Raw genomic sequence first — 52,515 nt, 5'->3', positions numbered from 1 at the left:
CGGCGTGCGCGGCGATCGTGCTGGCCCTGCTGTTGGTGCTGCCACCGGACGTGCGGCCGATCGCCCTGGTCGCCGGAGCGGTGCTGACGGCCTATGTCGCCGCCACGACCACGGAGCTGGGCTGGCACCGGCTCAGCGACACGATCGGGGCACTGGCGCTGTGCGGGACCTTCGCGGTGCTGCTCTCGGACGTGCGGCCGGTGTGGTGGGCGACGCTGATGGCGACCTGCGCGCCGGCCGCCGCCGTGCTGGCCGGATATGGGGTAGTCAGCCTGACCAGCGTCACCGACCTGGTGATCGTCGCCACGGGAGCGATCACCGCCGGCGTCGTGGCCGCCGTCGCGCTGCCGCTGTGCGCCCAGCCGAGGGCTACGGCGAACGCCCCGGTGTCCGCTGGATACGATGAGGGGCCGACCAGGCCGTTATCCCGTGTGAAGGAGTCATCGTGTCGCAGCCGCGTCCCTCAGGCCCAGGAGCAGCACCCCGTGTGACGGTGCCGGCCGGGACGACGGCGGGCACGGCGGTCCGCGAGGCGGGCCTGCCGGGCAAGGGCGCCGACGCGATCGTCGTGGTCCGGGACGTCGACGGCAAGCTGCGTGACCTGTCCTGGACGCCGGAGGCCGACGTCGAGGTGGAGGCCGTCGCGGCCGACACCGAGGACGGCCGCAGCGTGATCCGGCACTCCGCCGCGCACGTGCTGGCCCAGGCCGTGCAGCAGGCCTTCCCAGAGGCCAAGCTGGGCATCGGCCCGCCCATCAAGGACGGCTTCTACTACGACTTCCAGGTGGACAAGCCGTTCACCCCCGAGGATCTGGCCGACCTCGAGAAGCGCATGAAGCAGATCATCAAGGGCTCCCAGCGGTTCTCCCGCCGCGTGGTCGAGTCCGTCGACGCCGCCAAGGACGAGCTCAAGGCGGAGCCGTTCAAGCTGGAGCTCGTCGACATCAAGTCCGACGTCGACACCACCGAGGTGATGGAGGTCGGCGCCGGCGAGCTGACCATCTACGACAACCTCGACCCGCGCAGCGGAGACCGGGTGTGGGGCGACCTGTGCCGTGGCCCGCACGTGCCCACCACCAAGCACATCCCGGCGTTCAAGCTGACCCGCTCGGCCGCCGCCTACTGGCGCGGCAGCGAGAAGAACCCGCAGCTCCAGCGCGTGTACGGCACGGCGTGGGAGTCGCAGGAGGCCCTGGAGGCGCACCTGGAGCTGCTGGCCGAGGCCGAGCGCCGCGACCACCGCCGCCTGGGCACCGAGCTCGACCTGTTCAGCTTCCCCGACGAGATCGGCTCCGGCCTGGCCGTCTTCCACCCGCGCGGCGGCATCGTGCGCCGGGCCATGGAGGACTACTCGCGCCGCCGGCACGAGGAAGAGGGCTACGAGTTCGTCTACTCGCCGCACATCACCAAGGGCGCGCTGTTCGAGACGTCCGGCCACCTCGACTGGTACCGCGACGGCATGTACCCGGCGATGCACCTCGACGCCGAATACGCCGAGGACGGCACGCTGCGCAAGCCCGGCCAGGACTACTACCTCAAGCCGATGAACTGCCCGTTCCACGACCTGATCTTCCGGTCGCGCGGGCGCTCCTACCGCGAGCTGCCGCTGCGCATGTTCGAGTTCGGCACGGTCTACCGGTACGAGAAGTCCGGCGTGATCCACGGCCTGACCCGGGTGCGCGGCATGACGCAGGACGACGCGCACATCTTCTGCACCCCGGAGCAGGTGCAGGAGGAGCTGAAGTCGCTGCTCGGCTTCGTGCTGGGCCTGCTGCGCGACTACGGCCTCGACGACTTCTACCTGGAGCTGTCGACCCGCAACGACGAGAAGTACGTGGGCTCCGACGAGGTGTGGGAGCAGGCCACCGCGGCGCTGCGCGAGGCGGCCGAGGACTCCGGCCTCCAGCTGGTGCCGGACCCGGGCGGCGCCGCCTTCTACGGCCCGAAGATCTCCGTGCAGGCCAAGGACGCGCTGGGCCGCACCTGGCAGATGTCCACCATCCAGCTGGACTTCAACCTGCCGGAGCGGTTCGAGCTGGAGTACACCTCCAGCGACGGCAGCCGGCAGCGGCCGGTCATGATCCACCGCGCCCTGTTCGGCTCCATCGAGCGCTTCTTCGGCGTGCTGACCGAGCACTACGCCGGCGCGTTCCCGGCCTGGCTGGCCCCGGTGCAGGCGGTCGGCATCCCCATCGCCGACGAGCACGTCGAGCACCTGATGCAGGTGACCAAGGCGCTGCGGGCCAGGGGCGTGCGGGTCGAGGTGGACGCCTCCGACGACCGCATGCAGAAGAAGATCCGCAACCACACGTTGCAGAAGGTGCCGTTCATGCTGGTCGCCGGCCAGAAGGACGTGGAGGGCGGCGCGGTGTCGTTCCGCTTCCGCGACGGCAGCCAGGTCAACGGCGTGTCGGTGGAGCAGGCGGTGGAGTCGATCGTGAACTGGATCGAGCGCCGCGAGAACGCCTCGCCCAGCGCCGAGACCTTCGCGGTGGCCACCGCGTGACCTCGCCGGACCGGGTCGAGCAGCACGGTGTGGGGGTCCCGGACGCGTTGCAGCGGCTGTGGACCCCGCACCGGATGGCCTACATCCGGGGCGAGAACAAGCCCGAGGGCGACGAGCCGGCGGGCTGCCCGTTCTGCTCCATCGTCAACCTGCCCGACGAGCAGGCGCTGATCCTGGCGCGTGGGCAGCTGGTGTACGCGGTGCTGAACCTGTACCCGTACAACGCCGGGCATCTGATGGTGGTCCCGTACCGGCACGTCGCCGACTACACGGACCTGAACGCGGCCGAGACCGTGGAGCTGGGAGAGTACACCCAGACCGCGATGCGCGTGGTGCGCGGCGTCTCGGCCCCGCACGGCTTCAACATCGGCATGAACCAGGGCGCCATCGCCGGCGCCGGCATCGCCGCCCACCTGCACCAGCACGTCGTGCCGCGCTGGGGCGGCGACGCCAACTTCATGCCCGTCATCGGCCAGACCCGCACCATCCCCCAGCTCCTGGGCGAAACCTGGGACCTGCTCTCGAAAGCCTGGCCCCGATAAACCGCGAGTCCCGCTCTCGGGCAACCATGTGTCGAGTTCATGACTGCCCGAGAGCGGGACTCGCCGGGGTTGGGCTTGAGGGTCAGGCCTGGAGCTGGGCCTCGACGTCGAGCTCGATCTTGATCTTGTCGCTGACCACGGCGGACGGGATGCCGCCGCCGACGCCGAAGTCGGAGCGCTTGATCTCGGTGCTGGCCGACACGCCCAGGACCTTGCTGTTCGGGCCGTCGCCGAAGCCGCCCAGCTCGCCGGTCAGGGTCACGGCCTTGGTCACGCCGTGCAGCGTCAGGTCGCCGTCGATCTCGACGTCCTCGCCGTCGATGCGCACCGCGCTCGACGTGAAGGTCAGGTGCTCGTGCTCCTCGACGTGCAGGAAGTCGGCCGAGCGGACGTGGCCGTCGCGCTGCTCGTTCTTGGTGTCGACGCTGTCGGCCACGATCTGGGCGGTCACCGAGGACGTGCTCGGGTCCTCGCCGGTAACGATCGTGCCGCTGATGGTGTTGAAACGACCGCGAACCTTGGACACGCCGAGGTGGCGGACGATGAAGGCGACCTCCGAGTGCACCGGGTCGATGTTCCACGTGCCGGCGACGTATCCGGGGATCTGGGTTGCCGCAGTCATCTTTCGGTCCTCCATGAGCCTTGGTTGAACTCTCAACTGAACCTTAGCACTGAGGTTGAGAGTTCAACAACAGGTATGATGTGACTCATGAGCGAGCCGCGGTGGTTGTCCGATTCCGAGCAGTGGGTGTGGCGGGCGTACCAGTCCGCGACCAAGCTGGTCAACGAGCGTCTGGACCGCCAACTGCAGCGCGACTCCGGCATGCCGACCACCTACTACGAGATCCTCGTCGCACTCTCCGAGTCACCCGATCGTGAGCTGCGGATGAGCGAGCTGGCCGAGTTCACCAAATCCTCCCGCAGCCGCCTGTCGCACGCGATCGCCCGGCTGGAGGAGAACGGCTGGGTCGTCCGCCGCTCCTGCGCCACCGACAAACGTGGTGCGTTCGCCGTGCTCACCGAGGACGGCATGGCCGCGGTCAAGGCCGCCGCCCCCGGGCACGTCGGCGAGGTGCGCACCGTGCTGTTCGACGGGCTCTCCGAGGACCAGGTGCGCCAGCTCGGCGTGATTTGCGAGGCGATCACCGCCCAGGCCAGCAAGGGATGCACCGCCGACCCGTGTGACGAGTGAGACGCGGGGGTGTCGGTGGCCGCTGTCCCACGTCCGCTGGTTAGGCTGGTCCCACCCGGTCCTGTAGTGCAGGTAGGTGCCTCCGCCGCCCCATGCTGAACATCTTCGCTCGCGCCTCCGTCTCACGCGTCACCGATCCTGTCGGGACGTGGCTGCAGCGGCGCGGTGTCACGCCCAATGCCGTCACGCTCGTCGGCACCGCGGGCACCGTGCTCGGCGCGCTCTGGTTCCTGCCACGCGGTGAGCTGTTCGCCGGCACGCTCGTGATCACCTTCTTCGTGCTGTTCGACCTGCTGGACGGGGCCGTCGCCCGGGCCAGCGGGGCCGGCACCCGGTTCGGCGCGGTGCTCGACGCCAGCTGCGACCGGATCGCCGACGGCGCGCTGCTCGGCGCCATCGCCTGGTGGTGCCTGGCCGGGGCCGGCGACCGCTCCGGCGGCGCCGCGGCGCTGATCGCGCTGGTCGGGGCGCAGGTCATCTCCTACATCAAGGCCCGCGCCGAGGCCACCGGCCTGTCGGCCGACGGGGGCCTGGTCGAACGGGCCGAGCGCATGATCCTGGCCCTGGTCGGCACCGGCCTGACCGGTCTCGGCGTCCCCTACGCCGTGGACGTGGCGCTGTGGGTGCTGGCGGTGCTGGCGGTGATCACCGTCGCGCAGCGGATGATCGCCGTGCATCGGTCGGCCAAGGAGCAGACCGGGTGAAGGGTCTGCTCGTCACGGCCGCCTACCGTGCCGGCTGGGCCTTCGCGCGGCTCGCCCCCGAGCAGGTCGCCGTCGGCGTCTTCCAGTGGGGCGCGGACTTCGCCACCCGACGCAACGGGGCCGGGGTCGCGCAGTTACGCCGGAACCTGGCCCGCGTGGTGCCCCGGGCCGGGGCCGCGGAGTTGGACGAGCTCGTCGCGCGGGCGATGCGGTCCTACGCCCGGTACTGGTACGAGACGTTCCGGCTGCGGCCCGGCGACGTCGAGGCCGTGCACCAGGCGGTCGAGCGGACCGCCACCGGCCAGGAGAACCTGCACGCCGCGTGCGCCGAGGGCAACGGCGTGATCCTGGCGCTGCCGCACTGCGGCAGCTGGGACCTGGCCGGCGTCTGGCTGCTGGGGCACACCCGCCAGGTCAGCGTGGTCGTGCAGCGGCTGCGGCCCGAATCGCTGTTCCGCAGCTTCACCCGGGCCCGTGAGCGGCTCGGCTTCGACGTCGTGCCGTCGGCCGGCGGCGAGACCCGGCCCACCGAGCACCTGGCGCAGCGGCTGCGGGCCGGCGGGGTCGTGTGCCTGTTCGCCGACCGCGACCTCACTGCCAGCGGCGTGCCCGTGTCGTTCTTCAACGGCACCACCCGCATGCCGGCCGGCCCCGCCTACCTGGCCGCCACCACCGGCGCGGCGCTGCTGCCGGTCGGCACCTGGTTCACCGAGACCGGGTGGGGGATGCGGGTGCACCCGCCGGTCAAGGTCAACGGCGTGGACGGCATCCCGGCCGCCACCCAGGCGCTGGCCGACGTGTTCGCCGCCGACATCGCCGCGCATCCCGAAGACTGGCACATGCTCCAGCGGCTGTGGCTCACCGAGGACCTCTCCGAGTGAGGATCGGCCTGGTCTGCCCGTATTCGCTCGCCGTGCCGGGCGGGGTCCAGGCCCACGTCACCGGATTGGCCGCCGCGCTGCGCGGGCTGGGGCACGAGGTGTCGGTGTTGGCCCCTACCGGGCGGGCGACGCCCATTCCCTTCAACGGTTCCGTGGCGCGACTGGCTTTCGGCCCAGCCGCGTACGTGCGGGTGCGGCGCTGGCTCCGTGAGGGCGATTTCGACCTTCTGCACCTGCACGAGCCCATCGCGCCCAGCCTGTCCTTCCTGGCGTTGACGCTGGCCCGGGGACCGGTCGTCGCCACCTTTCACACGTCGTTCGACCGGTCGTGGATCCTGTTGGCAGCGCGGGGAGTGCTCCGGCCGCAGCTGGAGAAGGTCACCGCCCGGATCGCCGTGTCGGAGCCGGCTCGTCGGGTGCAGGTCGAGCACCTCGGCGGCGACGCCGTCGAGATCCCCAACGGGGTCGACGTCCGGTTCTTCGCCGATGCCTTGCCGCTGCCCGATTTTCCCCGTGCCGGCGGCACCATCGGCTTCCTCGGCCGTTTCGACGAGCCCCGCAAGGGCATGTCCGTGCTGGTGGAAGCCGTGCGGCTGCTGGATCGTCCCGATCTGCGGCTGGTGGTCGCCGGCCGTGGCAACGCCGACGCCCTGCGCGCCGCCTGCCCGCAGGCTCTTGTGCTCGGCGAGGTCTCGGACGCCACCAAAGCCGCCCTGTTCCGTTCCGTCGATGTTCTGTGCGCGCCCAACACCGGCGGCGAGAGCTTCGGCATCGTGCTCGCCGAGGCCATGAGCGCCGGGGCTCCCGTCGTGGCTTCGGATCTCGACGCCTTCCGCCGCGTCCTCGGCCCCGCCGCCCTGTTCGCCCCGCCCGGCGACCCCTCGGCGTTGGCCGCCGCCCTGGCTTCGATGCTCGACGATCCCGTGCGCCGCAGGGAATTCGGTTTCGCCGGCTCCTCGCGCGCCCTAGCCTTCGACTGGTCCGTGGTCGCCGACCAGGTCCTCCGCGTCTACGAGGCCGCCACCTCGGCCAGCCCTGCCCCCGCACGAATGTAGGTTTCCGGATGCCGCGCCACCGCAACGATCCCCGCTGGCTCGGCATCGGCACGGACCGCTACCGCTGGAGTGTCGGCCACTCGCACGAGAACCTCGAGGATCCGAACGAGCGGGACAAGACCTGCTGCGAGTTCCTGGAGCTCCGGCGCGAGCGCGTGCACGGCCGCGTGTACATCGAGTTCTGTGTCGGCAACGGTTTCCGCGTCTCCGACGGCTGGGGCATGCACTCGGGCCAGGTGCGGCACGCCGACGGGCGGGGCCTCAACCTCAACCAGCCCGGCGTGGTCCGAGCCCTGCTCGACGCCGCCGTCGCCGTCGGCTGGGACCCGACGGCCACCACCGTCGCCGAGCTCGACGGCTGGGCCCTGTTCGACAGAGCCTTTGCCAACGCCACCTCGGGCCAGTATTTCCCCACCCCGAACCGCGCTGCCACCCGGCCGCCTTCCGCCTCCTGCTAGGGCTTTTCCACCCCAACCTCCCTTTCACCCCGCCCACCTCCACCTCCACCGCGGAGTAGGGTCGGCTCGTGATCTTCGAGGCGGTGGCGGCGGGGCTGGCGGTGCTGCTCATCCTCGGTTCGAGGGTGTTGCGGCTCACCAGCCGCCTGGACCGGCTGCACATTCGCACCGACGCGGCGTGGGCGGCGTTGGATGCGGCGTTGGCGCGGCGGGCGTTGCTGGCCCGGCTGGCGAGTCCGAAGGCCACGGAGGCGACGGAATCGGCTGAGGGGGCGTCGCGGCCGGACCGGGAGGCCGCCGAGAACGAGGTCAGCCGGCTGCTGGGTGAGCTGGACCGGACGTCGCTGCCGGGGGAGATCGCCACCGAGCTGGCCGACGCCGAGCACCGCCTGGTCTTGGCGCGCCGGGTGCACAACGACGCCGTGCGGGACACGCTGTCCTTGCGCCGCAAGCGATCGGTGCGCTGGCTGCGGCTGGCCGGCACCGCGCCGCTGCCCAGCTACTTCGAGATCGCCGAGCCCGTGGCGCCCGAGAGCGGCGAGCAGGCGCTGGTTCCTCGGGCGTCGGCCCGCATCCTGCTGGTGGACGACCGTGACCGGGTTCTGCTGTTCCGCGGGGGAAATCCGCCGCCGAACAACGCCGAGCAGTGGTGGTTCACGCCCGGCGGCGGCATCGAGAAGGGCGAGGCGCTGACCGAGGCCGCGGTTCGCGAGCTGGCCGAGGAGACCGGAATCCGTTGCTCCGAAACGGATCTCACCGGCCCCGTCTGGCTGCGCCGGGTGACCTTCTGCTTCGACGGCCGCTGGCACCTCGGCGAGGAGTGGTTCTTTCTCCTGCGCACCAAGGCGAATGCCATCGACACCTCGGGCTTCACGCAGCTGGAGAACGACACCGTCACCGACCACCGCTGGTGGACCACGGAGGAGCTGGCCGACTCCGACGAGCTGATCTACCCGCCGCTGCTGGGCCCGCTGCTGGAGGATCTCCTTGCCACGCAATGGGACGGCGTAGTGCGGCCGGTCCGCTGACGCCGCACCGCTCGGCCGGGCGCGCAGGGCCGCGCGATGTGAGATGGCGCGGCCCGCGCGGTCGATGCGGGCCGCGCCATTCCTTTCTCTCCCTCAGATCTTCGTCGCCAGGTTGTCCGGCAGGGGGTCGTACCGGGCGAAGTGCCGGGTGAAGGTCGCGGTCCCCGAGGCGAGGGACCGCAGCTCCACGGCGTACCGGATGAGCTCGGTCGCGGGCACCTCGGCGCGGATCATGGTGTGCCCGGGCGTGATATCGGCCTCGGTGCCCAGGACGCGGGCGCGGCGGCTGGACAGGTCGCCGAGCACGGCCCCGAGGTGGTCGTCGGGCAGCCGGATGGTCACCTCATCCATGGGCTCCAGCAGCGAGATCCGGCTGTTGGCGGCGGCCTCCTTCAAGGCCAGCGCGCCGGCGGTCTGGAAGGCCGAGTCGGAGGAGTCGACGCTGTGGGCCTTGCCGTCGATGAGGGTCACGCGCACGTCGACGCACGGGTGGTCGCCGTGCAGGCCCTTGGCCAGCTGGGCCCGCACCCCCTTCTCCACGCTGGGGATGAACTGGTGCGGCACCGATCCGCCGACGACCCGGTCGACGAACTCGAAGCCGGATCCGCGCGGCAGCGGCTCGACCTCCAGGTCGCACACGGCGTACTGGCCGTGCCCGCCGGACTGCTTGACGTGCCGGCCGTGCCCCCGGGCGGCCTTGGCGAAGGTCTCCCGCAGCGGCACCCGCACGTCCTCGGTGTCCACCTCGGCCCCGCCGGCGCGCAGCCGCGCCAGCACGACGTCGGCGTGGGCCTCGCCCATGCACCACAACACCATCTGGTGCGTCTCGGTGTTGCGCTCCAACCGGAGCGTCGGATCCCCGGCCACAAGGCGTGCGAGGTTGCGGGCCAGCGTGTCCTCGTCGCTCCGTTTGCGGGCGATGATCGCGACCGGCAGCAGCGGCTCGGGCATCAACCACGGCGACATCAGCAGCGGCTGGTCGGGGCTGGACACGGTGTCGCCGGTCTCGGCCGAGCCGAGCTTGGTCAGCGCGCAGAGGTCGCCGGCCACGCAGAACGGCACCTCGCGCAGGCTCGACCCGAGCGGCGAGTAGATGTGCGCGACCCGCTCGTCCTCGTCGTGGTCCTCGTGTCCGCGGTCGCTCATGCCGTGCCCGGAGACGTGCACGGACCGCTCCGGCCGCAGCGTCCCGGAGAACACCCGGACGAGCGACACCCGACCGACGTAGGAGTCGACGGCGGTGCGCACGACCTCGGCCGCGAGCGGGCCGTCCGGGTCGGTGGCCAGCTCCAGCACGGTGCCGGCGATCGGGTCGGTCACCGACGGCAGCGGGTGCTCCAGCGGCGACGGGAAGGCGCGCACGATGCCGTCCAGGATCTCGGCCAGCCCCAGGCCGGTCGCCGCGCACGCCGGCACGACCGGGTAGAACGAGCCCCGGCTGACCGCGGTCTCCAGGTCGGCGATGAGCACGTCCTGGTCGATGTCCTCGCCGCCGAGGTAGCGCTCCATCAGGGTCTCGTCCTCGCTCTCGGCGATGACGCCCTCGATCAGCGCGTTGCGGTGGTCGGCCATGAAGTCGGCGAGGTCGGCGTCGGGTTCCCGCACGGTCGGCGGGTAGCCGTCGGAGTAGTCGAAGACGCTCTGCGTGATCAGGCCGACCAGCTTGGTGTTGCCGGAGCCGGGGACCGGGAGGTACAGCGGCAGCACGCCGGCGCCGAACGCCTCCTGGCAGGCCGCGAGCTCGGCGTCGAAGTCGGCGCGGTGGTGGTCGAGCCGGGCGATCACGACGCCGCGCGGCATGCCGACGGCCGCGCACTCCTCCCACAGCGCCATGGTCATGGCGTCGACGCCCTCGGACGCGCCGACCACGAAAACCGCGGCGTCCGCGGCGCGCAGGCCGGCCCGCAGCTCGCCGACGAAGTCGACGTACCCGGGCGTGTCGATGAGGTTGATCTTGACGTCCTGGTGGACCAGCGGGGCCACCGCCAGCCCGACCGAGCGCTGCTGGCGCTGGGCCGCGGGGTCGTGGTCGCACACGGTCGTGCCCTCGGTGACGGACCCGGCCCTGGTCAGCACGCCGGAGGCGGTCAGAAGCGCCTCGGTGAGCGTGGTCTTGCCGGCCCCCGACGGGCCGACCAGCACGACGTTGCGGACCTTGGCCGGGTCGGCTACAGCGACCGCGCCGCCGGATTGGGTGTTGTCGGTGTTCTTGGACCCCATGGGGTCACCTCCTGAACGAACCGAATTGACCTGGAGCACACCTCGATGTGTTCGATCTCACACCCGAAGCGCTGGTCGGACAAGCCCGTCGGCGAAGTGGCCTTCCGTAATTGTGTCGGATTGGCCTCAAACACCAGGCCACGTTCGACCTAGCATGGAGTGCGTACCCCCTCGCATACCCCGAAAGGTCGGCACGGTGAACATCGAGCCCACTCCCGCCACCGGCACCGCCCGCGTCAAGCGCGGCATGGCCGAGATGCTCAAGGGCGGCGTGATCATGGACGTGGTCACCCCCGAGCAGGCCAAGATCGCCGAGGACGCCGGCGCCGTCGCCGTCATGGCGCTGGAGCGCGTGCCGGCCGACATCCGCGTCCAGGGCGGCGTCGCCCGGATGAGCGACCCCGACATGATCGACGGCATCGTCAACGCCGTGTCCATCCCCGTGATGGCCAAGGCCCGCATCGGCCACTTCGTCGAGGCTCAGGTGCTGCAGGCCCTCGGTGTCGACTACATCGACGAGTCCGAGGTGCTGACCCCGGCCGACGAGGCCAACCACATCGACAAGTGGCCGTTCACCGTGCCGTTCGTCTGCGGCGCCACCAACCTGGGCGAGGCCCTGCGCCGCATCGCCGAGGGCGCGGCCATGATCCGCTCCAAGGGCGAGGCCGGCACCGGCAACGTCGTCGAGGCCACCCGGCACATGCGCCAGATCCGCGCCGACATCGGCCGGCTGACCGTGCTCGACGACGCCGAGCTGTACGCCGCCGCCAAGGAGCTGCGCGCCCCGTACGAGCTGGTCAAGGAGATCGCCGCCACCGGCAAGCTGCCCGTCGTGCTGTTCACCGCCGGCGGCATCGCCACCCCGGCCGACGCCGCCATGATGATGCAGCTCGGCGCCGAGGGCGTCTTCGTCGGCTCCGGCATCTTCAAGTCCGGCGACCCGGCCCAGCGCGCCTCGGCCATCGTCAAGGCCACCACCTTCCACGACGACCCCGACGTCATCGCCAAGGTCTCCCGCGGCCTGGGCGAGGCCATGGTCGGCATCAACGTCTCGGAGCTGCCCGAGTCCCAGAAGCTCGCGACCCGCGGCTGGTGACGACGGTCGCCAGCCGGCCGTCGTAGCCGGTGACGACACCGACAACATCATCGAACCGGCCCGGCTCCCCGCGGATCCGGGCCGGTTCGATGACTATCTCGTCGTCGGCGAACTCGGCCAGCAGCTCGCCGCGAACGCCATTCGCGGTCTCCGTGTTCGAGCGCACGATGCGGAGCATCTCCTTTCGCCACACGGGATCGGTCTCGGCCTGGTAGATCCAGCGCGGGCCGAGGACGCTGTGCTCGGCCGTCGTGATCAGCGTCCCGCCGGCCAGCGGCGCGCCCCGGTAGGTCATCGGGATCTGGTAGACGACGCCGTCGACCCTGAGCAGGAACGTTTCCATGCCGACCTTGCCGGCCGAGTCCTCGAACCGGTAGGACCCGGTCGGCCGATGGTTCGATCCGCCTCGGTACCAGTGTTGTCGGGGCAGCCAGGCCAGCAGGATCTCGCGGAACGATGGCGTGAGAGTCGGCTTCACACGACCATCCAACCGAGCACGGGCGTGGACTGCAGGAAAACGAGCAGACACATCAGGGCCAGCAGGATGAGGCTCCACAGGAAGACCCGGCGGAACAGGTCGCCCTCGCGGCCGGCCATGCCGACGGCGCCGGCGGCGATGGCCAGGTTCTGGGGGCTGATCATCTTGCCCAGCACGCCGCCGGAGGAGTTGGCGGCGGCCATCAGGGTGGGACTGAGCCCGGCGTGCTGGGCGGCGGTGACCTGGAGCGCGCCGAACAGGGAGTTGGACGAGGTGTCCGAACCGGTGACGGCGACGCCGAGCCAGCCCAGGACCGGGGACAGCAGGGCGAAAAGGCCGCCGGCGTTGGACATCCAGGTGCCGAGGGTGGTGGTCTGCCCGCTGGCGTTCATCACGTACGCCAGGGCGAGCACGGCCATCACGGTGACGATGGCAGTCGCCAGTTGACGGTACGTGCCGCCGTAGGCGCGCAGGGCGGCGCCGGGTTTGATCCTGATCACGGGGATGGTGATCAGGCCGGCGACGATCAGCAGGCTGCCGGCGGCGTCGAGCCAGTCGAACTTGAACGCCGGCAGCGTGGATACCTTGCCGCTCAGGGTGTTCAGGTGCAGGCCGGGCCAGTTGAACGTGACGGTGACGCTGGTCAGGGCGTCCTTGATCGCCGGGACCTGGGCCAGTGCGAACACGGCGATGATGATCGCGTACGGGGCGTAGGCCCGCAGCACCTCGGCCCGGCTGTCGGTGTTCTCGGCCCGGCTGCGGCGGCGCACGACGAGCACCACGGCCAGCGCGCTGAGCAGCGAGGCGACGATGTCGGTGAGGGGAGCGCTGAAGAAGTTGGCCACCGCGAACTGCGCGACCGCGAACACCACGCCGCAGGCGATCGTCGCCGGCAGCGTCTCCCGCACGCCGCGCCAGCCGTCGATGATGCCGACCAGCACCATCGGCACGAACAGGGCCAGCACCGGCGTCTGCCGGCCGACCATCGATGCCAGGTCGTGCAGCGGCAGACCGGTCACGGTGGCCAGGGTCGTGATCGGCACCGCCAGCGCGCCGAAGGCCACCGGCGCGGTGTTGGCCACCAGCGCGACCGTGGCCGCCTTCAGTGGCTGGAAACCCAGCGCAATCAGCATCACGCTGGTCACCGCGACCGGCGTGCCGAAGCCGGCCAGCGCCTCCAGCAGCGCGCCGAAGCTGAACGCCACGATCACGCCCTGGATCCGCTGGTCGTCGCTGACCCGCGCGAAGGACCGCCGCAGCACGTCGAAATGTCCGGTGTGGACGGTCATGTTGTAGATCCAGATCGCGTTGACCACGATCCACAGAATCGGGAAGAAGCCGAACGCCGCGCCTTCCGTGGCCGCCAGCAGCGCCTGGCCGACCGGCATCGGATAGCCGAGCACCGCCACCAGCACGCTCACCGCGAGCGAGATCGCCGCGGCCAGCCAGGCCCGGATCCGGAACACCCCCAGCAGCACGAAAAGCACCACCAGCGGCAGCGCCGCGAGCAGGGCGGACAGGAGCAGGGAGCCGGCGATCGGGGCAAGGACCGGGGTGTACATACGTCACCACCTCGCCGTTGAGGGTGCGGTAGACGCTAGTTCACGATCAGAGTGATGGCGGGGATCCACAGTTGACGCAGGAGGTCCGGTGTCGGCCAACGTGACGGTGCGCAGCGATGGGCGTGGCGCGGAAGTGGTGCTCGGGTCCGGCGGGAGCGCCAACGCCCTGGGGCACGAGGACTGGCGGGCCCTGGAGCTGGCCTTTCGAAATCTGTCGAACGATGTCCGCGTGGTGGTCGTGCGGGGGAGCGGCAGCACCTTCAGCGCCGGCTCCGACCTGCGCGAGTGGGTGCACGCCGCGCCCGACGACGTGGACCGGGCCTTCGCCGCGATGGAGGCCGCCTGCACCGCCATCGAGGAGTGCCCGACGCCGGTGATCGCCCAGGTCAACGGCGTCGCCGCCGGGGCGGGCTGCCAGCTGGCCCTGGCCTGCGACCTCCGGGTGTTCGCCGACGACGCCCGCATCGGCATGTCCATCGCGCGGCTGGGGATTCTCGTCAGCCCGGCCTTCGCCGCCCGGCTCGCGCTGCTGGCCGGGCACGGCCTGGCCCGGGAGCTGCTCTAGACACGGAGAGCTATATTGGCTTTTCAGAACGGTCCTCCAACCGAAGACGGGAGGAAACGCCAATTTGCTTCAAATGTCGCATTCCGCGTCAGAAAGATTGGAACACTCCGCGCATTTTCACTCCAAGCAGCAAGCGAATGAAGGCTCGGCGTTATGTTAAGGGCGAGCTGAGTGAGCATGCCTAATCTACCATCTAATACTCCAATTGGCGAATGCGTCACAAGATTTTGTGACAGCCTCAGCTAGTGCATGTAGATATACGGCCCCGTGGCCGCGCAGCCCCGGGCCGCGTTGGTCGCCGCGAAGCAGGCCGTCAGCGTCGGGCTCTCACCCACCCGCGCCGCCGCCGACAGCTTCGCCAGCGGCCCGGCAGTGTCCTATGAGGACTTCCAACGCGGCGTGACGGCCTTCCTGTCCCGCAGCCGCCACCCCTGACCCCGGTGATGCAGGGAAGGACGCCTTACCCTCGTTGATCGCGGGTAAGGCGTCCTTCCCTGCATGTCAGTAGCGGTAGTGCTCCGGCTTGTACGGGCCGGCCACGTCCACGCCGATGTAGTCGGCCTGCACCTTGGACAGCTCGGTCAGCCGCACGCCCAGGGCGTCCAGGTGCAGCCGGGCCACCTTCTCGTCCAGGTGCTTGGGCAGCCGGTAGACCTGGCGCTCGTACTCGCCGGGCTTGGTGAACAGCTCGATCTGGGCGATCACCTGGTTGGAGAACGAGTTCGACATGACGAAGCTGGGGTGGCCGGTGGCGTTGCCCAGGTTCATCAGCCGGCCCTCGGACAGCACGATGACCGCGTGCCCGTCGGGGAACACCCACTCGTGCACCTGCGGCTTGATCTCGACCTTGCGGATGCCCGGCACCTTGGCCAGCCCGGCCATGTCGATCTCGTTGTCGAAGTGCCCGACGTTGCCGACGATCGCGTTGTGCTTCATCCGGCCCATGTGCTCGGCCATCACGATGTCGCGGTTGCCGGTGGTGGTGATGAAGATGTCGCCCTTGTGCACCACGTCCTCCAGGTGCACGACCTCGAGGCCCTCCATCGCCGCCTGCAGCGCGCAGATCGGGTCGACCTCGGTGACCACGACGCGCGCGCCCTGGCCGCGCAGCGAGTCCGCCGCGCCCTTGCCCACGTCGCCGTAGCCGCAGACCACGGCCAGCTTGCCGCCCAGCATCACGTCGGTGGCCCGGTTGAGGCCGTCGGCCAGCGAGTGCCGGATGCCGTACTTGTTGTCGAACTTGGACTTCGTCACCGAGTCGTTGACGTTGATCGCCGGGAACAGCAGCTCGCCCTCGGCGGCCAGCCGGTACATCCGGTTCACGCCGGCCGTCGTCTCCTCGGAGACGCCGCGCATCTGCTCCGCGACCCGGGTGAAACGCTTGGCGTCACGGGCGATGCTGGCCGTGAGGGTGGCCAGCAGGATGCCGTACTCCTCGCTGTCCTTCTCGGTCGCCGCCGGCACCGCGCCGGCCGTCTCGAACTCGACTCCCTTGTGCACCAACATGGTCGCGTCGCCGCCGTCGTCCACGATCAGGTTCGGCGCCTCGCCGTCCGGGAAGGTGAACAGCTGGTCCGTGCACCACCAGTACTCGGCCAGCGTCTCGCCCTTCCAGGCGAACACCGACGTTCCCCGCGGCGCGTCCACCGTGCCGTCACGGCCGACGACCACCGCCGCGGCGGCCTCGTCCTGCGTGGAGAAGATGTTGCAGGACACCCAGCGCACCTGGGCCCCCAGGTGCACCAGGGTCTCGATCAGCACCGCCGTCTGCACCGTCATGTGCAGCGAGCCCGCGACCCTGGCCCCGGCCAGCGGCTTGCTCTCGCCGAACTCCGCCCGCAGCGCCATCAGGCCCGGCATCTCCAGCTCCGCCAGCCGGATCTGGTGGCGCCCCGCCTCGGCCAGCGCCAGGTCGGCCACGGCGAAGTCGATCCCGTTGACCTGCCTCAGTTTCCCGTTCATTCCGGTTTCCTCCGCATGCTGACCGGGAGGCCCACCCTCATGACGAAGGGCGCCTCCCGCTTCGGGAGGCGCCCTTGTGACGTTCACACGGAGCCGAGCGTGGCGGACACGGTCCGCTGCAGCGCCTCTCGACTCCGCCCCCGAAATTAGCCAGCCCCAACCACCCCTGTCAACGCCGCGAGTCCCGCTCTCGGGCAGTCATGAACTCGACACATGGTTGCCCGAGAGCGGGACTCGCGGTCAGGACACGGGGTACAGCTCGATTTTCGCGGTGTGCCCGTGGCTGCGGGCGAGCTTGCCGTCGCAGGTGATCAGCGGGACGTCCAGTTGCTCGGCGAGTGCCACGTAGGCGGCATCGTATGCGGTGATGCTGTGCCGGAGTTCCCAGATCCGCGGCACGAACGGTTGGTGCTCGATGCGAGTGATCGGCAGCGCCGGCAGGCGGTCGACCGCCATGCGCGCAGTCGCCGGCGGCACTGCCCCGTGTCGTTCGCGGCGACTGAGGGTGTGCAGCACCTCGAGATCGATCAGATGTGGTGCGAAAGCCCGTGCGGACACGATCCGCGGCAGCAACTCGGGCGGAGCCGCGTTGCCGATGAAGACCGCCACCAGTGCCGATGCGTCGACGACATGGTTTCGGTCACGATTCATCCCTGTCGCGATAGCTGCGGATGTCGTCGACGATGTCTTCGACCGTGACGGTGCCCCAGTCGAGCTTTCGGATCTCTTCCAGCCACTGGGCCATCGTGGGACCGTCGAAGGACTTGCGCTCCGCGTCGGCGCGTTCGATATAGGCGTCGAGCGACAGGACGGCCGGTCGGATGACGCGCCCTGTCGGTGGTTCGGGGTGGGCCGGGTCGTGCGCCCACGCGTTCTCGGACATGCCCTCAGGCTAACCCCGGCCGGCCCGCCACGATCGGGTCACACGTGCTCCATGACCATCACGGTGACGGTGTCGGGATCCAGCGCCTGGTAGAGGTGCGGGACGTCGCCGGGGTAGGAGAGGTAGTCGCCGGGGCCGAGTTCGACCGGCTCGTCGGCGGGGCCGGCGAGGACGCGGCCGGTGGAGACGACGAGGTGCTCGACGGTGCCGGGCATGTGGGGGACGGAGTGGCGGCCGTTGTCGGAGCTCATGGTGACGAGGTAGATGTCCCGGCGGGCGGACGGCGGGCAGGCGGAGATGAGGGCGGCGCGGTAGCTGGACTGCTCGGAGTGCAGGTAGGGGCCTTCGCCGAAGCGGACGACGCGGACGGGCGGCCGGGGCGGGTCGACGAGGCGGGAGAAGGGCACGCCGAGGGCGACGCCGAGGGCCCACAGGGTCTCGACGGAGGGGTTGCCGGCCCCCGATTCGAGCTGGGACAGGGTGCTCTTGGCGATGCCGGCCCGCTTGGCCAGCTCGGACAGGGACAGGCCGACGCGGTCACGCTCGCGGCGCAGCGCGGCGGCGATCACGTCCAGCGGGGCGGAGCTGCGATCCACGTGTTCGTTCCATCGGTCGGGACGTTCGGCTTGACGAACGTCGGTGCGGGGTGTTCAGCTTGCACTATGGTTCGTTCGATCTGGCGAACATTAGACCTCTCCGTGGTCCGCAATGTCTCGCCCATCGCCCTGACCGCCTTCGTGACGGGCGCGTCCTTCGGCGCGATCGCGGTGGCGGCGCACATCTCGGTGGCGCTGGTCTGCGCGATGTCGCTGCTGGTCTTCGCCGGCGGCTCGCAGTTCATGGTCGTGGGCATCGTGGCCGCGGGCGGCAGCCCGATCGCCGCGGTGGTGGCCGGCCTGCTGCTCAACGCCCGCCACCTGCCGTTCGGCCTGGCCATGGGCGACCTGCTCGGCCGGAAGCTGGCGGCCCGCATCGTGGGCAGCCACATCCTGATCGACGAGTCGGTGGCCTTCGCCATGGCCCAGGGTGACCGCAAGAAGGCCAAGGCGGCGTTCTGGACCTGCGGCTTGGCCCTGTTCCTGACGTGGAACACCGGCACGCTCGTCGGCGCCCTGATCGGCCAGGTCATCGGCGACCCCAACCGCTTCGGCATGGACGCGGCCTTCCCGGCGGCGATGTTGGCGCTCATCCTGCCGGCGCTCAAGGACAAGGTGACGCTGCGCGTGGCCGTGCTCGGCGCGGCCGTCGCGGTGGCTACTACGCCGTTACTGCCGCCGGGAATTCCGGTCGTGCTGGCGGCATTGGGTGTCGTCGCGGCGCTCCCGACACGGCGAAAGGTGACGGCATGACGCTCACGGTCGTGCTGGCCCTGGCCGCCGGCACCTATGGCATTCGCTTCGCCGGCCCCCAACTCCGCAATCGCATCACCGTGCCGCCGCGCGTGCAAATGCTGCTGTCAATGGCCGCGACGGCGCTTCTTCTTGCCCTTGTCGCGGTCAACGCGTTCGTTCCCGGCGGGAAATTCGGCGGCTGGGCGCTGCTGGCCGGCGTCGGCGTCGGGGGCATTGCGGCCTGGCGAAAGGTGCCGTTCGTGCTGGTGGTGCTGGTGGCCGCCGGAACGACGGCGGTGCTGCGGCTGTTCGGCGTCGCTTAAACGGTGTCGCTCGTCACATCAAGGCTTGCTCAAACGGAATAGAGGGCTGCTCCGTTCGCTGGCTAGAGTCCCGTCCTCATCAGGGTGTGGTCCGTCTCACCCCGAGGTCGAGTTCTCCAGCACCGGAGCCGGGGGCGGTTTCGGTGCCTTTCGCAGTATCGAAGGGAAACCGTTTCCGTGGATTCTTCCCACGAGGGCGAGGGCTACGCGAAGTCCCTCGGCAACCGCCAGGTGCAGATGATCGCGATGGGCGGCGCCATCGGCGTCGGCCTCTTTCTCGGCGCCGGCGGCCGCCTGCACGCCGCCGGCCCCGGCCTGATCCTGTCCTACGCCCTGTGCGGCGCCGCCGCCTTCTTCGTCATGCGGGCCCTGGGCGAGCTGGTCCTGTACCGGCCGACGTCCGGCAGCTTCGTGACCTATGCCCGTGAGTTCATCGGCCCGTGGGCCGGCTTCACCGCGGGCTGGATGTACTGGCTGAACTGGGCGATGACCGGCGTCGCCGAGATCACCGCGGTCGGCATCTACGTGCAGCGCTGGCTGCCGAACCTGCCGACCTGGATCACCGCGCTGATCGCCCTGGTCGCCCTGCTGACCATCAACCTGGTCTCGGTGAAGCTGTTCGGCGAGCTGGAGTTCTGGTTCTCGGTCATCAAGGTGGCCGCGATCATCGCGTTCCTGCTGGTCGGCATCGGCCTGGTGGTCACGTCCACGACCATCGCCGGTCACCCGGCCAGCCCGTCCAACCTCGTCGCCGACGGCGGCTTCTTCCCGCACGGCGTCGGCGTCGCGCTGATCGCGCTGCAGGCGGTGATCTTCGCGTACTCGGCGATCGAGCTGGTCGGTATCGCCGCCGGCGAGACCAAGGACGCGCACAAGGTCATGCCCAAGGCGATCAACGGCGTGGTCTGGCGCATCGCCATCTTCTACGTCGGCTCGGTGACCCTGCTGGCCATGCTGCTGCCCTCGGTCATGTACAGCTCGTCGGAGAGCCCGTTCGTCACGGTGTTCAGCGCGCTGGGCCTGCCCTGGGTCGGCGACCTGATGAACGCCGTCGTGCTGACCGCGGCCCTGTCCTCCTGCAACTCGGGCCTGTACTCCACCGGCCGCGTGCTGCGCTCGCTGGCCGACAAGAAGGAGGCCCCGGCCTTCGCGGGCAAGATGAGCCGCAACCACGTGCCCTACGGCGGCATCCTGTTCACGAGCGTCATCTACGTCGCCGGTGTCGCGCTCAACCAGTTCAAGGGGGCGACGGCCGCGTTCGACATCGCCACCGCGATCGCCTCGCTCGGCGTGGTCGCCACGTGGGCCACGCTGGTGTTCTGTCAGATGCGGCTGCGGCAGAAGGCGCTGCGCGGCGAGATCGAACGGCCGCACTACCGAATGCCGGGGGCGCCGTGGACGGGCTGGCTGACGCTGGGCTTCCTGGTGCTGATCGTGGTGATGATGGGCTTCGCCGGCGGCGCCGAGCAGGTCGCCTTCTTCTCCATCCCGGGCATCGCGGCGGTCATCGCGATACGTGAGGGAGTGACAGGGGTAGTACGAAGACTCATCCAGCCCCCGGTTCTTACATATTGGGATTGGGTGATTGTCTATTAGGAAATCACCGGGAAGTCTTCACTGCTTCAACCAGTGTCGTCCTAGGATTCGCTTGATTTGTTCCGCTATCTAGCAGGGCCGGTGTGAATTACATGCCCAGGCATGCCCTGCTGACGTAACGAGCGCGGTCCCGGTCGGCGGTCAATAAGCTGGAGGTTCAGGTACCCGTCCAGGAGGTCGCTCACCCGTGCCCGCCCAGCCCGTCATCGGCGTGCTCGCCCTGCAGGGCGACGTGCGTGAGCACCTCGTGTCGCTGGCCGAGTGCGATGTGATCGCGCGGCCGGTGCGCAGGCCAGAGGAGCTCGCCGAGGTCGACGGCATCGTGCTGCCCGGCGGCGAGTCGACCACCATGAGCAGGCTGCTGGAGACCTTCGAGCTGCTCGAACCGCTGCGCAAGCGGCTGGTCGACGGCCTGCCCGCGTACGGCTCGTGCGCCGGCATGATCCTGCTGGCCGGGACGGTCGAGGACGGCCGCCCCGACCAGCAGCAGTTGGCCGCCGTGGACATGGTGGTCCGGCGCAACGCCTTCGGCCGGCAGGTCGACTCGTTCGAGTGCGAGCTGCCGGTCATCGGGGTCGACGGCGGCCCGGTGCACGCGGTGTTCATCCGCGCCCCCTGGGTGGAGTCGGTCGGCGAGGGCGTCGAGGTCCTCGCCCGGGTGCCCGACATACCGTCCAGCGGCGTCGCCGCCGGTAGGATCGTCGCAGTTCGGCAGGGGTCCGTGCTCGCGACCGCGTTCCATCCCGAGCTCACCGGCGACGAGCGCGTGCACCGCCTGTTCGTGGAGACTGTCCGCGCGGCCTGAGGGCGTCGTGGGAACGGTCGTCGAGGTCGTCGAGTCTGACGGAGGAAGTTTCATGAGCGGCCACTCCAAGTGGGCGACTACCAAGCACAAGAAGGCCGCGATCGACGCCAAGCGCGGCAAGCTGTTCGCGCGGCTGGTGAAGAACATCGAGGTGGCGGCCCGCACCGGGGGCGGTGACCCGGACGGCAACCCGACGCTGTACGACGCGATCCAGAAGGCCCGCAAGAACTCGGTGCCGCTGGACAACATCGAGCGGGCCCGCAAGCGCGGCGGCGGGGAGGAGGCCGGCGGCGCCGACTGGCAGACGATCATGTACGAGGGCTACGGGCCCAACGGCGTGGCCGTGCTGATCGAGTGCCTCACCGACAACCGCAACCGCGCGGCGTCCGAGGTGCGCACGGCGATGACCCGCAACGGCGGCAACATGGCCGACCCGGGCTCGGTGGCGTACCTGTTCTCGCGCAAGGGCGTCGTGCTCATGCCGAAGAACGACGTGTCCGAGGACGACGTCCTGATGGCCGTGCTGGACGCGGGCGCCGAGGAGGTCAACGACCTCGGCGAGAGCTTCGAGATCGTGTCCGAGGCCGGCGACCTCATCCCGGTCCGCAAGGCGCTGCAGGAGGCCGGCTTCGACTACGAGTCGGCCGAGGCCAACTTCCTGCCGTCCATGACGGTCCAGCTGGAGGCCGACGGCGCGCGCAAGATGTTCAAGCTGATCGACGCGCTGGAGGACTGCGACGACGTGCAGAACGTCTTCGCCAACTTCGACGTGTCCGACGAGGTCATGGCCGAGGTCGACGCCTGAGTTCCACAGATTTTTGTTGCCCGGCAACGCAAGTTGCCGGGCAACACTTTTAGTTCACAGCGTTTATGTGCAGAATGACGCCGTGCCACCTCCGAACTCCGCGATGAACAAGCTCCCCGACGCCGACCGCGACATGCGGCAGTGGCTGCTGAAGCAGGCGGAGGACCACGGCAACGCGGTGGTCGAGGTGGCGGGCGACGAGCACGGGGCGCCCTACTGCTTCACGGTCGGCGCGTGGCGGCGGTTCGGCGTGGCGGAGGCGGTGGTCATCGGGCTGCCGCTGGAGCTGGGCCGGGTGCTCATCACCGCGTACGTGAACGAGGCCCGGCAGGGCGTGCGGTTCCAGCCGGGGCAGCTGTACCGGCAGTTCTTCAACGGCGTGCCGATCACCGTGGAGCGGGTGGCCCGGGGCTACTACCCGGAGTTCTTCGGCAGCGCCTTCCTGCTGTACCCCACCGGAGACTTCCCGGCCGTGCAGCTGATCGTGCCGTCCGAGGGCGGCTTCTGGCCGTGGCATCCGCAGGCGCCGCAGGGCTTCGCCCAGTGGCAGCCGGTGCTGACCATGAGCGGCCGCCCGGAGTCCTGGCGCCCGGGCATCGACGGCGCCTGAAATCCCGTCGCGGCGGTCGGGCGACTGTCCCGCTGATGTCGCTGATGCAGGGAAGGACGCCTTACCTGCGTTCAACGAGGGTAAGGCGTCCTTCCCTGCATAACGGCGTGTTGCCGGCGGAGCCGATCACCGGGCCCGGTAATGTCCCCGCTCGAACGGGTGTTCGGCGAATCGGCGGAGGCGGGACGAAGTGCGGGTGCTTGGCGTCGACCCTGGGCTGACCCGGTGCGGCCTCGGCGTGGTCGACGGCGGGCCGGGGCGCACGGTGCGCTGCGTCGAAGTGGGCGTGGCCCGGACTCCGGCCGACGAGGACCTGGCCCGGCGCCTGCTCCAGCTGTCCGAGGTGGTGGAGGACTGGTTGGACCGGCACCGCCCCGAGGTGGTGGCGATCGAGCGGGTGTTCAGCCAGCACAACGTGCGCACGGCGATGGGCACGGCCCAGGCCGGCGGGGTGGTGGCGCTGCTGGCGGCCAAGCGTGGCCTGCCGGTCGCCTTCCACACGCCGAGCGAGGTCAAGGCGGCCGTCACGGGCTCGGGCACGGCCGACAAGGCGCAGGTCACGACGATGGTGACCCGTCTGCTGGGCCTGACCGTCGCGCCCAAGCCGGCGGACGCCGCGGACGCGCTGGCGCTGGGCATCTGCCATCTGTGGCGGGCGCCGCTGATCGCCCGGCTGGCGCAGGCCGAGGCCCGCGCCGCGGAACTGCAACGTCGACACAAGGCCCGGCTGGCCGAGGCCGCGAACAGGGGAGTAGCACGGTGATCTCGTCGGTACGTGGACCGGTGCTGTCCATCGCTCTGGACCATGCCGTCATCGAGGTCGGCGGCCTGGGCTACGCCGTGCTGGCCACGCCGACGACGCTGGCCGGCCTGCGCCGCGGCACCGAGGCGATGCTGCACACCGCACTGATCGTGCGCGAGGACTCGCTGACCCTGTTCGGCTTCACGGACCCGGACGCGCGGCAGCTGTTCGGGCTGCTGCTGACAGTGTCGGGTATCGGCCCGAAGATCGCGCTGGCGACGCTGGCGGTGCTGGAGCCGGACAAGCTGCGGGCGGCGCTGGCTGAGGGCAACACCTCGATGCTCACGCAGGTGCCCGGCATCGGCCGCAAGGGCGCGGAACGCCTGATCATCGAGCTGCGCGACAAGGTCGGCGCGCTCACCAGCGGCACCCCCGGCCCCGAGACCAGCGCCGACGCCGAGCTCGTGCGCGCGCAGGTCACGGAGGCGTTGCTGGGCCTCGGTTTCGCGGCGAAGGCGGCGGAGCAGGCGGTGGACGCGGTGCTGGCCAAGGCAGTGCCGGATCCTGGGCGCCCCCGTGACACCGCCTTCGTGCTGCGGCAGGCGCTGACATCGTTGGGCCGCAAGCGATGAGCGACTTCGACGAGCACGAGCACGGGCCGCTGTCCGCGCTCGCGGAACCGACCGAGCGCGACGTCGAGGCGTCGCTGCGACCGAGCCGGATGTCGGAGTTCGTGGGCCAGCCCCGAGTTCGTGAGCAGCTGGAACTGGTGCTGCGCGGTGCCCAGATGCGCGGCCAGCCGCCGGACCACGTGCTGCTGTCCGGCCCGCCCGGCCTGGGCAAGACCAGCCTCTCGATGATCATCGCTGCCGAGCTCGGCGCGGCCATTCGCATCACGTCGGGCCCGGCCCTGGAACGCGCCGGCGACCTCGCCGCGATGCTGTCCAACCTGGTCGAGGGCGACGTCCTGTTCATCGACGAGATCCACCGCATCGCCCGCCCGGCCGAGGAGATGCTGTACCTGGCGATGGAGGACTTCCGCGTCGACGTCGTGGTCGGCAAGGGCCCGGGCGCGACCTCCATCCCGTTGGAGATCGCCCCGTTCACGCTGGTCGGCGCGACCACCAGGTCCGGCTCGCTGACCGGCCCGCTGCGTGACCGTTTCGGCTTCACCGGGCACATGGAGTTCTACACGCCGGCCGAGTTGGAGCAGGTGCTGCACCGTTCGGCGGCGATCCTCGGCATGGACCTCCCGGGTGACGGCGCGGCCGAGATCGCTCGCCGTTCAAGGGGCACACCGCGTATCGCCAACCGCCTGCTGCGCCGCGTCCGCGACTACGCCGAGGTGCGCGCGAACGGGATCATCAGCACCGACGTCGCGCGGGCCGCGCTGGCCGTCTACGACGTGGACGACCTCGGCCTGGACCGGTGGACCGCGCGGTGCTGAACGCGCTGGTCAGGAGCTTCAGCGGGGGCCCGGTGGAGGGGTTGCACGTATCCTAAGCCTCTGGCGCCATTTCGAGCCTCGTAACGGGTCCGCTCTGCGACATGAGTTGTCGCCCGGAAATCCCATCCTCATTAGCATCTCTAGGACCAGTCACAGTTAACAAGTTTACCGGCAAATGGGCCCCGACGGATGAAGTCCCGAGCAACCAAACTGATTCCGTTGTAGCCTAGATCTGAAAGACATTGGAGCTTGTGGTAGGCCAAAGCCTGGAGCCGAAAGGTATACTAGCGAACCGTCGAGGAGGTCTGCGAGCCCTTCCTGGTGCGCGCCGGCATGCTCGCGCGCACGCCGCGGGGACGGGTGGCCACGGTCGCCGCCTGGCAGCACCTGGGCCTGACGCCGCCGGCCGAGGCGCCGGGCGAGCCGCCAGCCACGGGTTATGGGCGATAAGCCGTGTGGCAGACTCAATGGGCATACCCCAGCATGTGACGCCCTGTGAAGGTATGGGCCGTCACCGAACGGAGAATGATGGACCCCCAGGCCTTGCTGCTCCCGCTGCTCATCGTGCTGGTCGGCGGCATGCTCTTCTTCGGCAGCCGCCGGCAGCGCAAGGCGGTGGCGCAGCAGCAGCAGCTGCAGACGTCGCTGACCGTCGGCGATCGCGTGATGACCACGTCCGGCCTGTTCGGCACGGTGGCGAGCGTCGACTCGGAGACCAACATCGACATCGAGATCGCGCCGGGTGTCGTGACGACCTGGCTGCGCGCCGCGGTCCGCGAGAAGGTGAACCCGACGGTCGACTCGGACGTCGTGGAGACCGAGGACGAGGAGCAGGTCGCGGGCGAGCCGGCGAGCAACGCCGAGATCGCCCCGCCGCTGGAGAGCAAGACCAAGGGCTGAGCCGTCCGGCCGATGCGGGGTCGTCCGAGCCGGGGCGACCTCGCACAGTGACGCGCGCCTCACACGGCGGGGAGTACGCTGCGACCTCGCCCGCACTCTGACCGCCACGTGAGGGCTCTCCGTCGTCCGACCCGGGCGCCGGGGCACACCACCAACAACTATCAGCACGAGGAGACCGACCGACCGTGGCACCTCCGGCCGGGCAGATCCGCCCAGTGCGTTACCTGGGTGTCTTCGCCCTCATCGTGGTCGTGCTCTACGCCTTGGTGTTCTTCACCGGCAGTGGAAAGCCGACGCCCAAACTCGGTATCGACCTGCAGGGGGGCACCCGGGTCACGTTGACCGCGATCTCCCCGGACGGCAAGCCACCGGCACAGGACTCCCTGACCCAGGCCAAGCAGATCCTGGCCGACCGGGTCAACGGCAACGGCGTCTCCGGCGCCGAGATCGTCCAGGACGGCAGCAACCTGGTGATCACCGCGCCGGGCAACGACGGCGACCAGCTCAAGTCGGTCAGCCAGCCGGCCGTGCTGAAGTTCCGGCCGGTGCTGATGGACCCGCAGTCGGGCTCGCCGATGATCGCGCCGGTCACCCCGCCGAGCACCTCGGGCAAGCCGACGACCAGCGGCAACACCGTCAAGCCGAGCGGCTCGACCACGCCGAGCACCACGGGCTCCGCGCCGGCCACCTCGACCTCGGCCAAGCCCCAGGGCATGCCGGTGCCGTTGAAGCAGGCCGCGCAGACCACGACGACCCCGCCGCCGTCCTCCACGGGCGCGTCGGCGACCACCACGACCGGCCCGGCGCCGACCGTGAGCGGTGTCGCGGACCCGAACCAGGCCAAGGCGATCCAGCAGGCGAAGGCGCTGCGGCAGAACCCGGCCGTGGCCACCGACCCGAACGCCCAGGCCGCCGCGTTCGCCGCGCTCGACTGCGCCAAGCCCGACCCGATGTCCGGCTACGACGACTCGGACAAGCCGCTGGTCACCTGCGACCGGGACCACCAGAACAAGTACATCCTGGGCCCGTCCTTCCTCGAGGGTAAGCAGATCTCGACCGCGCAGTCCCAGTTCGACCAGCAGCAGGCCCAGTGGATCGTCACGCTGACCTTCAAGCCGGACGGCGCCAAGACGTGGGCCGACTACACCGGCAAGAACGTCGGCAACTACGCCGCGTTCACGCTGGACGGCCAGGTGCAGTCCGCGCCCAAGATCAACCAGCAGATCATCGGCAACACCGAGATCAGCGGCTCGTTCACCCAGGCCTCGTCCAAGGCGCTGGCCAACTCGCTGAGCTACGGCTCGCTGCCGCTGTCGTTCACGGTGTCGGAGAACCAGACGGTGTCGGCCACCCTGGGCCTGTCCTCCATGCAGGCCGGCCTGCTGGCCGGCGGCATCGGCCTGCTCCTGGTGATCGTCTACTGCTTGTTCTACTACCGGGCGCTCGGCGTGCTGACGCTGCTCTCGCTGGTCTGCTCCGGCCTGGTCGTGTACGCGATCCTGGTGCTGTTCGGGCGGTGGATCAACTACAGCCTCGACCTGCCCGGCATCGCCGGTTTCATCATCGCGATCGGCATCACGGCCGACTCCTTCGTGGTGTTCTTCGAACGCATGAAGGACGAAGTGCGCGAGGGAAGGTCGTTCCGGTCGGCGGTGCCACGGGCCTGGGTCCGGGCGCGGCGCACCATCCTGTCGGCCGACGGCGTCAGCTTCCTGGCCGCCGCGGTGCTGTACACGCTGGCCGTCGGCGACGTGCGCGGTTTCGCGTTCACCACCGGCATGTCCACCGTGATCGACCTGCTCGTGGTCTTCATCGTCACGCACCCGTTGGTGGCGCTGGTGTCCCGCTCCAAGACCCTGTCCAAGCCGTCCTTCTCCGGCCTCGGCGCCGTGCACGACGCCGGCGTGGAGATGCGTGCCGCCGAGCGTGCGGCCAACCCCGTCGCGAAGGAGGCCTGACGTGTCGACTCCCGTGACCCCGCAGAAGCACGGTGTCCTGCACAACCTCTACGTCGGCACCGGCGCGTTCGACATCATCGGCAAGCGCAAGCGGTGGTACATCGCGTTCGCCGTGCTGATCGTCATCTGCCTCGGTTCCATGGTCACCAAGAACTTCAACTACGGCATCGAGTTCACCGGCGGCACCCAGATCCAGATGCCGGTGAAGGGCCAGGGCGAGGCCGCGACGGTCGACGGCGTGCTGTCGGTCTACAAGCAGTCCGTCGGCCGCGACGCCGAGCAGGCGCAGACCGTGGGCTCCGGCGACTCCGAGACCATCCAGCTGCGCTCGGTCCCGCTGGACGGCACCCAGGTCGTCAAGCTCAAGGAAGCGCTGTTCGCCAAGTTCAAGCCGCTGGGCACCAACGGCCAGCCCAACCAGCAGGCCATCAGCGACAGCGCCGTCAGCTCCTCGTGGGGCGATGAGATCTCGCAGCAGGCCCTCATCGCGCTCGCGGTGTTCCTGGTGCTGGTGACCATCTTCCTGACGTTCTACTTCGAACGCGCGATGGCCGCCGCCGCGCTGGCCTCGCTGGCCAACGACCTCATCGTCACCGCCGGTGTGTACTCGATCATCGGCTTCGAGGTCACGCCGGCGACGGTGATCGGCTTCCTGACCATCCTGGGCTTCTCGCTGTACGACACCGTGGTCGTGTTCGACAAGGTCCGGGAGAACACCCGCGGCCTGCTCAAGCTGACCCGGCGCACCTACGGCGAGGCGGCCAACCTGGCCGTCAACCAGACCCTGATGCGCTCCATCAACACCTCGCTGATCGCGCTGCTGCCGGTCCTCGGCCTGCTCGTGGTCGGCGTCGTGCTGCTGGGCGTCGGCACGCTGCAGGACCTGGCCCTGATCCAGCTCACCGGCATGCTGGTCGGCGCGGTCTCGTCGATCTTCCTGGCCACGCCGCTGACGGTGGACCTGAAGATGCGCGACCCGAAGTACAAGCTCCAGGCCGAGCGCGTGGCCCACCGCCGGGCCAACCTGGCCCGCAAGGCGGAGCTGGCCGCGCAGGGCATCGAGGCGGGCGAGGACTTCGACCCGAGCGACGACGAGGCCCTGAGCGCCGAGATCCGCAAGGAGAAGGCCATGGCCGCCGCGGCGAGCACGCCGTCGCGCACGCCCAAGGCCCGGCCGTCCGGCAAGAGCGGCCGCCCGAGCGGGAAGAGGCGGCACTGACCGGCACCACTCTCGACGGCGCGCTCGGGCTCATCCGGGAGGTCCCCGACTTCCCCGAGCCCGGCGTGCTGTTCCGGGACATCAGCCCGGTGCTCGCCGACCCGGCGGCCTTCCGCGTCCTGGTGGACGCCATGGCCGCCGGGTTCCCGGCGGGCGCCGACGCCGTCGTGGCCATCGAGGCCCGCGGGTTCATTCTCGGGGCCGCCATCGCCTACGCCACCGGCCTCGGCCTGGTGTGCGTGCGCAAGCCGGGCAAGCTGCCGGCGGTGCGGCACCGGGTCAGCTACGCCCTGGAGTACGGCACGGCCACGCTGGAGCTGCCCGAGGACACCATCCGCGAGGGCCAGCGCGTGGTCGTCGTGGACGACGTCCTGGCCACCGGCGGCACCATCGCCGCCACCCGTGAACTGGTCGAACACGCCGGCGGCACCGTCGCGGGCGTCTCGGTGATCCTGGAGCTGGCCGCCCTCAAGGGCCGCTCCCGCGTGCCGGACATCGACGTCACGGCCCTGCTCACCCACTAGACACCGTGAGTCCCGCTCTCGGGCAGTCATGAACTCAACACATGGCTGCCCGAGAGCGGGACTCGCGGCTTTGGGGGTGGTCCGGTGAACAGGGGTGACTAGCGGAGCCGATATTCGGACCGCGTTCGTCGTGTCGAGCGGCACGCTTGTCGCGACCGGGACGTTTCCGGCTCGATACAGAGCTATCCTCGGTGCAGAAACTTTGCTACCCCGATAGCACCGGGAGTGTGGTTGAGCCAAGACGTCGAACCCGGGGCATCGCCACAGCCGGTGGCCGCTCGGCCACCCTCGGCGACGCGTAGGGTACGCGCGCGCCTGGCCCGCCGCATCACCGCCCAGCGCGCCGCACCGGTCAAGCAGGTGCTGGAGCCGTTGGCCGCGGTGCACCGCGAACTACACCCCAAGGCCGACCTGGGCCTGTTGCAGTTCGCCTACGACGTCGCCGAGGAGAAGCACCGCAGTCAGCGGCGCAAATCCGGCGACCCGTACATCACCCACCCGCTCGCGGTCGCCACCATCCTGGCCGAGCTGGGCATGGACACCACCACGCTGGTCGCCGCCCTGCTGCACGACACCGTGGAGGACACCGACTACTCGCTGGAGCTGCTCAGCGAGGACTTCGGCGACGAGGTGGCCCACCTGGTCGACGGCGTCACCAAGCTGGACAAGGTGAAGCTGGGCGCGGCGGCCGAGGCCGAGACCATCCGCAAGATGGTCATCGCCATGGCCCGCGACCCCCGCGTGCTGGTCATCAAGCTGGCCGACCGGCTGCACAACATGCGCACCATGCGCTTCCTGCCGCCGGAGAAGCAGGCCCGCAAGGCCCGCGAGACGCTGGAGGTGCTGGCCCCGCTGGCCCACCGGCTGGGCATGGCCACCGTCAAGTGGGAGCTGGAGGACCTGGCCTTCGCCATCCTGCAGCCCAAGAAGTACGACGAGATCGTGCGCCTGGTGGCCAACCGCGCGCCGTCCCGCGACACCTACCTGCGCAAGGTCGTCGACGAGCTGAACAGCCAGCTGGAGTCCTCGCGCATCGGCGCCAAGGTCGAGGGCCGGCCCAAGCACTACTACTCGATCAACCAGAAGATGATCGTCCGGGGCCGCGACTTCGACGACATCCACGACCTGGTCGGCGTCCGCATCATGGTGGACGACGTGCGCGACTGCTACGCCGCCATGGGCGTGGTGCACGCGCTGTGGCAGCCCATGCCCGGCCGGTTCAAGGACTACATCGCCCAGCCCCGGTTCGGCGTCTACCAGTCGCTGCACACCACCGTGATCGGGCCGGACGGCAAGCCGCTCGAGGTGCAGATCCGCACCCACGACATGCATCGCACCGCCGAGTACGGCATCGCCGCGCACTGGCGGTACAAGGAGACCAAGGGCACGCACAACGGCCGCGGCGTCGAGGTCGACGAGATGGCCTGGATGCGGCAGCTGCTGGACTGGCAGCGGGAGGCCGCCGACCCCGGCGAGTTCCTGGAGGCGCTGCGCTACGACCTGGCCGCCCGCGAGATCTTCGTGTTCACGCCCAAGGGCGACGTGGAGACGCTGCCGGCCGGCTCCACCCCGGTCGACTTCGCCTACGCCGTGCACACCGAGGTCGGCAACCGCTGCATCGGCGCGCGGGTGAACGGCCGGCTGGTGGCGCTGGAGCGCAAGCTGGAGAACGGCGAGGTCGTCGAGATCTTCACCTCGAAGGCCGAGGGCGCCGGTCCCAGCCGGGACTGGCTGGCCTTCGCCGCGTCGCCGCGGGCCCGGGCCAAGATCAAGCAGTGGTTCGCCAAGGAGCGCCGCGAAGAGGCGATCGAGAACGGCAAGGAGACGATCGCCAAGGAGGTGCGCCGGGTCGGGCTGCCGATCCAGCGGCTGGTCACCGCCGACTCGATGGGCGCGGTGGCCCGTGAGCTGCGGCTGGCCGACGTCAGCGCCCTGTACCGGGCCGTCGGCGAGGGGCAGGTCTCCGGCCGGCACCTCGTGCAGCGGCTGGTGGCGCTGCTCGGCGGCGTCGACCACGCCGAGGAGGAGCTGGCCGAGCGGTCCACGCCGTCCACGGCCGTCCGGCGGCGCGCGCCCGGCGACCCGGGCGTGGTCGTCAAGGACGCCAGCGACGTGTGGGTGAAGCTGGCCCGCTGCTGCACCCCGGTGCCCGGCGACGACATCCTGGGCTTCGTCACCCGCGGCGGCGGCGTGTCCGTGCACCGCACCGACTGCACCAACGCCAGCGAGCTGCTCGACTCGCCGGAGCGGCTGGTCGACGTGGAGTGGGCGCCCAACTCGTCCTCGCTGTTCCTGGTGGCCATCCAGGTCGAGGCGCTGGACCGGCACCGCCTGCTGTCCGACATCACCAAGGTGCTGGCCGACGAGAAGGTCAACATCCTGTCGGCCTCGGTGACCACGTCCAAGGACCGGGTGGCGGTCAGCCGCTTCTCGTTCGAGATGGGCGACCCCAAGCACCTCGGCCACGTGCTCAAGGTGGTCCGCAGCGTGGAGGGCGTCTACGACGTCTACCGCGTGACCTCCGCTTCCTGAGCGTCCTCGCACGCCGGCCCGCGCCGGTTCGGGTTTCGACTGTTTCGACCCGAACCGGCCGGGAAATCCGGCCGGTCCCACGGTGCGATCACGGCATCCAGGTCCCTGGGCGTGCGTTCGGGTGCTCCCGTTCGGCCAAACCGTGTATGGCTCGTTTGTTGGTTATGTCCGATGGTCGAGGCCGACCGTGCCTGATACGCCAACCGGGTGCGAGTCCCCTCAAGGGTCGGTAGACTCGCGCCCGAGGGCGATGCACGTTGGGCACGATCCTCTGCCGCGATGATCGTTGTGGCAGGGGAGCAGGGGGGAGTCTTCGCCATGTCGGGTAGTAACGCGCGCCGAAGTTCCGGCGTAGCCGGCCACGTGGTCCGTGGCCTGGCCCTGCGCATCCCGTGCCGACACCGGCGAACACCCATGTCCGCGCTCGCGTCCGATGTGACACGAGCCCCTCGGGTCCCGCGATCGAATATTCGACTCTGAGCCTGTGGCTTTGAGTTGCGGTGCCCTGGCGTGCGAATTATTCGCGCGCTTGTCGACTCGGCCCGCGGCCTTGTGTGGAAACCTCACGTCCTGGTGACGTGCTTTAAGGGAGGGATCTGTCATGACGAACCCGTTCGAAGACCCGGACGCCAGCTACCTGGTCCTCGTGAATGACGAAGGTCAACACTCGTTGTGGCCGAAATTTGTCGACGTGCCCGCCGGCTGGGAAATCGTTTTCGGCGAGGCGGGGCGTCAGGAATGCCTGGACTTCATCGAGACCTCCTGGACCGACATGCGCCCCAAGAGTCTCATCGTGGCGATGGAAACGGCCACATCCGAATCCGGTACGGCATCGTAGACGGCTCTTGATGTGACGGTCGGCGCGCGCCGGATCCCGGGACTCGTCCTTGGTTCGGGCGTGGTCGATCTGTGCGCGGCCGTGACCATCGGCTCAGCCGGGTTCTGCTGACCCGGGCAATGAATGCTCGTGGTTTCGGGATTCCGCGGTGTAAACGAGACGAATCGGGCGAGCGGGGTGCGGAGACATGTCGAATTCTCATGCTGAACATCGCGAATTGATGGCTGGCCAGCTTGGTATTTGGTATGCGGAGCAGCTCCGTCACGGTGTTTCGAGCCACAATATCGGCGAATACCTTGAGATTCGCGGCACGGTGGATCTCGATATCTTCGAAACCGCCCTTCGGTACACCGTCGACGAGGTCGAGGCGCTCTATCTCCGATTTACCGGGGATGGCGATGAACTGCGGCAGTATGTGGACAAGTCGGGCGAATGGCACTGCCGCTACGAGGACTTCACCGCCGAGGACGACCCGCAGCGGGTGGCCGAGGAGTGGATGTGGGCCGACATGCGGCGGCCGGTCGACCTCAGAAGTTGGCCGCTGTTCACGTTCGCCCTTCTGCGGGTGGGGCCGGAGCGGTTCTTCTGGTTCCAACGCTGCCACCACATCGCGGTTGACGGCCTCACCGCGCCCATCGTCGCCACCCGCATGGCCCAGGTGTATTCCGACATGGTGGAGGGCAAGCCTCCCTCGGGGCCGGCTCTGGATCCGATCTCGGTGCTGATCGATGCCGACACCTCGTACCGGAATTCGGACAAGTTCGAGCTCGATCGAGAGTTCTGGCATGATGTCCTGCGTGATCTCCCTGAATCGGGTGGCCTGAGCGACCGGGGGCAGACCCGCTCGTCTCACAGTGTCATTCAGCATCAGGAAGACATCGATCCCGATGGTTCTGCCGACATGCGAGCGGCCGCTCGACGTCTGAAGACGAGCCTGTCCGGATTCATGATCGCCGCCGCCGCGCTCTGCGTTCACCGGAGCACGGGGGCGCAGGATGTCGTGCTCGGGCTCCCGGTGCTCGGCCGGGTCGGCGCGCAACAGCGCGGCATCCCGGGAATGATGGTCAACGTCGTTCCCCTTCGCCTCGCCGTGCGACCTGAGATGTCTGTCGGCGAGCTCGTGCGACAGGTGCCCGGGTTGGTGCGCGAAGCGTTGCGCCATCAGCAGTATCGCTACGAGGACATCCGCAAGGATATGAAGCTCGTCGACGGCGGCTCGTTGTTCGACATCGTTGTCAACATCATGTCGTTCCAGTACGGGTTGCGGTTCGGCGACTGCGTCACCATTCCGCACAATCTCGCCAACGGGCCGGTCAACAACTTATCGATCTTCGCCTACGACCGATCTGAAGACGGCAGCGTCCAGATTCTGTTCCGTGCCAACGAAAACCGCCACAGCATGGAATCCGTGTCGGTGATCGCCAGCGGCTTTCAGAATCTGTTGAGGTGGATGACAACCGCCTCACCCACCGACTATGTCGGCCAGGCCGAGCTGCTGGATGAGCGTGAGCGTCAGCGGGTGGTGGTGGACTGGAATGACACCGCGCGTGAGGTTCCGGCCGTGCCGCTGCCGGAGTTGCTTGAGGCGCAGGCGGCACGGACGCCGGACGCGACCGCAGTGGTGTTCCAGCGCGAAAAGCTGACGTATGGGGAGTTGAACGCCCGGGCGAATCGGTTGGCGCGGGTGTTGATCGGGCGGGGTGTCGGCCCGGAGCGCCTGGTGGCGGTGATGTTGCCGCGGTCGGTGGAGTTGGTGGTGGCGTTGCTGGCGGTGCTGAAGGCCGGCGGCGCCTACCTGCCGATCGACCCGGCCGATCCGGCCGGGCGGATCGAGTACATGCTCCAGGACGCGAGTCCCGTGCTCGTGCTGGCCGTTGAGGACGATGTTCGTTCGCTCGCGTCGGAAGTGCCGGTGCTGGTGATCGACGGCCGGTCCGGCCGGTCCGGTGTGGACGGTGCGGATGTGTCTGATGCGCAGCGTGTCTCACCGTTGTTGCCGGAGCACCCGGCGTATGTCATCTACACCTCCGGTTCCACCGGCCGTCCCAAGGGCGCCGTCATCAGCCACCGCTCGCTGGTGAACTACGTCGTCCGGTGCTGCGAAGCGTATCCGGACCTGAGCGGGAGCACGGTTCTCCACGCGTCCATATCGTTCGACATGGGTGTGACCGGCCTCTACGGCGCTCTTCTCTGCGGTGGCTCCGTATACGTGGGCGCGCTGGACGAGGATCTCTCCGCGACGATCGGCCACGAGCGGTTGACGTTCCTGAAGGCGACGCCGAGCCACTTGCCGCTCCTGGACACCCTGCCCGGCAATTGCCTTCCCACCGGGCAGATGATGGTGGGCGGGGAAGCGATAACCCATGCCCGACTGCGGGAATGGCGTCGGATGAACCCCGGTGTCCGGGTGGTCAGCCATTACGGGCCGACCGAGGTGACGGTGGGCTGCACCGACTACCCGGTCGATGAAGGTCATGAGACGTCCAGCGGCCTGGTCCCGATCGGTCGTCCGATGTGGAACACGCAGGCGTTCGTGTTGGACGGGGCCTTGCGTCCGGTGCCGCCGGGCGTGGTGGGTGAGCTCTACATGGCCGGCGCCCAGCTGGCGCGAGGCTATCTGGGGCGTCCGGCTATGACCGGCCAGCGGTTCGTTGCCTGTCCTTTCCTTGTCGGACAAAGGATGTATCGCACTGGGGACCTGGTCCGCTGGACCGCCGAGGGCGATCTGGTGTTCGAGGGCCGGGTCGACGACCAGGTGAAGATCCGCGGGTACCGCATCGAACTGGGCGAGGTCGAATCGGTCCTGACCGCCCACGACCAGGTTGCTGAAGCGGTTGCGGTGGTGCGTGAGGATGTTTCGGGGGACAAGCGGCTCATCGCCTACGTGGTCCCGGCTGGTGTCGCGGGGGATGATCTGCCGGCTGTGGTCCGGGCGCATCTTGCGGCTCGGGTGCCGGAGTACATGGTGCCGTCGGCGGTTGTGGTGGTGGACGCGTTTCCGTTGACGGTGAACGGAAAGCTGAATCGCAAGGCCCTGCCGGCACCCGATTACAGCTTGGTGGTGTCCGATCGGGGTCCGGCGACGGTCCACGAAGAGGTCTTGTGTGGGATTTTCGCCGAGGTGTTGGGCGTGCCCCGGGTCGGAGTGGAGGACAACTTCTTTGATCTGGGCGGCCATTCGCTGCTGGCGACGCGCGTGATCGGCCGCATCCGGGCTGCGCTGGGCGTCGAAGCCAGTATCCGGACTTTGTTCGAGCACCCTACCGTCACGGGACTGGCCACCAGGTTGGGGCACTCCACGCAGGTGGAGGTGCCGGCCAACCGGATTCCCGCTGACGCCACGGTGATCACTCCGGACATGCTGTCCCTGGTGGAGTTGGACGCTGGGCAGATCGACACGGTGCTTGCTCGTGTTCCTGGTGGGGTGGCGAATCTGGCTGATGTTTATCCGTTGGCGCCGTTGCAGGAAGGCATCTTCTTCCATCACTTGATGAACGCCGGCGATGCTGGTGTGTATGTGCTGCCGGTGGTGTTGGGTTTCGAGTCTCGTGGCAAGTTGGACGGCTTTCTGACGGCGATTCAGCGGGTCATCGATCGTCATGACATTCTGCGGACCGCGGTGGTGTGGCAGGGTTTGCCGGAGCCGGTCCAGGTTGTGTGGCGACACGCTTTGCTGCCGGTGCAGGAGGTGGTCCTGGAGCCCGGTGTGGATCCGGTCGAGCAGTTGCGGGCTGTGGGCCGGCAGGCGATGGACCTCGACCAGGCTCCGTTGCTCAGGGCTCATATCGCCGCGGAACCGGGCACCGACCGGTGGCTGGTTCTGATGCGGATAAGTCACTTGGTCCAGGATCACACCGCGGTCGAGGTGATGATCAACGAGGCACACGCCTTCCTGGCCGGACAGGGCGCACAGCTGCCGGCGCCGGTGCCGTTCCGGAACTTTGTTGCTCAGGCTCGTTTTGGTGTGTCGCGGGACGAGCATGAGCGGTTCTTCACCGACTTGCTGGGTGATGTGGATGAGCCGACGGCGCCGTTCGGGATCTTGGACGTGCGCGGTGATGCTTCCACGGTCACAGAGTTCGCAACAGCGGTGGACGCGGCGTTGGCGGCTCGGGTGCGGGAGCAGGCCCGGCGGGTCGGGGTTAGTCCGGCGACGTTGTTCCATTTGGTGTGGGCGCGGGTGGTGGCGGCGACGTCGGGGCGTGAGGATGTGGTGTTCGGCACGGTGTTGTTGGGGCGTATGAATGCCGGTGTCGATGCTGAGCGGGCGTTGGGGATGTTCATCAACACGCTGCCGCTACGCGTGTCCACTGGTTCTGTTGGTGTGGTGGATGCGGTTCGGGCGATGCAGTCCCAGTTGGCTGGGGTGTTGGTGCATGAGCATGCGCCGTTGTCGTTGGCGCAGCGGGTTAGTGGGGTGCGGGCTCCGGCTCCGTTGTTCACTTCGTTGCTGAACTATCGACACAGCCCGGGTTTTGAGTGGGGGATCGATTCGAAGCCGGCTGTGAGTGTGGGGATCGAGGGTGCTGAGGTCCTGCATGTTGAGGAGCGGACGAATTATCCGTTGATGGTGGCGGTTGACGACACTGGTGTGGGGTTTGGTGTTACCGCGCAGGTGGTTGCGCCGCTTGATCCGGCTGCGGTGTGTGTGATGGTGTGCACTGCGTTGGAGAACATGGTGGCGCTATTGGAAACCGCCCCCGACACCCCGGTGCGTCACGTGCAGGTGCTGAATGCCGCTGAGCGTGACCGGGTGCTGATCGAGTGGAACGACACTGCGCGCGATGTCCCGGTCACGACGTTGCCGGAGCTGTTTCAGGCCCAGGTCGCCTGCGCCCCAGATGCGACCGCGGTGGTGTTCGAAGGCGAGAAGCTCAGCTACGGCGAGTTGAACGCTCGGGCGAATCGGTTGGCGCGGGTGTTGATCGGGCGGGGTGTTGGTCCGGAGTGCGTGGTGGGGGTGATGTTGCCGCGGTCGGTGGAGTTGGTGGTGGCGTTGCTGGCGGTGCTGAAGGCCGGCGGCGCTTATCTGCCGATCGATCCGGACTATCCGGCCGAGCGGGTCGAGTACATGCTCCAGGACGCGAGTCCCGTGCTCGTGCTGGCCGGGCGGGACGATACGTTCGGGTCGGATATGCCGGTGTTGGTGGTCGATGGCCAGTGTGGCGTTGACGACACGGATGTGTCCGATGTGGAGCGTGTGGCTCCGGTGTTGCCGGGGCATCCGGCGTATGTCATCTATACCTCTGGTTCTACCGGTCGCCCGAAGGGTGTCGTCGTCCCGCATCGCAATGTGGTCGCATTGTTCGCTGCCACGGAGGCGCGGTTCGAGTTTGGTGCGGGCGATGTGTGGACGTTGTTCCACTCGTTCGCGTTCGACTTCTCGGTGTGGGAGTTGTGGGGGGCGTTGCTGCATGGCGGGAGTCTCGTGGTGGTTCCCTTCGGGGCGACGCGGTCGCCGGTGGAGTTCTTGGAGCTGTTGGTCGATCAGCAGGTGACGGTGTTGTGTCAGACTCCGTCGGCGTTCTCCCAGTTGGTGCAGGCTGATGTGCAGAGTCCTGAGCTGGGTGACAAGTTGGCGTTGCGGTCTGTGGTGTTCGGTGGCGAGGCCTTGGACATGCGGCCGCTGCAACAGTGGTATGCCCGTCACCGCCAGGATGCTCCGGTGTTGGTGAACATGTATGGCATCACTGAGACGACGGTGCATGTCAGCTACATCGCGTTGGACGCAGATCGGGCCGAGGCCGCCGGGGGCGACAGTGTCATCGGTCGGGGTCTTCCGGGCCTGTCGGTGTTCGTGTTGGACGGGGCTTTGCGTCCGGTGGCGCCGGGTGTGGTGGGTGAGTTGTATGTGGCCGGTGCTCAGTTGGCTCGGGGGTATTTGGGTCGGCCGGGTTTGACTGGTGAGCGGTTTGTTGCGTGTCCTTTCCTTGCTGGGGAAAGGATGTATCGCACTGGGGATTTGGTGCGGTGGACGGCTCAGGGCGAGTTGGTGTTCGAGGGTCGCGCTGATGATCAGGTGAAGGTCCGCGGGTTCCGCATCGAACTGGGCGAGGTCGAGGCGGTCCTGGCCGGCCATGAGCAGGTCGCGCAGGCGGTGGCCGTGGTGCGTGAGGATGTGCCAGGGGACAAGCGGCTTATTGCTTATATGGTGCCGGCTTCGCGGTCGGGTGATGACTTGGCTGGGGAGGGTTTGCCGTCGGTGGTGCGGGCGTATCTGGCGGCTCGGGTGCCGGAGTACATGGTGCCGTCGGCGGTCGTGGTGGTGGACGCGTTCCCATTGACGGTGAACGGAAAGCTCGACCGCAAGGCTCTGCCTGCGCCCGACTACAGCCTGGTGGTGTCCGACCGGGGCCCGGCGACGGTCCACGAGGAAGTACTGTGTGGGATTTTCGCCGAGGTGTTGGGTGTGCCTCGGGTCGGGGTGGACGACAACTTCTTTGATCTGGGTGGGCATTCACTGCTGGCGACGCGGGTGATCAGTCGTATCCGTGCGATGCTGGGGGTTGAGGCGAGCATCCGGTCGTTGTTCGAGCATCCGACTGTCGCGGGGCTTTCGGGCCGGCTGGAGCAGTCCACGCAGGTTGTGGTGCCGCCCAACGGGATTCCCGCTGACGCCATGGTGATCACTCCGGACATGCTGCCGTTGGTGGAGCTGGACAGCGAGCAGATCGACACGATCCTCGCCCATGTTCCGGGCGGGGCGGGCAATCTGGCTGATGTTTATCTGTTGGCGCCGTTGCAGGAAGGCATCTTCTTCCACCACTTGATGGCTACTGGCGACGCTGGTGGCGATGTGTATGTGTTGCCGCGCGTGTTGGGTTTCGACTCCCGTGCCCGCCTGGATGGTTTCCTGGCCGCGGTTCAGCGGGTTGTCGATCGTCATGACATTCTGCGGACCGCGGTGGTGTGGCAGGGGTTGCCGGAGCCGGTCCAGGTTGTGTGGCGAGACGCGCCACTGCCTGTGCAGGAATTGGCGCTTGAGCCTGGGGTGGATCCGGTCGAGCAGTTGTCGGCTGTAGGCCGGCAGGCGATGGACCTCGGTCGGGCGCCGCTGCTGCGGGCTCACATCGCGGCGGAACCGGGCACTGGTAGGTGGCTGGTTTTGTTGCGGGTGCATCACCTGGTCCAGGATCACACCGCCGTGGAGGTGATGATCGAGGAAGCGCAGGCGTTCCTGGCCGGGCGTGGCGACCTGCTGCCGGTGCCCGTGCCGTTCCGCAATCTTGTTGCTCAGGCTCGTTTGGGTGTGTCGCGGGCGGAGCATGAGCGGTACTTCACCGAGCTGTTGGGTGATGTGGACGAGCCGACGGCGCCGTTCGGGATTCTGGATGTGCGGGGTGATGCCTCCACGGTCACTGAGGCCAGGGTGGTGGTGGACGCGGAGCTGGCGGACCGGGTGCGGGAACAGGCCCGGCGGGTTGGGGTCAGTCCGGCGACGTTGTTCCATTTGGTGTGGGCGCGAGTGGTGGCGGCGACATCGGGTCGTGACGATGTGGTGTTCGGAACAGTCCTGCTGGGGCGTATGAACGCGGGCGCTGACGCCGATCGGGCGTTGGGGATGTTCATCAACACCTTGCCGATGCGAGTGTCCACCGGCGCCGTGAGCGTCTCGGACGCGGTTCGGGCGATGCAGTCCCAGCTTGCTGCGGTGTTGATGCATGAGCACGCGCCGTTGTCGTTGGCGCAGCGGGTCAGCGGGGTGCGCGCTCCGGCCCCGGTGTTCACCTCGCTGCTCAACTATCGGCACAGCCCGGGTTTCGAGCTGGGGACCGACTCGAAGCCGGCTGTGAATGTCGAGTTCGAGGGTGCTGAGGTCCTACATGTACAGGAGCGCACGAACTATCCGTTGATGGTCGCGATTGACGACACCGGTGTTGGGTTCGGCGTCACTGCGCAGGTCGTCGCGCCGGTTGATCCGCGTGCTGTGTGCGTGATGGTGTGCACCGCGTTGGAGAACATGGTGGCGCTGTTGGACACCGCTTCCGACACTCCGGTGCATCTGGTCGACGTGGTGGGTTCCGCTGAGCGTGAGCGGGTGTTGGTCGGGTGGAATGACACGGCGCGTGAGGTTCCGGCCGTGACGTTGCCGGAGTTGTTCGAGGCGCAGGTGGCACGGACGCCGGATGCGACGGCAGTGGTGTTCGAGGGCGAGGAACTCAGCTATGGGGAGTTGAATGCCCGGGCGAACCAGTTGGCGCGGGTGCTGATCCGGTGGGGTGTTGGTCCGGAGCGCCTGGTCGGCGTGATGTTGCCGCGGTCGGTGGAGTTGGTGGTGGCGTTGCTGGCGGTGCTGAAGGCCGGTGGTGCCTACCTGCCGATCGATCCGGACTATCCGGCTGAGCGGGTCGAGTACATGCTCCAGGACGCGAGTCCCGTGCTTGTGCTGACCGGGCGGGACGGCGCTCATTCGCTCGGGTCGGATGTTCCGGTGCTGGCGATCGATGTGCAGGGCCAGTCCGGTGTGGACAGCTCGGATGTGTCCGATGTGGATCGTGTGGCTCCGCTGTTGCGGGGACATCCGGCGTATGTCATCTACACCTCTGGTTCCACCGGTCGCCCCAAGGGCGTGACCGTCCAGCATCACGGTGCCGTGAACACTCTTGCCGCAATGGCGCGGCGTTTCTCCTTTGACACAGCGGATGTGTGGACGTGGTTCCACTCGTTCGCGTTCGACTTCTCGGTGTGGGAGTTCTGGGGGGCGTTGCTGCATGGCGGGAGCCTGGTGGTGGTTCCCTTCGCGGCGACCCGGTCTCCGATCGAGTTCCTGGAGCTTCTGGTCGATCGGCGGGTGACGGTGTTGTGTCAGACTCCGTCGGCTTTCTCCCAGTTGGCCCAGGCTGACGCGCAGAATCCTGAGCTGGGCGACAAACTGGCGCTGCGCGTTGTTGTGCTCGGCGGCGAGGCGCTGGATGTGCAGCCGTTGCGGCAGTGGTATGCCCGTCATCGTGGTCACACGCCGGCGCTGCTCAACATCTATGGGCCGACCGAGACGAACATTCGCTGCACGGATCACCTGATCGACGCCGAGGATGACACCGCCGCACCGCCGCCGATCGGTTCTCCGGTCTGGAACACGCAGTTGTTCGTGTTGGACGGGGCTCTGCGTCCGGTGCCGCCGGGTGTGGTCGGTGAGCTGTACGTGGCCGGCGCGCAGTTGACACGGGGGTATCTTGGTCGCCCGGGGTTGACCGGTCAGCGGTTTGTCGCGTGTCCTTTCCTTGCGGGGCAGCGGATGTATCGCACTGGGGATTTGGTGCGGTGGACCGCTCGGGGCGAGTTGGTGTTCGAGGGCCGCATCGATGATCAGGTGAAGATCCGCGGGTTCCGGATCGAGCTGGGCGAGGTTGAGACGGTCTTGGCCACTCACTCGCAGGTGGGGCAAGCGGTGGCAGTGGTGCGTGAGGATGTGCCGGGGGACAAGCGCCTCATCGCGTATGTGGTCCCGGCGTCGCAGGCCGGTAGCGACTCGGGTGAAACGGCCAACGGTGTCGGGGATGATCTGCCGGCGGTGGTGCGGGCCTATCTGGCCGCCCGGGTGCCGGAGTACATGGTGCCGTCGGCGATCGTGGTGCTTGATGAGTTCCCGTTGACGGTGAACGGGAAGCTCGACCGTAGGGCCTTGCCCGCGCCCGACTACAGCCTGGCGATGTCCGATCGAGGCCCGGCCACAGTCCATGAAGAGGTCCTGTGCGGTATTTTCGCCGAGGTGTTGGGCGTGCCCCGGGTCGGCGTGGATGACAACTTCTTCGACTTGGGCGGGCATTCGCTGCTGGCGACGCGCATGGTCAGCCGTATTCGTGCGGTGATGGGCGTCGAGACGAGCATCCGATCGTTGTTCGAGCATCCCACTGTCGCAGGACTTTCCAGCCAGCTGATCGGTGCTGGTGTTGGCCGGCCAGTGTTGGTGGCGGGTGTGCGTCCGGTGGTGGTGCCGGTGTCGTTTGCGCAGCGGCGGTTGTGGTTCTTGGAGCAGTTGGATGGTTTGGCTGGGGTGTACAACATTCCGGCGGTGTTGCGTCTGACTGGAGTCCTTGACTACGAGGCTTTGCAGCTGGCGTTGCGGGATGTGGTGGGTCGGCATGAGAGCCTGCGCACGGTGTTCCCCGCCATTGACGGGCAGCCGAGCCAACACATCTTGCCGATTGAGCAGGTTGTGGTGGACCTGCCGGTGGTGGCGGCCACTGAGGCCGAACTGCCGGCTTTGATCGCTGGCTGTGCCGGGGCCGGGTTTGATCTGTCGTGTGAGATTCCGTTGCGTGTGACCGTGTTCGCCGTCGGTCAGGACGAGCATGTGTTGGTGTTGGTGTTGCATCACATTGCCGGTGACGGGTGGTCGATGGCGCCGTTGGCGCGGGGTATCTCCACCGCGTATGCGGCGCGGGTGTCGGGGCGGGCGCCGGAGTGGGTTCCGTTGCCGGTGCAGTACGCGGATTACACGGTGTGGCAGCGCGAACTGCTCGGTGGCGAGGATGATCCGACCAGTGTTGTGAGCGACCAGATCTCGTACTGGCGGCGGGCTTTGGCTGGGGCGCCTGAGGAGTTGGCGTTGCCGGTGGATCGGCCGCGTCCAGTGGTGACCAGCCATCGCGGTGGCAATGTCGAGATCCGCATCCCGGCCGGGATGCATGAGCGCCTGGTCGAGACGACCCGCACGCACGGAGTGACGCCGTTCATGGTGTTGCAGGCTGGTGTGGCGGTCCTGCTGTCTCGCCTAGGTGCCGGTGTCGATATTCCGATTGGGTCGCCCATAGCGGGGCGTACCGATGAGGCTCTGGATGAGTTGGTCGGGTTCTTCGTCAACACCCTGGTGTTGCGGACTGATTTGTCGGGTGATCCATCGTTCAGCGAGGTCCTCGACCGGGTGCGTGAGTCAGGGCTGGGTGCGTTTGCGCATCAGGATGTGCCGTTCGAGCGGTTGGTGGAGGAGCTGTCGCCGGCGAGGTCGATGGCGCGTCATCCGTTGTTCCAGGTGATGTTGACGGTGAACAACACTGCTACCCCTGTGCTGGATCTGCCGGGGTTGGCTGTCGCGAGGCAGTCGGTGGGGCAGTTGCCGGCGAAGTTCGATCTGGACTTCTCGCTGGTCGAGGCCTTCACGGACGGGCGGCCGGCGGGTGTCGGTGGTGTGTTGACGTATGCCACCGACCTGTTTGATCTGGGCACTGCGCGGTTGCTGGTAGAGCGGTTCGTGCGGGTCCTAGACATGGTGACCGCCGCCCCGGACACCCTCGTGCACAACGTCGAGGTGATGGATCTCGTCGAGCGTGAGCGGGTGGTGGTGGAGTGGAATGACACCGCGCGTGAGGTTCCGGTCGCGACGCTGCCGGAGTTGTTCGAAGCGCAGGCGGCCCAGACCCCGAACGCGACCGCGGTGGTGTTCGAGGGCGAGAAGCTCACCTACAGCGAGTTGAATGCCCGGGCGAACCAGTTAGCTTGGGTGCTGGTCGGGCGGGGTGTCGGCCCGGAGCGCCTGGTGGCGGTGATGTTGCCGCGGTCGGTGGAGTTGGTGGTGGCGTTTTTGGCGGTAGTCAAGGCCGGTGGCGCTTATCTGCCGATCGATCCGGATTATCCCGCCGAGCGGGTCGAGTACATGCTCGACGACGCGAGTCCCATGCTTGTGCTGGCCGGGCCGGACGGCGCTCATACGCTCGGGTCGGATGTGCCCGTGCTGGTGATCGACGGCAGGGGAAATCAGTCCAGTGTGGACAGCAGCGACGTGTCTGATGCGGAACGGATCGACTGGTTGTCGCCAGAGCATCCGGCATATGTCATCTACACCTCTGGTTCCACCGGTCGTCCCAAGGGCGTCACCATCCCACACCTCGGTGCCGTGAACTCCGTCGCCGCAATGGCCCGACGTTTCCCCTTTGACACAGAGGATGTGTGGACGTGGTTCCACTCGTCCTCATTCGACTTCTCGGTGTGGGAGTTGTGGGGCGCCCTTCTGCATGGCGGCAGCCTGGTGGTGGTTCCCTTCACGGCGACCAGGTCCCCGGCCGAGTTCCTGGAGCTTCTGGTCGATCAGCAGGTGACGGTGCTGTGCCAGACCCCGTCGGCGTTCTCCCAGCTGGCCCAGGCTGATGCGCAGAATCCTGAGCTGGGCGACAAGTTGGCGCTGCGGTCGGTGGTGCTCGGTGGCGAAGCCCTGGACATGCAACCGCTCCAACAGTGGTACGCCCGCCACCCCCAGGACGTACTGGTGCTGGCCAATCATTACGGGCCGACCGAGGCGTCGGTGGGGTGCACCGACTACCTGGTCGATCCGGATCATGAGACGCCCGGCGGCCCGGTCCCGATCGGTTCTCCGGTGTGGAACACGCAGGTGTTCGTGCTGGACGGGGGGCTGCGTCCGGTGGCGCCGGGTGTGGTGGGTGAGTTGTATGTGGCCGGTGCTCAGTTGGCTCGGGGGTATTTGGGTCGTCCGGGTTTGACTGGTGAGCGGTTTGTTGCGTGTCCTTTCCTTGTGGGGCAGCGGATGTATCGCACTGGGGATTTGGTGCGGTGGACCGCTCAGGGCGAGTTGGTGTTCGAAGGCCGCGCTGATGATCAGGTGAAGGTCCGCGGGTTCCGGATCGAGTTGGGCGAGGTCGAGGCGGTCCTGGCCGGCCATGAGCAGGTCGCGCAGGCGGTGGCCGTGGTGCGTGAGGATGTGCCAGGGGACAAGCGGCTTATTGCTTATATGGTGCCGGCTTCGCGGTCGGGTGATGACTTGGCTGGGGAGGGTTTGCCGTCGGTGGTGCGGGCGTATCTGGCGGCTCGGGTGCCGGAGTACATGGTGCCGTCGGCGGTTGTGGTGTTGGACGCGTTTCCGTTGACGGTGAACGGGAAGCTGGACCGCAAGGCTCTGCCCGCGCCTGACTACAGCTTGGTGGTGTCCGGCCGTGGTCCGGCGACGGTGCAGGAGGAAGTCTTGTGCGGGATTTTCGCCGAGGTGCTGGGCGTGCCCCGGGTCGGGGTGGATGACAACTTCTTTGACCTGGGTGGGCATTCGCTGCTGGCGACGCGGGTGATCAGTCGGATTCGGGCTGCGCTGGGGGTCGAGGCGAGTATTCGGTCGTTGTTCGAGCATCCCACTGTCGCAGGACTGGCCACCAGGTTGGGGCACTGGTGTTGGTCGGCCGGCGTTGGTGGCGGGTGTGCGTCCGGCGGTGGTGCCGGTGTCGTTTGCGCAGCAGCGGTTGTGGTTCTTGGAGCAGTTGGATGGTTTGGCCGGTGTGTACAACATTCCGGCGGTGTTGCGTATGACCGGTGTCCTTGATCACGAGGCGTTGCAGGTGGCGTTGCGGGATGTGGTGGGCCGGCATGAGAGCCTGCGCACTGTTTTCCCGGCCGTTGACGGGCAGCCGAGCCAGCACATCCTGCCGATTGAGCAGGTGGTGATGGACCTGCCGGTGGTGACGGCGGACGAGGCCGAACTGCCGGCTTTGATCGCCGGCCGTGCCGGGGCTGGGTTTGATCTGTCGCGTGAGATTCCGTTGCGTGTGTCCGTGTTCGCCGTCGCGCCGGACGAACACGTGTTGGTGTTGGTGCTGCATCACATCGCCGGTGATGGTTGGTCGATGGCGCCGCTGGCCCGGGATATCTCCACCGCGTATGCCGCGCGGGTGTCGGGGCTGGAACCTGCTTGGGGTGCATTGCCGGTGCAGTACGCGGATTACACGGTGTGGCAGCGTGAACTGCTCGGTGATGAGCATGATCCGGACAGTGCGTTCAGCAAGCAGATCGCGTACTGGCGGCAGGCCTTGGCCGGGTTGCCCGAGGAACTGGCGCTACCGGTGGACCGGGCACGCCCGGCGGTGACCAGTCACCGGGGCGACACTGTCGAGATTCAGCTCCCGGCCGGGATGCACGAGCGCCTGGTCGAGACGGCCCGGACGCATGGGGTCACGCCGTTCATGGTGTTGCAGGCCGGCATGGCAGTCCTGCTGTCGAGGCTGGGCGCCGGTGTCGATATTCCGATCGGGTCGCCGGTCGCGGGACGCACCGATGAGGCCCTGGACGAGTTGGTCGGGTTTTTCATCAATACCCTGGTGCTGCGCACTGATCTGTCGGGTGATCCGTCGTTCGGCGAGGTCCTCGATCGGGTCCGTGAAGCGGGGCTGGGTGCGTTCGCGCATCAGGATGTGCCGTTCGAACGGCTGGTGGAAGAGCTGGCGCCGGCCCGGTCCATGGCGCGCCATCCCCTGTTCCAGGTCGTGCTGACGGTGAACAACACTGCTACCCCCGTGTTGGATCTGCCAGGGTTGAGTGTTGACGCGGAGCCGCCGGGGCAGGTGCCGGCGAAGTTCGATCTGGAATTCTCGCTGGTCGAGGCCTTCTCCGATGGGCGCCCTGCGGGTATCGGGGGCGTGCTGGCCTACTCAACCGACCTGTTCGAGCGGGACACGGCGCTGATGTTGGTGCAGCGGTTTGCGCGGGTCCTGGAGGCGGTGACGGCCGATCCGCAGGTTCGGGTGCATCGCGTCGAGGTGATGGATTCCGCTGAGCGTGAGCGGGTGGTGGTGGAGTGGAATGACACCGCGCGTGAGGTTCCGGTCGCGACGTTGCCGGAGATGTTCGAGGCACAGGCGGCAAGAACCCCGAGTGCGACCGCGGTGATGTTCCGGGGCGAAGAGCTCAGCTACGGGGAGTTGAACGCTCGGGCGAATCAGTTGGCGCGGGTGTTGGTCCGGCAGGGTGTTGGCCCGGAGCGTGTGGTGGGGGTGATGTTGCCGCGGTCGGTGGAGTTGGTGGTGGCGTTGCTGGCGGTGCTGAAGGCCGGCGGTGCTTATTTGCCGTTGGATCCGTCGTATCCGGCTGACTGGCTGCGGTTCATGGTCGAGGATCTCGACCCGGTGTTGACGTTGACGGAGTTGCCGGCCGGGCTGGACGCGGAGGACTCCGAGAACCTGGCTGGCTCGTTGCTGCCGGGTAATGCGGCGTTTGTGATTTTCACGTCGGGGTCGACGGGTAAGCCCAAGGGTGTTGTTGTTCAGCATGACTCGTTGAATCAGTATTTGTCGTGGACGCATTCTGCTTATCCGGGTGTGGGTGGTCGGTCGTTGGTGCATTCGTCGGTGTCTTTTGACCTGACGGTGACGGGTTTGTTTGCGACGTTGACTGCTGGTGGTTGTGTGCAGTTGGCTGATCTGGATGGCAAGGCTGATGCTTCGGCGATTGCGGAGCGTCCGACGTTTGTGAAGGGCACGCCCAGTCATTTGCCGCTGCTGGTGAATCTTCCCGATGATTTTTCGCCTACCGAGCAGTTAGTGTTGGGCGGGGAGTCGTTGATGGGGGAGGTGCTGGATCAGTGGCGGTCGCGGTTCCCGGATGTCACTGTGGTGAATGAGTACGGTCCGACCGAGACCACGGTGGGTTGTACTGAGTATCGGATTGAGCCCGGTGATCGTGTACAGGAGGGTGTTGTCACGATCGGCAAGCCGATCTGGAACACGCGGATGTATGTGTTGGATGGGGCTTTGCGTCCGGTTCCGCCGGGTGCGCAGGGCGAGGTGTACATCGCCGGTGACTTGGTCACTCGTGGTTACCATAATCGGCGTGGTCTGACCGCGGGCAAGTATGTGGCGGATCCGTTCGGTCCTGCCGGTAGCCGTATGTATCGGTCGGGTGACCTGGGGCGTTGGCGTGCGGACGGGAACCTGGAGTTCATTGCTCGGGTGGATCATCAGGTGAAGATCCGCGGGTTCCGGATCGAGTTGGGCGAGGTCGAGGCTGTCCTGTCGGCCCATGAGCAGGTCGCGCAAGCGGTTGCGGTGGTGCGCGAGGATGTTCCGGGGGACAAGCGGCTTATCGCCTACGTGGTCCCGGTTTCGCAGGCTGGTGAAGGCTTGGCCGGCGATGGGTTGCGGGCGCACTTGGCTGCACGACTGCCGGAGTACATGGTGCCCACGGCGGTCGTGGTGCTCGATGGGTTCCCGTTGACGGTGAACGGAAAGCTGGACCGTAAGGCGCTGCCGGCGCCCGACTACAGCGCGGCGGTGTCCGACAGCCGCCCGGCGACGCCTCGCGAAGAGGTTTTGTGCGGGATCTTCGCCGAAGTGTTGGGTGTGCCTCGCGTCGGGGTGGGCGACAATCTGTTTGACCTGGGTGGGCATTCGCTGATGGCGACGCGGGTGATCAGCCGCATCCGCGCGGCGTTGGGTGTTGAGGTCAGTATTCGGACCTTGTTCGAAAACCCCACCGTCGAGGGACTGGCGAACAGCTTGGATACCACAAAGAAAGTCAGGCCCGCGCTGCGGCCGCGCACTAGGCAGGAGAATTTCTGATGATTCCGGTGTCGTTTGCGCAGCAGCGGTTGTGGTTCCTGGAGCAGTTGGACGGCTCGGCCGGTGTGTACAACATTCCGGCGGTGCTGCGCGTGACCGGCGCCCTTGACCACGAGGCGCTCCGGCTGGCGTTGCGGGATGTGGTGGATCGGCACGAAAGCCTGCGCACGGTGTTCCCCGCCGTCGACGGTCAGCCTAGCCAACAGATTTTGCCGATCGACCAGGTTGTGGTCGACCCGCAGATAGCGACGGCCACGGAAGCCGAGCTGCCGGGTTTGATCGCTCGGCAGGTGGGTGCGGGGTTTGATCTGTCGCGCGAGATTCCGTTGCGTGTGACCGCGTTCGCCGTTGGTCCCGGTGTGCACGTGTTGGTGTTGGTGCTGCATCACATTGCCGGTGATGGCTGGTCGATGGCGCCGTTGGCGCGGGATATCTCCACCGCGTATGCCGCACGGGTATCGGGGCGGGCGCCGGCGTGGGTTCCACTGCCGGTGCAGTACGCCGACTACACGTTGTGGCAGCGCGAACTGCTCGGTGGCGAGGATGATCCGAACAGCGTCCTGAGCGAGCAGATCTCGTACTGGCGGCAGACTTTGACCGGCCTGCCCGAAGAGTTGGCATTGCCGGTGGACCGGGCTCGTCCGGCGGTGGCCAGCCACCGTGGAGACAGCGTCGGAGTCCATGTTCCGGCTGAGGTGCATGAGCGCTTGGTCGAGGTGGCCCGCGCACGCGGGGTGACGCCGTTCATGGTGTTGCAGGCTGGTGTGGCGGTGCTGTTGTCCCGGTTGGGTGCGGGTGTTGATATTCCGATTGGGTCGCCGATCGCGGGACGTACCGATGAGGCTCTGGACGAGTTGGTCGGGTTTTTCATCAACACCCTGGTGCTGCGCACTGATCTGTCGGGTGATCCGTCGTTTGGCGAGGTCCTGGATCGGGTGCGTGAGGCGGGCCTGGGTGCGTTCGCGCATCAGGATGTGCCGTTCGAACGACTGGTGGAGGAGCTGTCGCCGGCGAGGTCGATGACGCGCCATCCGTTGTTCCAGGTGATGTTGACGGTGAACAACACCGCGACCCCAGTGCTGGATCTACCGGGCTTGGTCATTGGTGCGGAGCCGATGGGGCAGGTGCCGGCGAAGTTCGATCTGGACTTCTCGCTGATCGAGGCCTTCACGGACGGGCGGCCGGCGGGTGTCGGTGGTGTGTTGATGTATTCCACCGATCTGTTCGACCGGGGCACGGCACGGTTGCTGGTGGAGCGGTTCGTGCGGGTTCTGGAGGCGGTGACGGCCGCACCGGACGCCCCTGTGCATCAGGTCGAGGTGATGGATTCCGCTGAGCGTGAGCGGGTGGTGGTGGAGTGGAATGACACGGCGCGTGAGGTTCCGGTCGCGACGTTGCCGGAGTTGTTCGAGGCGCAGGTCGCGCGGACGCCGGACGCGACCGCAGTGGCGTTCGAGGACGAGCAACTGAGTTATGAGGAGTTGAACGCTCGGGCGAATCAGTTGGCTCGGTTGCTGATCCGGCAGGGTGTTGGCCCGGAGCGTGTGGTGGGGGTGATGTTGCCGCGGTCGGTGGAGTTGGTGGTGGCGTTGCTGGCGGTGCTGAAGGCCGGCGGTGCTTATTTGCCGTTGGATCCGTCGTATCCGGCTGACTGGCTGCGGTTCATGGTCGAGGATCTCGACCCGGTGTTGACGTTGACGGAGTTGCCGGCCGGGCTGGACGCGGAGGACTCCGAGAACCTGGCCAGCTCCCTGCTCCCTGGCAATGCGGCGTTTGTGATTTTCACGTCGGGGTCGACGGGTAAGCCCAAGGGTGTTGTTGTTCAGCATGATTCGCTGAATCAGTATTTGTCGTGGACGCATTCCGCGTATCCTGGTGTGGGCGGCCGGTCGTTGGTGCATTCGTCGGTGTCTTTCGACCTGACGGTGACGGGCTTGTTCGCGACGTTGACTGCTGGTGGTTGTGTGCAGTTGGCTGATCTGGATGGCAAGGCTGATGCTTCGGCGATTGCGGAGCGTCCGACGTTCGCCAAGGGCACGCCCAGCCACTTGCCGCTGCTGCTCGCTCTGTCTGATGATTTTTCGCCCAGTGAGCAGCTTGTGCTGGGTGGGGAGTCGTTGATGGGGGAGGTGTTGGATCAGTGGCGGTCGCGGTTCCCGGATGTCACTGTGGTGAATGAGTACGGTCCGACCGAGACGACAGTCGGTTGCACCGAGTATCGGATCGAGCCTGGCGATCGTGTGCAGGAGGGTGTTGTCACGATCGGCAAGCCGATCTGGAACACGCGGATGTATGTGTTGGATGGGGCTTTGCGTCCGGTTCCGCCGGGTGCGCAGGGCGAGGTGTACATCGCCGGTGACTTGGTCACTCGTGGTTACCATAATCGGCGTGGTTTGACGGCCGGCAAGTATGTGGCGGATCCGTTCGGTCCTGCCGGTAGCCGTATGTATCGGTCGGGCGACCTGGGGCGTTGGCGTGCGGACGGGAACCTGGAGTTCATTGCTCGGGTGGATCATCAGGTGAAGATCCGCGGGTTCCGGATCGAGTTGGGCGAGGTCGAGGCTGTCCTGTCGGCCCATGAGCAGGTCGCGCAAGCGGTTGCGGTGGTGCGCGAGGACGTCCCAGGCGACAAGCGACTCATCGCGTATGTAGTCCCGACTTCTCGGCCCGGCGGTGACTCGACTGAAACGGCCAACAGGGATGATCTGCCCGGGCTGGTGCGGGCGCATCTGGCTGCGCGGCTGCCGGAGTACATGGTGCCGTCGGCGGTGGTGGTGCTCGATGGGTTCCCGTTGACGGTGAACGGCAAGCTGGACCGCAAGGCCCTGCCGGCGCCCGACTACGGCGCAGTGGTGTCCGGCCGGGGCCCGGCGACGGTCCACGAGGAAGTCTTGTGCGGGATTTTCGCCGAGGTGCTTGGTGTGCCCCGGGTCGGGGTGGATGACAACTTCTTCGACCTGGGTGGGCATTCGCTGCTGGCGACGCGTGCGATCAGCCGCATCCGCTCGGTGTTGGGGGTTGAGGCCAGTATCCGGGTTCTGTTCGAATACCCTACTGTCGCAGGACTTTCCAGCCAGCTGATCGGTGCTGGTGTTGGTCGGCCGGCGTTGGTGGCGGGTGTGCGTCCGGCGGTGGTGCCGGTGTCGTTTGCGCAGCAGCGGTTGTGGTTCTTGGAGCAGCTGGACGGCTCGGCTGGGGTGTACAACATTCCTGCGGTGCTGCGGCTGACCGGTGTCCTTGACCACTCGGCATTGCAGCTGGCGTTGCGGGATGTTGTGGGGCGGCATGAAAGCCTGCGCACGGTGTTCTCCGCTGTTGACGGGCAGCCCTGCCAACAGATTCTGTCGATCGAGCAGGTGGTGCTGGACTTGCCGCTCGTGTCGGCTGATGAGGCCGAACTGCCGGCTTTGATCGCCGACCGTGCCGGGGCTGGGTTTGATCTGTCGCGTGAGATTCCGTTGCGTGTGACTGTGTTCGCCGTTGGT

37 protein-coding genes and 2 pseudogenes are annotated in these 52,515 nt (G+C 67.9%); 31 read left to right on the top strand and 8 right to left on the bottom strand.

Features of this window, described 5'->3' with window-relative positions; translation table 11 throughout:
* From KUTG_RS10910 to KUTG_RS10900, 3 genes and pseudogenes are all read left to right on the top strand, one after another.
* Window positions 1–491: pseudogene (locus KUTG_RS10910) on the top strand (hypothetical protein); the annotation flags it as partial.
* Complete coding sequence (gene thrS / locus KUTG_RS10905; protein WP_043716657.1) at window positions 488–2,506, top strand: threonine--tRNA ligase; 2,019 nt, start codon at window positions 488–490, stop codon at window positions 2,504–2,506. The pseudogene KUTG_RS10910 and the gene thrS, both read left to right, overlap by 4 nt.
* Window positions 2,503–3,048, top strand: coding sequence for an HIT family protein (locus tag KUTG_RS10900; RefSeq protein ID WP_043716656.1), 546 nt, complete (start codon window positions 2,503–2,505; stop codon window positions 3,046–3,048). Before thrS ends, KUTG_RS10900 begins: the two co-directional genes overlap by 4 nt.
* 82 nt (window positions 3,049–3,130) lie before the next feature.
* On the opposite strand, the gene KUTG_RS10895 is transcribed toward KUTG_RS10900, so the two are convergent.
* On the bottom strand, window positions 3,131–3,670 hold the full coding sequence (locus tag KUTG_RS10895) for a YceI family protein (RefSeq protein WP_043728936.1): 540 nt from the start codon (window positions 3,668–3,670) through the stop codon (window positions 3,131–3,133).
* Window positions 3,671–3,757: 87 nt separating this feature from the next.
* Here KUTG_RS10895 and KUTG_RS10890 point away from each other — a divergent pair, with 87 nt between their 5' ends.
* From KUTG_RS10890 to KUTG_RS65670, 6 genes are all read left to right on the top strand, one after another.
* Window positions 3,758–4,240, top strand: coding sequence for a MarR family winged helix-turn-helix transcriptional regulator (locus tag KUTG_RS10890; RefSeq protein WP_043716654.1), 483 nt, complete (start codon window positions 3,758–3,760; stop codon window positions 4,238–4,240).
* A gap of 92 nt (window positions 4,241–4,332) precedes the next feature.
* Entirely contained in the window at window positions 4,333–4,944 is a 612-nt protein-coding gene (gene pgsA, locus KUTG_RS10885) for a phosphatidylinositol phosphate synthase (RefSeq protein WP_043716653.1), read from the top strand.
* Complete coding sequence (locus tag KUTG_RS10880; protein ID WP_043716651.1) at window positions 4,941–5,825, top strand: phosphatidylinositol mannoside acyltransferase; 885 nt, start codon at window positions 4,941–4,943, stop codon at window positions 5,823–5,825. The genes pgsA and KUTG_RS10880 overlap by 4 nt, the downstream gene beginning before the upstream one ends.
* On the top strand, window positions 5,822–6,880 hold the full coding sequence (locus tag KUTG_RS10875) for a glycosyltransferase family 4 protein (protein WP_043716650.1): 1,059 nt from the start codon (window positions 5,822–5,824) through the stop codon (window positions 6,878–6,880). The genes KUTG_RS10880 and KUTG_RS10875 overlap by 4 nt, the downstream gene beginning before the upstream one ends.
* An 8-nt stretch (window positions 6,881–6,888) precedes the next feature.
* Window positions 6,889–7,338: a hypothetical protein gene (locus KUTG_RS53230; protein WP_052394313.1), complete on the top strand. Its 450-nt coding sequence runs from the start codon at window positions 6,889–6,891 to the stop codon at window positions 7,336–7,338.
* 68 nt (window positions 7,339–7,406) lie between these two features.
* The gene (locus KUTG_RS65670; RefSeq protein ID WP_043716648.1) at window positions 7,407–8,366 is read left to right on the top strand and encodes an NUDIX hydrolase; all 960 of its coding nucleotides are present in this window, start codon (window positions 7,407–7,409) and stop codon (window positions 8,364–8,366) included.
* 93 nt (window positions 8,367–8,459) lie between these two features.
* Here KUTG_RS65670 and KUTG_RS10860 read toward each other — a convergent pair whose 3' ends face one another.
* Complete coding sequence (locus tag KUTG_RS10860; RefSeq protein ID WP_043716646.1) at window positions 8,460–10,586, bottom strand: elongation factor G-like protein EF-G2; 2,127 nt, start codon at window positions 10,584–10,586, stop codon at window positions 8,460–8,462.
* A 154-nt stretch (window positions 10,587–10,740) separates the two neighbouring features.
* Here KUTG_RS10860 and pdxS point away from each other — a divergent pair, with 154 nt between their 5' ends.
* Window positions 10,741–11,682, top strand: a complete 942-nt coding sequence (gene pdxS, locus KUTG_RS10855; protein WP_052394312.1) for a pyridoxal 5'-phosphate synthase lyase subunit PdxS — start codon at window positions 10,741–10,743, stop codon at window positions 11,680–11,682.
* Here the strand turns inward: pdxS and KUTG_RS10850 are convergent.
* Both KUTG_RS10850 and KUTG_RS10845 read right to left on the bottom strand, forming a co-directional pair.
* Entirely contained in the window at window positions 11,630–12,160 is a 531-nt protein-coding gene (locus tag KUTG_RS10850; protein WP_052394311.1) for a maltokinase N-terminal cap-like domain-containing protein, read from the bottom strand. The genes pdxS and KUTG_RS10850 overlap by 53 nt on opposite strands.
* A complete protein-coding gene (locus KUTG_RS10845) occupies window positions 12,157–13,722 on the bottom strand; it encodes an L-lactate permease (RefSeq protein WP_043716644.1) in 1,566 nt (521 codons plus the stop codon). The genes KUTG_RS10850 and KUTG_RS10845 overlap by 4 nt, the downstream gene beginning before the upstream one ends.
* 88 nt (window positions 13,723–13,810) lie before the next feature.
* On the opposite strand from KUTG_RS10845, the gene KUTG_RS10840 reads away from it, so the two are divergent.
* Both KUTG_RS10840 and KUTG_RS58285 read left to right on the top strand, forming a co-directional pair.
* Window positions 13,811–14,287, top strand: a complete 477-nt coding sequence (locus KUTG_RS10840) for an enoyl-CoA hydratase/isomerase family protein (RefSeq protein ID WP_043728930.1) — start codon at window positions 13,811–13,813, stop codon at window positions 14,285–14,287.
* A 267-nt stretch (window positions 14,288–14,554) separates the two neighbouring features.
* Window positions 14,555–14,722, top strand: coding sequence for a hypothetical protein (locus KUTG_RS58285; RefSeq protein ID WP_157494451.1), 168 nt, complete (start codon window positions 14,555–14,557; stop codon window positions 14,720–14,722).
* Between the two features lie 66 nt (window positions 14,723–14,788).
* Here the strand turns inward: KUTG_RS58285 and ahcY are convergent, their stop codons facing one another.
* The 4 genes from ahcY to KUTG_RS10820 all read right to left on the bottom strand — a co-directional run bounded on the left by ahcY (window position 14,789) and on the right by KUTG_RS10820 (window position 17,728).
* Window positions 14,789–16,249: an adenosylhomocysteinase gene (gene ahcY, locus KUTG_RS10835; protein WP_043716643.1), complete on the bottom strand. Its 1,461-nt coding sequence runs from the start codon at window positions 16,247–16,249 to the stop codon at window positions 14,789–14,791.
* A 240-nt stretch (window positions 16,250–16,489) separates the two neighbouring features.
* Complete coding sequence (locus tag KUTG_RS10830) at window positions 16,490–16,900, bottom strand: type II toxin-antitoxin system VapC family toxin (protein ID WP_043716642.1); 411 nt, start codon at window positions 16,898–16,900, stop codon at window positions 16,490–16,492.
* The gene (locus tag KUTG_RS10825) at window positions 16,890–17,132 is read right to left on the bottom strand and encodes a hypothetical protein (RefSeq protein ID WP_043716641.1); all 243 of its coding nucleotides are present in this window, start codon (window positions 17,130–17,132) and stop codon (window positions 16,890–16,892) included. The genes KUTG_RS10830 and KUTG_RS10825 overlap by 11 nt, the downstream gene beginning before the upstream one ends.
* A gap of 38 nt (window positions 17,133–17,170) precedes the next feature.
* Window positions 17,171–17,728 (bottom strand): helix-turn-helix domain-containing protein, encoded by a 558-nt coding sequence (locus KUTG_RS10820; RefSeq protein WP_043716639.1) that lies wholly within the window; start codon window positions 17,726–17,728, stop codon window positions 17,171–17,173.
* Between the two features lie 66 nt (window positions 17,729–17,794).
* Here KUTG_RS10820 and KUTG_RS10815 point away from each other — a divergent pair, with 66 nt between their 5' ends.
* The 19 genes and pseudogenes from KUTG_RS10815 to KUTG_RS55300 all read left to right on the top strand — a co-directional run.
* Complete coding sequence (locus KUTG_RS10815) at window positions 17,795–18,481, top strand: AzlC family ABC transporter permease (RefSeq protein WP_043716638.1); 687 nt, start codon at window positions 17,795–17,797, stop codon at window positions 18,479–18,481.
* Window positions 18,478–18,786 (top strand): AzlD domain-containing protein, encoded by a 309-nt coding sequence (locus tag KUTG_RS10810; RefSeq protein WP_043716636.1) that lies wholly within the window; start codon window positions 18,478–18,480, stop codon window positions 18,784–18,786. Before KUTG_RS10815 ends, KUTG_RS10810 begins: the two co-directional genes overlap by 4 nt.
* Before the next feature lie 177 nt (window positions 18,787–18,963).
* On the top strand, window positions 18,964–20,382 hold the full coding sequence (locus tag KUTG_RS10805; protein WP_052394309.1) for an amino acid permease: 1,419 nt from the start codon (window positions 18,964–18,966) through the stop codon (window positions 20,380–20,382).
* Window positions 20,383–20,569: 187 nt separating this feature from the next.
* Window positions 20,570–21,187 carry a pyridoxal 5'-phosphate synthase glutaminase subunit PdxT gene (gene pdxT / locus KUTG_RS10800; protein ID WP_043716635.1) on the top strand — a complete coding sequence of 206 codons (618 nt, stop codon included), beginning with the start codon at window positions 20,570–20,572 and terminating at the stop codon, window positions 21,185–21,187.
* A 52-nt stretch (window positions 21,188–21,239) separates the two neighbouring features.
* On the top strand, window positions 21,240–21,992 hold the full coding sequence (locus KUTG_RS10795) for a YebC/PmpR family DNA-binding transcriptional regulator (protein ID WP_043728926.1): 753 nt from the start codon (window positions 21,240–21,242) through the stop codon (window positions 21,990–21,992).
* A gap of 103 nt (window positions 21,993–22,095) precedes the next feature.
* The gene (locus tag KUTG_RS10790; RefSeq protein WP_043728924.1) at window positions 22,096–22,602 is read left to right on the top strand and encodes a DUF4262 domain-containing protein; all 507 of its coding nucleotides are present in this window, start codon (window positions 22,096–22,098) and stop codon (window positions 22,600–22,602) included.
* Window positions 22,603–22,792: 190 nt separating this feature from the next.
* Window positions 22,793–23,365: a crossover junction endodeoxyribonuclease RuvC gene (ruvC, locus tag KUTG_RS10785; protein WP_043716634.1), complete on the top strand. Its 573-nt coding sequence runs from the start codon at window positions 22,793–22,795 to the stop codon at window positions 23,363–23,365.
* Complete coding sequence (ruvA, locus tag KUTG_RS10780) at window positions 23,362–23,976, top strand: Holliday junction branch migration protein RuvA (RefSeq protein ID WP_043716633.1); 615 nt, start codon at window positions 23,362–23,364, stop codon at window positions 23,974–23,976. The genes ruvC and ruvA overlap by 4 nt, the downstream gene beginning before the upstream one ends.
* Window positions 23,973–24,826, top strand: a pseudogene (gene ruvB, locus KUTG_RS10775) (Holliday junction branch migration DNA helicase RuvB); the annotation flags it as partial. The gene ruvA and the pseudogene ruvB, both read left to right, overlap by 4 nt.
* 298 nt (window positions 24,827–25,124) lie before the next feature.
* Entirely contained in the window at window positions 25,125–25,241 is a 117-nt protein-coding gene (locus KUTG_RS56145) for a hypothetical protein (protein WP_369794632.1), read from the top strand.
* 78 nt (window positions 25,242–25,319) lie between these two features.
* On the top strand, window positions 25,320–25,691 hold the full coding sequence (yajC, locus tag KUTG_RS10770; protein WP_043728918.1) for a preprotein translocase subunit YajC: 372 nt from the start codon (window positions 25,320–25,322) through the stop codon (window positions 25,689–25,691).
* A 185-nt stretch (window positions 25,692–25,876) separates the two neighbouring features.
* The gene (gene secD, locus KUTG_RS10765) at window positions 25,877–27,649 is read left to right on the top strand and encodes a protein translocase subunit SecD (protein ID WP_043716632.1); all 1,773 of its coding nucleotides are present in this window, start codon (window positions 25,877–25,879) and stop codon (window positions 27,647–27,649) included.
* A 1-nt stretch (window position 27,650) separates the two neighbouring features.
* Window positions 27,651–28,868: a protein translocase subunit SecF gene (secF, locus tag KUTG_RS10760; RefSeq protein ID WP_052394308.1), complete on the top strand. Its 1,218-nt coding sequence runs from the start codon at window positions 27,651–27,653 to the stop codon at window positions 28,866–28,868.
* On the top strand, window positions 28,865–29,392 hold the full coding sequence (locus tag KUTG_RS10755) for an adenine phosphoribosyltransferase (protein ID WP_043716631.1): 528 nt from the start codon (window positions 28,865–28,867) through the stop codon (window positions 29,390–29,392). The genes secF and KUTG_RS10755 overlap by 4 nt, the downstream gene beginning before the upstream one ends.
* A 231-nt stretch (window positions 29,393–29,623) precedes the next feature.
* Window positions 29,624–31,924: a RelA/SpoT family protein gene (locus KUTG_RS10750; RefSeq protein WP_043728913.1), complete on the top strand. Its 2,301-nt coding sequence runs from the start codon at window positions 29,624–29,626 to the stop codon at window positions 31,922–31,924.
* A 601-nt stretch (window positions 31,925–32,525) separates the two neighbouring features.
* Window positions 32,526–32,762: an MbtH family protein gene (locus KUTG_RS10745; RefSeq protein ID WP_043716629.1), complete on the top strand. Its 237-nt coding sequence runs from the start codon at window positions 32,526–32,528 to the stop codon at window positions 32,760–32,762.
* 187 nt (window positions 32,763–32,949) lie between these two features.
* Window positions 32,950–46,023, top strand: a complete 13,074-nt coding sequence (locus KUTG_RS63375) for a non-ribosomal peptide synthetase (protein WP_084579150.1) — start codon at window positions 32,950–32,952, stop codon at window positions 46,021–46,023.
* Window positions 45,914–49,030 carry a non-ribosomal peptide synthetase gene (locus KUTG_RS56140; RefSeq protein ID WP_369794631.1) on the top strand — a complete coding sequence of 1,039 codons (3,117 nt, stop codon included), beginning with the start codon at window positions 45,914–45,916 and terminating at the stop codon, window positions 49,028–49,030. Before KUTG_RS63375 ends, KUTG_RS56140 begins: the two co-directional genes overlap by 110 nt.
* On the top strand, window positions 49,030–52,515 hold a 3,486-nt coding region (locus KUTG_RS55300; RefSeq protein WP_157495542.1), incomplete at its 3' end, for a non-ribosomal peptide synthetase. The genes KUTG_RS56140 and KUTG_RS55300, both read left to right, overlap by 1 nt.

Origin of the sequence: Kutzneria sp. 744, assembly GCF_000568255.1 — a bacterium.
In the GTDB taxonomy this organism is placed as follows: domain Bacteria; phylum Actinomycetota; class Actinomycetes; order Mycobacteriales; family Pseudonocardiaceae; genus Kutzneria.
This window is presented reverse-complemented; position numbering and strand designations above follow the sequence as displayed.

What these genes read in the sequence shown, in the direction of transcription:
- KUTG_RS10745 (WP_043716629.1), top strand. Translation starts at nt 32,526, where the DNA reads ATGACGAACCCGTTCGAAGACCCGGACGCCAGCTACCTGGTCCTCGTG.
- KUTG_RS10845 (WP_043716644.1), bottom strand. Translation starts at nt 13,722, where the DNA reads ATGTACACCCCGGTCCTTGCCCCGATCGCCGGCTCCCTGCTCCTGTCC.
- KUTG_RS56145 (WP_369794632.1), top strand. Translation starts at nt 25,125, where the DNA reads ATGCTCGCGCGCACGCCGCGGGGACGGGTGGCCACGGTCGCCGCCTGG.
- KUTG_RS53230 (WP_052394313.1), top strand. Translation starts at nt 6,889, where the DNA reads ATGCCGCGCCACCGCAACGATCCCCGCTGGCTCGGCATCGGCACGGAC.
- KUTG_RS10825 (WP_043716641.1), bottom strand. Translation starts at nt 17,132, where the DNA reads ATGTCCGAGAACGCGTGGGCGCACGACCCGGCCCACCCCGAACCACCG.
- ahcY (WP_043716643.1), bottom strand. Translation starts at nt 16,249, where the DNA reads ATGAACGGGAAACTGAGGCAGGTCAACGGGATCGACTTCGCCGTGGCC.
- yajC (WP_043728918.1), top strand. Translation starts at nt 25,320, where the DNA reads ATGGACCCCCAGGCCTTGCTGCTCCCGCTGCTCATCGTGCTGGTCGGC.
- KUTG_RS10790 (WP_043728924.1), top strand. Translation starts at nt 22,096, where the DNA reads ATGAACAAGCTCCCCGACGCCGACCGCGACATGCGGCAGTGGCTGCTG.
- KUTG_RS63375 (WP_084579150.1), top strand. Translation starts at nt 32,950, where the DNA reads ATGTCGAATTCTCATGCTGAACATCGCGAATTGATGGCTGGCCAGCTT.
- pdxS (WP_052394312.1), top strand. Translation starts at nt 10,741, where the DNA reads ATGGAGTGCGTACCCCCTCGCATACCCCGAAAGGTCGGCACGGTGAAC.
- KUTG_RS10810 (WP_043716636.1), top strand. Translation starts at nt 18,478, where the DNA reads ATGACGCTCACGGTCGTGCTGGCCCTGGCCGCCGGCACCTATGGCATT.
- KUTG_RS10830 (WP_043716642.1), bottom strand. Translation starts at nt 16,900, where the DNA reads ATGAATCGTGACCGAAACCATGTCGTCGACGCATCGGCACTGGTGGCG.
- KUTG_RS10815 (WP_043716638.1), top strand. Translation starts at nt 17,795, where the DNA reads ATGGTTCGTTCGATCTGGCGAACATTAGACCTCTCCGTGGTCCGCAAT.
- KUTG_RS10895 (WP_043728936.1), bottom strand. Translation starts at nt 3,670, where the DNA reads ATGACTGCGGCAACCCAGATCCCCGGATACGTCGCCGGCACGTGGAAC.
- pgsA (WP_043716653.1), top strand. Translation starts at nt 4,333, where the DNA reads ATGCTGAACATCTTCGCTCGCGCCTCCGTCTCACGCGTCACCGATCCT.
- KUTG_RS10860 (WP_043716646.1), bottom strand. Translation starts at nt 10,586, where the DNA reads ATGGGGTCCAAGAACACCGACAACACCCAATCCGGCGGCGCGGTCGCT.
- KUTG_RS10795 (WP_043728926.1), top strand. Translation starts at nt 21,240, where the DNA reads ATGAGCGGCCACTCCAAGTGGGCGACTACCAAGCACAAGAAGGCCGCG.
- KUTG_RS10890 (WP_043716654.1), top strand. Translation starts at nt 3,758, where the DNA reads ATGAGCGAGCCGCGGTGGTTGTCCGATTCCGAGCAGTGGGTGTGGCGG.